This window comes from uncultured Anaerobiospirillum sp. (genome assembly GCF_902485895.1).
Classification (GTDB): domain Bacteria; phylum Pseudomonadota; class Gammaproteobacteria; order Enterobacterales; family Succinivibrionaceae; genus Anaerobiospirillum; species Anaerobiospirillum succiniciproducens.
Genome location: NZ_CABTML010000084.1, coordinates 1 through 57,671 on the forward strand (window position 1 = coordinate 1; position 57,671 = coordinate 57,671).

36 protein-coding genes are annotated in these 57,671 nt (G+C 43.4%); 28 read left to right on the forward strand and 8 right to left on the reverse strand.

Annotated features, from left to right (window positions below):
• The 16 genes from RDO37_RS06840 to RDO37_RS06915 form a co-directional block, all read left to right on the forward strand.
• On the forward strand, nt 1–1,392 hold a 1,392-nt coding region (locus tag RDO37_RS06840), incomplete at its 5' end, for an ABC transporter substrate-binding protein (protein WP_308498551.1).
• A 434-nt stretch (nt 1,393–1,826) separates the two neighbouring features.
• Nucleotides 1,827–3,362 carry an RIP metalloprotease RseP gene (gene rseP / locus RDO37_RS06845; protein WP_308498552.1) on the forward strand — a complete coding sequence of 512 codons (1,536 nt, stop codon included), beginning with the start codon at nt 1,827–1,829 and terminating at the stop codon, nt 3,360–3,362.
• 378 nt (nt 3,363–3,740) lie between these two features.
• On the forward strand, nt 3,741–6,212 hold the full coding sequence (gene bamA / locus RDO37_RS06850; protein WP_308498553.1) for an outer membrane protein assembly factor BamA: 2,472 nt from the start codon (nt 3,741–3,743) through the stop codon (nt 6,210–6,212).
• A gap of 591 nt (nt 6,213–6,803) precedes the next feature.
• On the forward strand, nt 6,804–7,334 hold the full coding sequence (locus tag RDO37_RS06855; protein WP_027940029.1) for an OmpH family outer membrane protein: 531 nt from the start codon (nt 6,804–6,806) through the stop codon (nt 7,332–7,334).
• A 170-nt stretch (nt 7,335–7,504) separates the two neighbouring features.
• Nucleotides 7,505–8,542: a UDP-3-O-(3-hydroxymyristoyl)glucosamine N-acyltransferase gene (lpxD, locus tag RDO37_RS06860; RefSeq protein ID WP_303074073.1), complete on the forward strand. Its 1,038-nt coding sequence runs from the start codon at nt 7,505–7,507 to the stop codon at nt 8,540–8,542.
• 879 nt (nt 8,543–9,421) lie between these two features.
• A complete protein-coding gene (fabZ, locus tag RDO37_RS06865; RefSeq protein WP_027940031.1) occupies nt 9,422–9,895 on the forward strand; it encodes a 3-hydroxyacyl-ACP dehydratase FabZ in 474 nt (157 codons plus the stop codon).
• 705 nt (nt 9,896–10,600) lie between these two features.
• On the forward strand, nt 10,601–11,470 hold the full coding sequence (lpxA, locus tag RDO37_RS06870) for an acyl-ACP--UDP-N-acetylglucosamine O-acyltransferase (RefSeq protein WP_084281736.1): 870 nt from the start codon (nt 10,601–10,603) through the stop codon (nt 11,468–11,470).
• Nucleotides 11,471–11,708: 238 nt separating this feature from the next.
• Nucleotides 11,709–13,556, forward strand: coding sequence for a lipid-A-disaccharide synthase (gene lpxB / locus RDO37_RS06875; protein WP_308498554.1), 1,848 nt, complete (start codon nt 11,709–11,711; stop codon nt 13,554–13,556).
• Nucleotides 13,557–14,180: 624 nt separating this feature from the next.
• On the forward strand, nt 14,181–14,813 hold the full coding sequence (gene rnhB, locus RDO37_RS06880) for a ribonuclease HII (RefSeq protein WP_308498578.1): 633 nt from the start codon (nt 14,181–14,183) through the stop codon (nt 14,811–14,813).
• A gap of 656 nt (nt 14,814–15,469) precedes the next feature.
• Nucleotides 15,470–16,426: an acetyl-CoA carboxylase carboxyl transferase subunit alpha gene (gene accA / locus RDO37_RS06885; RefSeq protein ID WP_273325563.1), complete on the forward strand. Its 957-nt coding sequence runs from the start codon at nt 15,470–15,472 to the stop codon at nt 16,424–16,426.
• Between the two features lie 771 nt (nt 16,427–17,197).
• Nucleotides 17,198–18,109 (forward strand): flagellin, encoded by a 912-nt coding sequence (locus RDO37_RS06890; RefSeq protein ID WP_308498555.1) that lies wholly within the window; start codon nt 17,198–17,200, stop codon nt 18,107–18,109.
• A gap of 13 nt (nt 18,110–18,122) precedes the next feature.
• Nucleotides 18,123–19,034 carry a flagellin gene (locus RDO37_RS06895; RefSeq protein ID WP_308498556.1) on the forward strand — a complete coding sequence of 304 codons (912 nt, stop codon included), beginning with the start codon at nt 18,123–18,125 and terminating at the stop codon, nt 19,032–19,034.
• Nucleotides 19,035–19,047: 13 nt separating this feature from the next.
• Complete coding sequence (locus tag RDO37_RS06900; protein ID WP_308498557.1) at nt 19,048–19,965, forward strand: flagellin; 918 nt, start codon at nt 19,048–19,050, stop codon at nt 19,963–19,965.
• A 13-nt stretch (nt 19,966–19,978) separates the two neighbouring features.
• Nucleotides 19,979–21,010 (forward strand): flagellin, encoded by a 1,032-nt coding sequence (locus tag RDO37_RS06905; RefSeq protein ID WP_308498558.1) that lies wholly within the window; start codon nt 19,979–19,981, stop codon nt 21,008–21,010.
• A 265-nt stretch (nt 21,011–21,275) separates the two neighbouring features.
• Nucleotides 21,276–23,048: a tRNA lysidine(34) synthetase TilS gene (gene tilS / locus RDO37_RS06910; protein WP_308498559.1), complete on the forward strand. Its 1,773-nt coding sequence runs from the start codon at nt 21,276–21,278 to the stop codon at nt 23,046–23,048.
• 628 nt (nt 23,049–23,676) lie between these two features.
• The gene (locus tag RDO37_RS06915; protein WP_308498560.1) at nt 23,677–24,828 is read left to right on the forward strand and encodes a hypothetical protein; all 1,152 of its coding nucleotides are present in this window, start codon (nt 23,677–23,679) and stop codon (nt 24,826–24,828) included.
• A gap of 159 nt (nt 24,829–24,987) precedes the next feature.
• Here the strand turns inward: RDO37_RS06915 and RDO37_RS06920 are convergent, their stop codons facing one another.
• Both RDO37_RS06920 and rpsT read right to left on the reverse strand, forming a co-directional pair.
• Nucleotides 24,988–26,496, reverse strand: a complete 1,509-nt coding sequence (locus tag RDO37_RS06920) for a sulfatase-like hydrolase/transferase (RefSeq protein WP_281709928.1) — start codon at nt 26,494–26,496, stop codon at nt 24,988–24,990.
• Nucleotides 26,497–27,073: 577 nt separating this feature from the next.
• Nucleotides 27,074–27,337: a 30S ribosomal protein S20 gene (gene rpsT / locus RDO37_RS06925; RefSeq protein WP_027940053.1), complete on the reverse strand. Its 264-nt coding sequence runs from the start codon at nt 27,335–27,337 to the stop codon at nt 27,074–27,076.
• Between the two features lie 849 nt (nt 27,338–28,186).
• On the opposite strand from rpsT, the gene RDO37_RS06930 reads away from it, so the two are divergent.
• The 10 genes from RDO37_RS06930 to RDO37_RS06975 all read left to right on the forward strand — a co-directional run bounded on the left by RDO37_RS06930 (nt 28,187) and on the right by RDO37_RS06975 (nt 45,577).
• Nucleotides 28,187–29,752: a hypothetical protein gene (locus tag RDO37_RS06930; protein WP_308498561.1), complete on the forward strand. Its 1,566-nt coding sequence runs from the start codon at nt 28,187–28,189 to the stop codon at nt 29,750–29,752.
• A 1,062-nt stretch (nt 29,753–30,814) separates the two neighbouring features.
• Entirely contained in the window at nt 30,815–31,747 is a 933-nt protein-coding gene (gene ribF, locus RDO37_RS06935) for a bifunctional riboflavin kinase/FAD synthetase (RefSeq protein WP_303074772.1), read from the forward strand.
• Between the two features lie 248 nt (nt 31,748–31,995).
• A complete protein-coding gene (ileS, locus tag RDO37_RS06940; RefSeq protein ID WP_308498562.1) occupies nt 31,996–34,833 on the forward strand; it encodes an isoleucine--tRNA ligase in 2,838 nt (945 codons plus the stop codon).
• 200 nt (nt 34,834–35,033) lie between these two features.
• Nucleotides 35,034–35,570: a signal peptidase II gene (gene lspA, locus RDO37_RS06945; protein WP_308498563.1), complete on the forward strand. Its 537-nt coding sequence runs from the start codon at nt 35,034–35,036 to the stop codon at nt 35,568–35,570.
• Between the two features lie 488 nt (nt 35,571–36,058).
• A complete protein-coding gene (gene ispH / locus RDO37_RS06950) occupies nt 36,059–37,000 on the forward strand; it encodes a 4-hydroxy-3-methylbut-2-enyl diphosphate reductase (RefSeq protein ID WP_027940048.1) in 942 nt (313 codons plus the stop codon).
• Between the two features lie 28 nt (nt 37,001–37,028).
• A complete protein-coding gene (locus RDO37_RS06955) occupies nt 37,029–37,487 on the forward strand; it encodes a VOC family protein (RefSeq protein WP_308498564.1) in 459 nt (152 codons plus the stop codon).
• A gap of 333 nt (nt 37,488–37,820) precedes the next feature.
• The gene (prfC, locus tag RDO37_RS06960; RefSeq protein WP_027940047.1) at nt 37,821–39,413 is read left to right on the forward strand and encodes a peptide chain release factor 3; all 1,593 of its coding nucleotides are present in this window, start codon (nt 37,821–37,823) and stop codon (nt 39,411–39,413) included.
• 1,135 nt (nt 39,414–40,548) lie between these two features.
• Nucleotides 40,549–43,341 carry a response regulator gene (locus tag RDO37_RS06965; protein WP_308498565.1) on the forward strand — a complete coding sequence of 931 codons (2,793 nt, stop codon included), beginning with the start codon at nt 40,549–40,551 and terminating at the stop codon, nt 43,339–43,341.
• A 126-nt stretch (nt 43,342–43,467) separates the two neighbouring features.
• Nucleotides 43,468–44,343, forward strand: a complete 876-nt coding sequence (locus tag RDO37_RS06970; RefSeq protein ID WP_308498566.1) for a TatD family hydrolase — start codon at nt 43,468–43,470, stop codon at nt 44,341–44,343.
• A 238-nt stretch (nt 44,344–44,581) separates the two neighbouring features.
• The gene (locus RDO37_RS06975) at nt 44,582–45,577 is read left to right on the forward strand and encodes a flagellin (RefSeq protein ID WP_308498567.1); all 996 of its coding nucleotides are present in this window, start codon (nt 44,582–44,584) and stop codon (nt 45,575–45,577) included.
• Nucleotides 45,578–45,650: 73 nt separating this feature from the next.
• On the opposite strand, the gene RDO37_RS06980 is transcribed toward RDO37_RS06975, so the two are convergent.
• Entirely contained in the window at nt 45,651–46,292 is a 642-nt protein-coding gene (locus RDO37_RS06980; RefSeq protein ID WP_308498568.1) for a hypothetical protein, read from the reverse strand.
• Nucleotides 46,293–46,862: 570 nt separating this feature from the next.
• On the opposite strand from RDO37_RS06980, the gene serB reads away from it, so the two are divergent.
• Nucleotides 46,863–47,840 (forward strand): phosphoserine phosphatase SerB, encoded by a 978-nt coding sequence (gene serB / locus RDO37_RS06985; protein ID WP_308498569.1) that lies wholly within the window; start codon nt 46,863–46,865, stop codon nt 47,838–47,840.
• 39 nt (nt 47,841–47,879) lie between these two features.
• On the opposite strand, the gene RDO37_RS06990 is transcribed toward serB, so the two are convergent.
• From RDO37_RS06990 to RDO37_RS07000, 3 genes are all read right to left on the reverse strand, one after another.
• Nucleotides 47,880–48,152 carry a hypothetical protein gene (locus tag RDO37_RS06990; protein ID WP_308498570.1) on the reverse strand — a complete coding sequence of 91 codons (273 nt, stop codon included), beginning with the start codon at nt 48,150–48,152 and terminating at the stop codon, nt 47,880–47,882.
• 53 nt (nt 48,153–48,205) lie between these two features.
• On the reverse strand, nt 48,206–49,375 hold the full coding sequence (locus RDO37_RS06995; protein ID WP_308498571.1) for a globin domain-containing protein: 1,170 nt from the start codon (nt 49,373–49,375) through the stop codon (nt 48,206–48,208).
• A 370-nt stretch (nt 49,376–49,745) separates the two neighbouring features.
• A complete protein-coding gene (locus RDO37_RS07000; protein ID WP_027940156.1) occupies nt 49,746–50,915 on the reverse strand; it encodes a globin domain-containing protein in 1,170 nt (389 codons plus the stop codon).
• Nucleotides 50,916–52,048: 1,133 nt separating this feature from the next.
• Here RDO37_RS07000 and radA point away from each other — a divergent pair.
• Nucleotides 52,049–53,425 (forward strand): DNA repair protein RadA, encoded by a 1,377-nt coding sequence (gene radA / locus RDO37_RS07005; RefSeq protein WP_027940155.1) that lies wholly within the window; start codon nt 52,049–52,051, stop codon nt 53,423–53,425.
• A 633-nt stretch (nt 53,426–54,058) separates the two neighbouring features.
• On the opposite strand, the gene RDO37_RS07010 is transcribed toward radA, so the two are convergent.
• Both RDO37_RS07010 and RDO37_RS07015 read right to left on the reverse strand, forming a co-directional pair.
• Entirely contained in the window at nt 54,059–54,448 is a 390-nt protein-coding gene (locus RDO37_RS07010) for a PilZ domain-containing protein (RefSeq protein WP_308498572.1), read from the reverse strand.
• A gap of 749 nt (nt 54,449–55,197) precedes the next feature.
• On the reverse strand, nt 55,198–56,874 hold the full coding sequence (locus RDO37_RS07015; protein ID WP_308498573.1) for a DUF416 family protein: 1,677 nt from the start codon (nt 56,872–56,874) through the stop codon (nt 55,198–55,200).
• Nucleotides 56,875–57,671 lie beyond the last annotated feature (797 nt).

The window sequence follows — 57,671 nt, forward strand, 5'->3', positions numbered from 1 at the left end:
AATTTGAATATCAACATCTACGAGTCATTACTGCGTTTTAAGAAGGGCACTGCAGCGGCAGAGGTTGAGCCTGCTTTAGCTGAAAGCTGGACTATTTCAGATGATGGTCTTGTTTACACTTTTAACTTACGCAAGGGCGTTAAGTTCCACGACGGTACCCCATTTAATGCTGAGGCTGTAAAGTTTAACTTTGATCGTCAGAGCCCAGAGAACCGTGTTGAGAAGATGTCTTATGCCGCTCACGTATTAGACGGCATTGCAAAGACAGAGGTAGTTGACGAGTACACCTTACGAATCACTCTCAAAAAGCCATTAACTCCATTCTTAAATTTCATGGCTATGACCTTTGCTGCTCCTATTGCCTCTCCAACTGCGCTTAAGAAGTACAACAACAACCTGATGCAAAATCCTGTTGGTACTGGCCCATATCGCTTTGTTGCATGGGATCGTGGTCAGCAGATCGTGCTCACACGTAATGATGAGTACTGGGGTGAGAAGGCTCCCGTTCAGAACGTTATTTACCGCATCATGAAAGAGACCTCAGCTCGTGTAGTTGCGTTAAAGAACGGTGAGGTTGACATCATCAACGGTATCGATGGCCATGTTATCGATGAGATTAAGGCCAGTGGTGGTGAGATTTTCACTGTTGAGGGTAACAATACTAACTACATGTTCTATAACTGCCGCAAGGGCTACGTAACCGAGGATGTAGCAGTGCGTAAGGCTATTTCTCAGGCTATCAACGTTCCTGAGCTGGTTCAGACTCTCTACAAGGGCTATGCAGATTACGCTCCTTCATATATTCCATCTTGGATGTCTGGTTTTGATAAGAACTTGGTATCCTCAACCTATGATCCTGTGGCTTCTAAGAAGTTCTTCAAGGAAAAAGGCATTACTAAGCTTACCGCTATGACTTATGCCAGCGCTCGTTTCTACAACACTGTTGGTGGTCAGGTTTTAGCTGAGGCTGTACAGTCTTATTTAGATAAGGTTGGTGTGAAGCTCGATATCGTGGTATACGACTGGGGTACTTACCGCGCTAAGCTCTTAACCGACAATTGGGATATCGCATTTATCGGTTGGGGCGGTGACAATGGTGACGCTGATAACTACATTAGCATCTTTAGCACCGATGATCCTGTATCAAACCAGGGCTTATACAAGAACGAGAAATTCAATGAGTTAATTGCCAAGGCAATTTCAACTCCTAACGGTGAAGCTCGCAACAAGCTCTATCAACAAGCCCAGAAGATCTTAGTTGAAGACTATGGCATCCTGCCAATTTCACATTCTAAGGAAATGGTTGCTCACTCAAAGAACGTATCTGGCAACTTCCTGCTTCTTAACATGACTCGCTTTAGCGATCTTAACAAGACCGTAAGCAAGGAGTAGCTGCAGTCAAAAGCTAGCTGCATCTACACTAAAGTACATTTACGCCTAAGGAGCTAAACTCCTTAGGCCATACAAAAAGCCCCGCACGATCTTAATCATGCGGGGCTTTGTTTATGTCAAAGGCCACATCACGATATTTATTTGCGGGGCTTTGTTTATGTCAAAGGACTCGTCATGATCTTAATCATGCGGGGCTTTGTTTATGTGAATGGCCCCGCCATGATCTTTATTTGCGGGGCTTTTTATATGGGCAATGCCCCGCCATGATCTTAATTTGCTGGTCTCTATCGTTATTTAGCTATGGTAGTGATCTGATCTTTTGGGATGTGAAAGGCATTCTTATGTGGCATGATGAAACTTTCTTATTAAGTTAGAGTCTGTTTTTTGGTAGCATACAATCCACAAAATTCCATCAGTTTTTCTTTGGAGTGGCAATGACCTCTGCAGTTTGGAACCTTATCTTTTTCTGTATTGCGCTTGGCATCCTTGTGACCATTCATGAGGGCGGTCATTACTTTGCTGCTCGCTTATGCAAGGTGAAGGTCTATCGCTTTGCCTTAGGTTTTGGTCCTGTTATCTACCGACGTATATTGCGTAACGGTACTGAGTTTGCCATTTGTCTTTTGCCTTTAGGCGGATATGTGAAGATGAAAGGCGAGTACGACGATAAAGAAGACGAGCAAGACTCTACCTCATCAACTCGCAAGGGCCCATTCTTTACTAGCAAAGATCATAAAGATGCGTCTGTAGATGTAACGGATCAAAGTAAAGATGGCGTGATAGAGACAGACTTTGCGCATATCGTTACTTCCCAAGATGTCAATGTAGAAGAGCTTAAAGACTCTTATGCTAAGCAAGATGATGATCTAAATGATAGCTTTGATCAGAAGACTATAGGTCAGAGGGCTTTTATTATTGCTGCAGGCCCTTTGTCTAACATGTTGCTTGCTGTAGTCTTATTCTGGCTTGCCTTCATGATGGGGGTGTCAGGTCTTAAGTCTGTAGTTGGCGAAGTGATTCCTGGATCTATTGCTGCCGAGTCTGGTTTCAAAGAGTATGACTTCATCAAGAGCATTGATGGTAAAAGCCTTGATAATTGGCGCGATGCCTCAGTAGAACTTATTTCAGGTATTGGTTCTAAAGTAGATGTAACAGTACAAGAAGACTTAGGTAAAGGCCCTGAGCGTAAGTTAGTACTTGATCTTAGTGGTATCGAGCTAAGCCGTAACACAGCATTTTTTGATGAGATTGGTCTTAATTATTGTGTAGGCAAGATTGAGCGCAAGATTTTCTTAGCCGATAAGGAAAACTCAGCTGCAGCTAAGGCCGGTCTTAAAGATGGCGATATCGTCTTGGCTGTTAATGGTGTTCCTTGCGATACGTGGTATGCCGTAAGTCGTGCGCTGCGTAACTCAGGCTTTGACGGTACTGATATTACTGTTTTAAGAAACGGCCAAGAGATTACCTTTAACGTTATTCCAAGCAAGATGGAGCGTAAGGGTCAAAAAGAGCCTAGCCCATTTTTCGGCATTGGCGTAGAGGTTGAGCCAATTCCTGAGCTTTACAGTACCTTTAGCTATGGCCCAGTGGAGGCTATGGTTCATGCATATCGTGAGACTTTAAAGTTCTCTACTTTTATTTTCACGACTTTAAACAAGTTAATTACAGGTCATATCAACGCCGATAATATTTCAGGTCCAATTGCTATTGCTCAAGGAGCGGGCGAATCAGCTGAATCTGGCTTAACTTACTTTTTGCAGTTCTTGGCTATGTTATCGGTAAACTTGGGTATCTTAAACTTACTGCCAATTCCAATATTAGATGGCGGACAGCTCATTTTCCTAGCCTATGAAAAGGTTGCAGGCAAAAAGCTTAACCCTGCCATGCAAAACTCACTGCTCTATTTAGGCTTATGTCTACTGCTTGGATTTACATTCTTAGCAATTTTTAATGACATCGCCTTTCTTTAGGGTACAATAGCGGATTTAGCGATGATCGGTCTTGTGTAGACGAAGCTTCACAGCTGTTAAATGAGGTTTATACCTTAGTTGACACTAAAGCACAGGCCTTTAAGGTCGCGCAGTGCCTGTAGTTTTTACTCAGGTAGCACTGACTGTTATAAATATCCTGAATAGAAGTGACGAGCTTTTGCTGCCTCTACTTATTGGAAAAGTCTGCCAAGAAAGGTAAATGTTTAACTTTTGTTAAATCCGTCCCTTGGCCATGAAGTTCACTGATTGGCTTTAGAATAAGTTTTGGCAAATAGCTCAATTTCCTATGATTAGGATAATGAAGCGGTCGTATAATTAGCTGCGGTTACCTCAACTCTTTTTAACTCTGGATTGAAGATGTCAACAGATAACAAGCACTTTAAAAGCACTCTTTTAAGCGGACTTGCAGTGGGCGTATTGGCTGTTATGGCCTCTAGCTCATCAGCCGCCCCTCAGACTGCCCTTAATACTGGCTCCATGGTTAGTGACAACGTTAAAGCTGTAAACGGTGTCACCGTACAGGATATTCGCGTTCGTGGTCTTAACCGTGTAAGTCTTGGTGCTGTGCTGCTGGCTATGCCTATTCGCCAAGGCGACGTATTAACCTCCGACAATGTTGCTCAGTCTTTAAAGCGTTTATATGCTACTGGTAACTTCTCAGATGTTTCTTTAGGTCTTGATGGCAATACTTTAGTTGTTAATGTTCAAGAGCTGCCAACCATCGGTGCTATTACCTTTGCTGGTAATGAACAGATTCAAGAAGAAGCTCTGAGAAATGTAGTTGAGCAGCAGGGCTTACGCGCTGGCGAACCAATCAATATCCAGACCTTAAGCCAGATTGAGCAAAGCTTAGTTGATTTCTATCACTCAGCAGGTATGTACACTGCTGAGGTTAAGCCTGTTTTAACCTACCTGCCACGTAATCGTGTTGACATTAAGCTCGAGTTTTATGAGGGTAAGGCAGCAGCTATCGATCAGATCAATATCGTTGGTAACAAGGCTTTTACTGAAGATGAGTTATTAGCTCAGATGGAGCTGCGCGATGATGTTCCTTGGTGGAATGTTATGGCCAACTCTCGCTACGAGACTCAGAAGTTCACTGGCGATCTTGAGAAGCTGCGTTCTTACTACATGGATCGTGGTTATGTACGTTTTAACGTAGACTCCACTCAAGTATCTGTAACTCCAGATAAGAAGAGCTTATACCTCTCTGTAGCTGTGACCGAAGGCGATCAGTACACTATCGGTAACTACACCTTACAAGGCGACGTCTTAAAGTATGGTCCACAGCTTAAAGAGCTGATTACTTTAGAGAAGGGCGCTGTTTATTCTGCTCGTGAAGTAACTAATACTGAGAAGGTTTTAACTAACTTCTTAGGTAAGTATGGCTATGCCAACTCCAAGGTAGTTGCTATCCCTGAGTACGATGAGGACAACAAGGTCGTAAACCTCAACTTCATGGTTGATCCAGGTGAGCGCATCTATGTAACTCAGGTAAATATTAAGGGTAACGTCTCTACAGACGATACCGTTATCCGTCGTGAGTTAAATCAGATGGACAACACTTGGCTCTCTAACGAAGCTGTTGAGCAGTCCAAGCGTCGATTAAATAGAACTGGTTTCTTCGAGACTGCAGATATCAACACTAAGCGTAATGGTGTAGCAACTGACACTGTTAGCTTAGAGACTGTAGTTAAAGAGCAGCCAACTGGCTCTATTCAGGGTGGTATTGGTTATGGTACCTCCTCTGGCTTTATGATTCAGGCCGGTATTTCCCAGAACAACGTATTTGGTTGGGGTACCCGTGCTAACATTTCAGCCTACCAAAATGACTTCCGTGAGCACATTGAAGTTGGTTATACCGATCCATACTTCCTCATCGATCAAATCTCTTTAGGTGCCAGAGTTTACTTTGACTCATTCCATGGTGATGATGCAGACGTTGTTTCATATGACAACGAGCAAATCGGTTTAGATGTTTCTACTGGTTATGCTCTGTCAGATAACCTCTACATCACTTATACCGCTGGTGTTCAGCAGATGGACATCACCTCCAATAAGTTCTTCTTGCAGGCTATCGACTTCTGGAGAACCTATGGTGAGGGTAATCTTAATAATGAGTTCTTAAACTTCACCTTTGCTATTAACCTGAACCGTAATAACTTAGACCGTACCGTCTTCCCAACTTCCGGTTCTCGTCAGAATTTAAGCTTATTTACTACTCTGCCAAGCATCTCAGACTTACAGTACTACAAGCTTGATGCTCAGACCTTCCATTACTTCCCACTCAATGACGAGCACAGCTTCGTGTTCTCTATCCGTGGTCGTGTAGCTTATGGTGATGGTTACGGTAATGTAGATGGCTTAAAGCAGAAGTTACCATTCTTCGATAACTTCTACTTAGGTGGTGATCAGTGGTTACGTGGCTTCAAGCGTAATAGTGTTGGTCCACGTGCTCTGTACCACAGCTCGAAGGATACTCTGACCATTGATGATGATGATAATTTAGGTGGTAACGCTCTGTGGGCTGCATCAGCTGAGATTATCTTCCCAACTCCATTTGTGGCTGAGGCTTATCGTTCACAGGTTCGTACCGCCGTCTTCGTTGATGCCGGTGCTCTGTGGGATACTAACTCGACTGAGTACACAGCAGGCTATAAGAATGCCCCTGACTACTCTAGCCCAAATAACTACTCAGCATCAGCTGGTGTATCTTTAACCTGGATGTCACCTGTTGGACCTCTGTCATTCTCACTGTCTAAGCCAATTGTTAAGCAAGATGGTGACGATGATGAGTTCTTCAGCTTCGACATCGGTGGTCGTTTCTAAGATCTCTTAGATAAGACCAACAAGGCGTGGGATGGCATAGTTAAACTTGCATGCAATCCCCGTCTTGTAGTGGGGCTTAAAAGGATATTGCGTCTTATTGTGCAAATAATGATAGCTATATCCAAGCTCAGCCCCAACTTGAGGCGCTACAACGCTTGTAGGCATAACGCAGGCTCTTTAGCAAAGTCTGTGAGTCTACTAGCCATATGTAATACGTATAAGTCCTTCTAGGCACAATCAGCATGCGTATGGCCTTCTAGGCACATGCACAAGTGTATGGCCTACTATAACAACGTAGTGCAATAGCGTTGTCCAAAAGATTTTGCTTTTCATCCGTACATGCTTACAGCTTATTGTCTGTTAAATAGTCACAGCTCTTAAGAAAATAAGCTAGTTTTATAAGACAAGCCTAATTTTAGTGACCTATACTGTAGCTACATGGATGTAAGTGATTAAGCTACTGCAGTTAATGTAGTATCATCAAACCAACATATTTTTCCTTGCTTTTGCTCGGGCAGTACTCTAAGGCTTACTAAAGATGGACTGTCGGTGCATCAATACCGCCAAATAACGGTTTCAGGAGTATTCTAAATGTTCAAGAAAGCTTTATTAGCCTCTGCCTTAAGTGTTGCTTTATTAGGTGCTGTTGGTCCAGCTGTAGCTGCTGAGGCTGCTAAGACCCCTACTGTTGCAGTAATTAACTTACCTCTCATCATGAATGAGATTCCTCAGGCTAAAGAGGTTGAGAAGCGTTTAAACAAGGAATTCTCTTCTCGTGAGCAAGAGCTGCAGAAGATGCAAGAGAAGGGCGCTAAGTTAGGTCAGGACATTAACTCTGGCAAGTACAAGGGCAACGAACTTACCGCTAAGCAGCGTGAGATTGCTCAGCTGCAAGCTGACTTCCAGTTAAAGGCTCGTGCACTGCAAGAAGATCAGCAAAAGCGCGTTCAAGAAGAGAACCGTAAGTTAGCCGTTGCTGTACAGAAGGCTATCGACTCAATCGCTGCTGAGCGTGGTATTGACCTCGTTTTACGTGGTGAGGCTATTGCTTACACCATTAGCGCTTTAGATATCTCTTCAGATGTTATCAAGCGTGTTTCTGCTGCTAAGGGCAAGAAGTAATTTAGACTCATAGCTAAGTTACTTTAGATTATAGGCTCATGAAATTTCCCAATAAAGTGAGCTTATAATGCTTAGAAGATGAATTTATGAGGAGCGCCCACGTACGAGCCTAACATGAGGCTACGACGCTGGGCGTAATTTTTGTCGGAACAGTGAAAAGGTAGAGTGCAATGTTAGTAAAAGACATAGCTGCCAAGCTCAATGCCGAGGTAATCGGAGACGGCGATATTGATATCGTTAGAGTTGCTAACTTAAAGACAGCCAAGGCAGGTGAAATCAGTTTCCTGTCCGACATTAAGTACCGTGATGTATTAGATGACTCTCAAGCATCTTGCATCATGATCAAGCCTGAATTTAAAGATCATGTAAAAGGCTGTGCCATTGTTACAGCAGATCCTTATCTTGCTTTTGCATTAGTCTCACAAATGCTTGATACCACTCCAGCTATTGCTTGTGGAATTCACCCAACTGCCTATGTTGCTGAGGGTGTAAAGCTTGGTAACAACGTAAGCTTAGGTGCTCACGTAGTTATCGAAAGCGGTGCTGTTATTGGCGATAATGTACAGATTGGCGCTAACTGTGTTATCGGACCAAATGCTCAAATTGGAGAGGGAACCAAGCTCTATCCTTTAGTCAGCCTCTATCATGATTGCGTTATTGGTAAGTACTGCTTAATTCAGTCAGGTACTGTCATTGGCTCTGATGGCTTTGGCTATGCTAACGATAAAGGCAAGTGGGTTAAGATTCCTCAGACTGGACGTGTGCTGATCGGTGATTACACTGAGATTGGTGCTAATACTTGTATTGATCGTGGTGCCTTAGATGACACCGTGATTGAGGGTAACTGCATCATCGACAATCTCTGTCAGATTGCCCATAACGTTAAGATTGGCTTTGGTACTGCAGTTGCTGGCGGCACTACTTTCGCGGGCTCAGTTACCATTGGTAAGTACTGCATCATTGGTGGCACTTCAGTATTTAATGGCCATATTACTATTGCCGATCAAGTTACCATCTCTGGTATGTGCATGGTGATGCGCTCTATTAAAGAGCCAAAGTCTGTCTACTCTTCAGGTATTCCTGCTCAGACTAATGCCGAGTGGCGTAAAACTGCTTCACGCGTCTTACATATTAACGATATGTATCGTCGCCTCATGGATCTTGAAAAGCAGGTCAAAGAACTAAAGTCTGATAAGCAAGACGACTAATCAAGGATACAAATTCAGCTGCGTTTTTACATCGCACGTCCTTACACGCTGCAAAGATCCGCGCATAGCATATTCATGGTCAAAGCTCATCCTTTGACCATATATACTTTGCTTCATGTCTAAGGCACGGATGCATTGTTTGATAAACTGTCAAACAGCTCATATTTAATCTCTCATGAGCTTGTAAGACATCTTAAGGATAGCTGAGCTTCTAGTTGCATCTTTCCTAGGCTACGATATAGGCGCAATGGGTGTATGTCTAATTATTAAGAGACATAACCTTTAGCTAGCAGAGCGCTTGCTGATGGCATCTTAAGATCTGCGGTAATTGATATTTTGTGTAAAATATCGAGTGCAATATGCTATGTTTCGCAGTTGAATTATTATCAAAAGCTTAAAAAAATCAGAGTTTCCTTATACAATGCATGGGCTGAAATCAGCACTTACCTTACAAAATTAGTAGCTTTATGCAAAGAATCTCATCATTAGAACGTATAATGTGGGATTGTAATTTTAAGAGCATTCAAAAATGCTTCTGTAAAGGAGCTATTTGATAGCAGCTGCGTGTTTTAGCCGATACGGGTAACTTGTTAACCGTATGAGATTTGGCGAGATTAATTTGGGTCCTACAAGCTCACGTTAGCTACGCCATGAAATTCACGCCATAATCGTAAGATTTGGCGGAAATAATTCACGAGCAATAAATGCCTCACACATAGAGGCTGCCCTTATCTTGGGTGTAATGCTTATTACTCTGCTTAATTAGCAGCTTGTTGGCAGTGGGTATTGCAACATATATCTTAAATAAAGATATGGTGTTTGAAGTGAATGTCCAGTGCCAACAGGCTGTAGCTTTTCCAATTATCAAGGTGGATACAAGTGACTTCTAACGAGAACAACGAAAAGAAGACCCTCAACGTCGAACAGATCATGGAGCTTCTGCCACATCGTTATCCTTTCTTAATGATCGATAAGGTTTTAGATTACTCCATTACTGAAGAGCACAAGACCTTAAAGGCAGTTAAGAACGTAACTTTTAATGAGCCAAACTTCACTGGCCACTTCCCAGGCAAGCCAATTTTCCCTGGCGTTCTTATTTTAGAAGCTATGGCACAGGCCACTGGCGTTCTCGCTTTCACCATGGTTGGTAAGCCAGAGCCAGGTGAGCTCTACTACTTTGCCTCTGTAGACAATGCACGTTTCCGTCGCCCTGTAGTACCAGGTGATCAGCTCATTATTGATGTTGAGTTCTTAAAGGAGCGTCGTGGCATCGCATCATTCAAGGGTGTAGCCACTGTAGACGGTGAAGTCGTCTGCTCTGCTGATTTAATGTGCGCAAAGGTTAAGAGCTAATTTAAGCCTCTTCAACACTTTATATACGGTACCTCGCGCCTAATCATGTAGCTGCAGGTAGCTTAGTACTTACAAAAAACTAAGCTCTCCACGCAACATATGATGGCATGTCCTCGTAGCTAACTTGCGCATACTTAAGCCTAAGCTTACGTTCATCATGTGCAAGCGTGCCTAAGAGCGCGAGTAGGCTTTACAAGCAGAAATTGCTCATAGTGCTTGAGTATCTTGTTGTGTAGACTCATCAAAGCACATAGGCTCATATAGCTATGAGATGTGCATGGTAGCTTAAGTTTGTTGAGTCTTAAGCATCAAAACACTATCAGCGCATGCTTGATAAATGCGTATAGCTAAAAGCCCTTGTAAAACTACCATAGTCATAAGATCACACAACTTGCTATAGCTAAAGAACTTGTAGAACTTTAGTCAAATTTGTTTGCCACTGAGGCAGACAAGTGATGATCTTGTGATCTTTAGGGTGTAATTCATTGCTTTGCTATGTTTAATCTATGCAATGAATGACATACTAAATCATGCTATCCATCAGAAAGTGCAACTGATGATGCTCTTTACATGTTCTGCTGTACCGTATAACGCAGTCCGTTTTTAATTTGCTCATAAAGTGGCAGGTCTATAAGCTCAAGGCTTATTGTGTGTCTGGTTGATCGTGCCTGAGCAAAACAATTTTCTTTTCCTGAGGGTGACAACATGGCAAACGAAAGCGCACCAAAGGCTGAGTTAACAGGTTGCAAAGCATTCCCATTAAGCTTTGATTTTCCTGGTGAGCCTCAGATTGCTTCATCAGCTACTATTGCTTCAAGCGCAATCATTCGCGGCAACGTTAAGATTGGTGAAAACGTTGTCATTCGTGACCACGTCATCATCGAAGGAGAGGTCACTATCGGAGATGGCTGCGTAATTGAGCCATTTTGCGTATTCCACGGCCCAAGCGAGATTGGTGCAAACAATCACTTCTATCAGTTCTGCTCTATTGGTGAGCACTGCCAAGATCTTAAGTATTTAGGCGAGAACACTAAGCTGTTTATTGGTGATGACAATACTTTCCGCGAGCATTGCACTGTGCATCGTGGTACCACTCAAGGTATTAATGAGACTCGTATTGGTTCTCACAATCTCTTCATGGTCAACGCACACGTTGCCCATGACTGTGTGATTGGTGATCACTGTATCTTTGCAAATAACGCAACCTTAGCAGGTCACGTAACCATCGGTGATTACGTAATCTTTGGTGGATTGTCTGCAATTCACCAGTTCGGTCGCGTAGGCTCACATGCTTTTGTGGCCGGTATGGCTGCCTTAAATATGGACGTGCCTCCATATGTTATGGCTGCAGGTCACTATGCTAAGCCATTTGGTATTAACAAAGTAGGTTTAGCTCGTCGAGGCTTTACTGACAGTGCTGTCAGCGCCATTAAGAAAGCTTACATGATCATCTACCATAAGCACTTAACCATTGAAGAGGCTATTCCACAGTTAGAAGAGTTAGCCCAAAAGGAAAGTGCAGTTCAGCCATTACTTGATTTCATCAAGGAAAACGGTCGCGGCATCGTAAGATAAGCAGACTCTAGCAAGCTACAGTAGTACGTAACTAGCCGATTACGTTTAAGTTAGCTGCTTTTTTTTAATCATAGCCATAGCTAAATGGATTGTCGTTTCAGTTAATGCTTAATAGCCATGCCACTAAATCTTGTATGTGGCGGCTGATAAGCTAGTATCTTAAAAAAGCTAGATCCTGGCATTTCACATAAGCACCGAGGCACAAACAACTACATTTGCTTTGAGTAAAGGTTTCTCGATGACTGAAGAAGTTTCTACCACCCCGCACCTTTACGCCATCATCGCTGGAGAGGTTTCTGGAGACACATTAGGTGCTGGCCTGATGAAGGCTATTAAGCGCTATGATCCTGAAGCCAAATTCATTGGTATTGGCGGCGAAAAGATGTCCAAGTGCGGCATGGTATCAGCCTTTGATATGAAAGAACTTTCAGTCATGGGTGTGTTTGAAGTCGCAGCTCATCTTATTCCGATCTTAAGAATCAGAAAGAAGATTACCGATATCCTCCTCAAGGCACGTCCGTGCGTAATGATCGGTATTGATTCGCCAGATTTCAATTTATATGTGGAAGGTAAGCTTAAAAAAGCAGGTATTAAGACTATCCACTATGTAAGTCCATCGGTGTGGGCTTGGAGAGAAAAGCGCATTGAGAAGATTAAGGCCTCATGTGATGAGGTATTAGCTCTCCTGCCTTTTGAAAAAGACTTCTACGATCAGCATGATATGCCTTGTACTTATGTTGGTCATACTCTAGCTAACTCAATTCCTTTAATCATCGATCAAGATGTAGCTCGTGAGCGTTGCGGCTTATATAAGCATTGTGTAGATACTGTCGATGGCAAGGTCTTGGCTATATTGCCAGGCTCCCGTCGTGGTGTTATCTCACGCATGATGCCAATTTATGCACGTACTGCTAAGCTCTTACACGAGAAGATTCCAGATCTCACCTTCATCTCTGTAGCTGCAGATCGTGATACTGCTTTGCTCATTAAAGACTTATGGTTAGAGCAAGCTCCGCAGATTTCTATTACTGTCTTTGTTGGCAATGGTCGTGATGTGATCGCCTCTGCTGATGCATGTTTGCTTACCTGCGGCACTATCGCATTTGAGGCAATGCTGCTTAAGACCCCAATGACTGTGGCGTACCGTGTCTCATGGTTAACTGCAGCCATTGCTCGCCGTCTCTTGAAAGTCTCCATGTATTCTCTGCCAAACTTACTGGCTAAAAAAGAGATTGTCCGTGAGATGATTCAGGAGGATTGCACTCCAATTAAGCTTGCCCATGAGTGCATTAAGCTCTTAACTTCAGATAACTTAATGATGAAGAAAGAGTTTGCCTCTATCCATGGTGCCATTCGTACTAATGCTGATGATTTAGCAGCGCGTACTGTCTTCAAGTTAATTGGCCAAGAACAGCTCACTCGTGGTTTACTTGAGTCTTCAGTAAGAAAGAGCGATAGCAACAGCAATGAAAGTGAGCTTATCACAGCAAGTAGCGACAAAGCTTTAGAGTCTAAGAGTAGCTCTAAAGACGAGCGTAGCAGCAAATCTAATAAGCGTCGTAAGACTAAGGCAAAAGAACAAGCTTACGCAGCTGAACCAAAGGTAAATGAAGCTGCCCCATCGGATACTAAAGTAGCTAGTGAGGCAATGAGTGAGCAACCATCTCAAGCTCCTGCAGAAAAGCCAAAAACAAAGGGCGGTTCAAGCTACAAGGACTTCTTTAAAAAGCGTCGTTTAGCTCAGGAAGCTCAAAATAAGAAAGATGCGCTCAAGAACGAGACAGTAGCAAATAACAATACTGCTACAGATACTGCTCTCTTGTCAAAAGAAGCATCTGCTATCAAGAGTAAGTCTCCTGCAAAGCCTGATGCAGCTGATGTAAAAGACGATCTTACTGTAGAGTCAGTTCACAAGCGTACTGATAGCACTAAGGAAAAGGATGAGGCCGTATCATCTGCTAGTGCCAAGCCAACCTTAAAGGAATCAGCCAAATCTGCAGTGTCTGATCTTGGTATTGCTATTCGCATCAAGAGTCCACGCAAAAACAAGAATGCTAATCGTACCTTACAACACGATCGCATTTAGGCTCTAAACAAATTCTCGCTACAGCAGGCATGTAAGATCTACATGCCTGTTGCGTTTTTAGCGACCCAAAACGCATAGCATCCTAGTCACCTTCCACCAAGCTAACTTATACTATCGCTGCATGACGAAAGCGATAGCTAGTCTAAGTACACACCAATGCAGATAGTTCGTGCCAAAGATCGGCAAGGATCATTTTGAGGCGTAGAATAGGTCTAAGCCAAGTATCTGAGTGTGTGGCGCAAATGCATACAATCTCTGGAGGTGTTTATGGCCAGAACAAAGAAGAAATCTCAAGCTGATAGTCATTACTCACAAGGCAATCTCTTGGATGCATGTGAGCAGAGCCAAGATCAAGCTAACGCAATAGATCTTGGAGATCTCTTTTCACACCAGGGTGAAGGAGATCAGAGCGATCTTGATAATAGTTTTGCTGCAGCTTTAAAGCGTCAGCAAGAGAAAAAAGATAGCCAAAGTATGCAGGTATCAGATAGTGCTAACGCAATTAACGACACGCAAGCACAGACAGCTGCTTCACCAAAGAGATCACGCAAAGGCACAACCACAGCAAAAGAGAGCGTGACTAGCAAAGATGCTAAGAGTACACGTAAGAAAAAGTCTACTATCATGCCGCCTTTTGACTACCCAATTGATCCTGTGACTAACGTTATTTGTGGTGTTGATGAAGCCGGTCGTGGTCCGCTTATGGGAGATGTGGTTGCTGCATGTGTGGTGCTTGATCATAACAATATGATCCCTGGTCTTAATGACTCTAAGAAGCTCACAGAAAAAGCTCGTGATGAGCTGGCTGTCTTAATTAAAGAAAAGGCTATAGCATGGGGTATTGGACGAGCCTCTCCTGAGGAGATTGACGAGTTTAATATCCTTAACGCTACTTACATTGCAATGGGGCGTGCCTATATTGCAATGAAGAAGCGCTGTAACTTAGCTTTAATTGATGGCAATCGTATTCCTAAGACCTTAGCAGAACAGGGCATTGTCTGTGAAACCGTGGTAAAGGGTGACTCGAAGGTGCCAGAGATCGCAGCTGCTTCAATCCTTGCTAAGACCGCTCGTGATGCTGATATGTATGAGCTCGATAAACTCTTCCCTCAGTACCACTTTGCCAAGCACAAGGGTTATCCAACAGCCGAGCATCTTGAGATCTTACAAAAACTGCCACTCTTAGATATCTACAGGATGTCCTTTGGCCCGGTTAAACGTATTCTTGAGCAAAAGGCAACCAACCCTCAAGATTAAAAGATCATCAAGCTCAAAAGATCTTCAATGACAAAAGATCATTAGGCTAAAAAGAGCTTCAATAACAAAAGATCATAAAGATCAAAGGAGCTCCTTTAACAATAGATCACTACGATCAAAAGACCGCCAGGAGCTAAAGATCACCAATAACCAAATGACAAAGCCGCTAAGAGCATGTTCAAAATGCCAGCATCAAGATTTATTTGCTCATGTTGTGCAGCTGATCGGGCGCTTTTGTTAAGAAAGATGCTGCTTAGGTACTGGCTTTAGGAACTTATTTTTTTCTCGCAAAGCCGCATGTATACGACGCTTGCGAGATCTACGTGTTCTTTGTATGGATTTACAAAGCGTTTTCTAGTAAAGTATCCAATATTTTGTTTGTAGAAGTGCAGCTGTAATATCGTTTACAACTGCGTTAAATAGGCAATTGGAGCCCAATGGCCTTAAAAGACGCTGTAATCATTTAGTCATGAACTAATGGCAGCGCCTTAACCGGTTTCGAGCAGAGGATCATTCCTCTGATGTGTTGCTTTGGCAACGCTAAGCAAGAAATCACTTCGTTGTTGCTTAAAGGGAGATAGTGCTGCTACTGCAATAAACCAAGTAAACCATGCTACGAGCGTGGACTTGTTTGTAGATGCGCACTGATTTTGCTGATGAACATTAACTATCTGGAATTTGAACAGCCGATTGCTGACTTATTAGCTCACATTGAGGAGCTTAAGAGATTAAGCACCACTGTCGGCAATGACGTTGATTTATCCAAAGAGTTAGAACAGCTCCAGAAGAAGAATGTTGAGCTCACTAAGAAGCTCTATTCATCTTTAAGCGCATGGCAGATTTCTCAGCTGTCTCGCCATCCAATGCGTCCTTACACCATGGACTATGTAAGCCGCATCTTCACCGACTTCCAAGAGCTTGCTGGTGATCGTGCCTTTGCTGATGATAAGGCAATCATTGGCGGTATGGCTCGTATCGATGGTATTCCTGTAATGCTTATCGGTCATCAGAAAGGTCGTGACACCAAAGAGCGTACTATGCGTAACTTCGGTATGCCACGTCCAGAAGGCTATCGCAAGGCTATGCGTCTGATGAAGTTAGCTGAGCGTTTTAACATGCCTATCATTACTTTCATTGATACTCCAGGTGCATATCCTGGTGTGGGCGCAGAAGAGCGTTCTCAGGCAGGTGCTATCGCTGAAAGCTTACGCTTGATGAGCGATCTTAAGGTTCCAGTTATCTGTACCGTTATCGGTGAGGGTGGCTCTGGTGGCGCTTTAGCTATTGGTGTTGGCGATCGCGTTAACATGCTGCAGTATTCAACTTACTCAGTAATTTCTCCAGAAGGCTGTGCCTCTATTTTATGGAAGAGTGCTGAAAAGGCCTCTTTAGCTGCAGAAGCTATGAACATTACTGCTGATAAGGTTAAGGGCTTAGGTCTTATCGATGAGATCGTTCCAGAGCCTTTAGGCGGCGCTCACCGTGACTATGACACCATGGCAGAAAACCTCAAGGCAGTCTTACTCCGTGAGATCAAAGAAGTTGCTGCCTTAGATGAAGTAGACCGTCTCAATCAACGCTTTGCCCGTCTGATGAGCTTTGGCTACTGCTAATTAACAAATACTCAGCAGCTTATAAGGCACAAATAAAAGTCTATAGCTGCATTGCTTAAGCGCCTGATTGCCTAACCGCTCTCAGGCGCTTTTGTTTTCCACTCAATAAAATCCCATCCAACGCATCACACGCAGCTCACATTGCATCAACTTGAGCTCACAACTCATAATCACCGCATTTGTTGCAATTAGATTACAAGCAATTTAAGCGGTGGAAGATCAAATATATACTAATGAACACAAGTCAAATCTTTTAGCTAAACTCGGTAGAGCTGTAATAACTATCGTGTATTTGGCTAAAGTGGATAGTATTCAGAATTTCTCAAGATTTCACTTGGTGTTGTATCTATTCAAATCTACACTAAAAGCCGATATCTACGCTAATCTTTATACATGTGCTTATGTTTAATAATGTGAAGTTGTTTGATATTTATTGATATGTTAAGAAACTGTTTCAAGTTTACTTTAGGCTAATAAACAGTATTTAAGTCACAGCTGATGCTGTAAGGCATTATGCCCCATCGGCTTGTATATGAGTCTCGTAAAAGTTAAAACACAATACCTCTCAAGATCAAAACAAGAGCATGTTCAGATCATGACATATAGCAACCCTAACGAGGATATAAATTGCGATTATATAAGTAGGTTATGATAAGAAAATTCAAAAATCTTGATGCAATGTGTGCGATGCAACAAGTACTTTGACTTAGTCACAAGAACGTTAGTTTTCTTCTCATAACTGCCTAATCAAACTACAGTGGAGTATCCATCATGGCAGTATATGTAAATACCAATTACAGCGCTCTTCAAGGCCAAAGATACTTAGGCAACGTCCAGAATTCTTTAACTACTACATATCAGCGCTTATCAAGCGGTATGCGTATCAATAGCGCTAAAGACGACGCTGCAGGCCTCCAGATCGCCGATCGTCTGACTTCACAGATCAACGGCCTCAACCAAGGCAACCGCAATGCATCTGACGGTATCGCCCTTGCTCAGACCATCGAGTCAGGTATTGATGAGATCTCAGGCATGCTCCAGAAGATCCGTACATTAGCTGTCCAAGCTTCCAATGGTACAAATACTTCAGAAGATAGAACCGCCTTAGCAAAAGAGGCAACTGCCTTAGTAAATGAGATGTCCAGAATTGCTAAGCAGACTACTTATGGTGGCGCTACAGTTCTTCGCGGTACTACAAAAGGTGCAATCTACAACACTACCGGTCAGAACGTAAAAGCCTCTGAAGGCGGCAAGATGACATTACAGGTAGGATCTAATAAAGGCGACACTATTTCTTTTGATGTTGCATCTTTTGTGTTCTCACATATTGCTAAAGGTGCAAGCAAAGGCTTCAAAGACATTAAAGGCGATGCAACTGATGCAGTTTTATTTTCCACTGCAACAGCTGCGCAGGAGTTAATTGGCTCTGTTGATGCTCTTATTGCCAAGGTTGATGCACAGCGTGCCAACTTAGGTGCAATCCAGAACAGACTTGAGAGCTCTATCCGCAACCAGTCTAATGTTGCTGCTAACGAAGCTGACGCACGCTCACGTATCCGTGATGCTGACTTTGCAGAAGAGTCTGCAAACCTGTCACAACAGTCAATCATTCAGCAGGCTGCCGCTTCTATGCTGATGCAGGCTAATACTCGTCCACAGCTCGGCTTAAGCCTCTTAGGTTAATAGGAGTAAGATCATGGCAGTATATGTAAACACCAATTACAGCGCTCTTCAGGGTCAAAGATACCTTTCTAATGTCAACAATAGCCTGACTACTACATACCAAAGACTGTCAAGTGGTATGCGTATTAATAGCGCCAAAGACGACGCTGCAGGTCTCCAGATCGCCGATCGTTTAACCTCCCAGATCAACGGCCTCAACCAAGGTAACCGCAACGCATCCGACGGTATCGCCCTTGCTCAGACCATCGAGTCAGGCATTGACGAGATCGCAGGCATGCTTCAAAAGATTCGTACCTTATCTGTTCAGGCTTCAAACGGCACTAACACTGCTGAAGATAGAACTGCTTTAGCTAAAGAAGCAACCTCTTTAGTTAATGAAATTTCACGTATTGCAAAGCAAACCACTTATGGTGGCTCAACTGTTCTGCGTGGTACAACTAAAGGCGCAATCTACAATACAACTGCTCAAGGCGCTGCTGCATCCAAGGGTGGTCAGATGACCCTACAGGTCGGTTCCAACAAGGGTGATACTATTACATTTGATGTAGCATCATTTGTATTCTCACACCTCGCCAAAGGCTCAAGCAAGGGCTTCAAAGACATTAAAGGCGATGCAAATAATGCAGTTTTATACTCAACCGCAACCGCAGCTCAGGAATTAATTGCCTCTGTTGATGCTCTTATTGCCAAGGTTGATGCGCAGCGTGCCGACTTAGGTGCCGTACAGAATCGTCTTGAGAGCTCTATCCGTAACCAGTCTAACGTTGCTGCTAACGAAGCTGATGCACGTTCACGTATTCGTGATGCTGACTTTGCTGAAGAGTCTGCAAACCTCACTCAGCAGAATATCATTCAGCAGGCAGCTGCTTCCATGCTGATGCAGGCTAATAGCCGTCCACAGCTTGGCCTGAGCTTATTAGGTTAATAGGAGTGAGATCATGGCAGTATATGTAAATACAAATTACAGCGCTCTTCAGGGTCAAAGATACCTCAATAACGTCAATACCAACCTGACTACTACATATCAGCGCTTATCATCAGGCCTTCGTATCAATAGCGCCAAAGACGACGCTGCAGGTCTCCAGATAGCCGATCGCTTAACCTCCCAGATCAACGGCCTCAACCAAGGTAACCGCAATGCATCTGACGGTATCGCACTTGCCCAAACCATTGAGTCAGGTATGGACGAGATCTCAGGTATGCTGCAGAAGATTCGTACCTTAGCAGTTCAGGCAGCTAATGGTACTAATACTGCTGAAGATCGTGGTGCTTTAGCAAAGGAAGCATCTGCTTTAGTAGCTGAGATGGATCGTATTGCAGAGCAAACTACTTATGGTGGTAGAACTGTGCTTGAGGGTGGTACCTCCAAGTCTATCTATACCAAGGCTCAAAATGCTACCAAAGGCGGCAAAATGACCCTTCAGGTAGGATCCAATAAGGGTGATACAATTTCTTTTGATGTAGCTTCTTTTGTTTTTTCAGCAATTGCTAAGGGTTTCAGTCTCGGCTTTAGAAAAGATGGTAATACCCTTAAAGAGGCATCAAAGGGAAATGCTATTCTTTTCTCCACTGCTTCAATGGCCCAAGATCTTATTAAGTCAGTAGATAGTATCATTGCGAATGTTGATGCTCAGCGTGCCAATTTAGGTGCGATCCAGAACAGACTTGAGAGCTCCATCCGCAACCAGTCTAACGTTGCTGCTAACGAAGCTGACGCACGCTCACGTATTCGTGATGCTGACTTTGCTGAAGAGTCTGCAAACCTGTCACAGCAGTCTATCATTCAGCAGGCTGCCGCTTCTATGCTGATGCAGGCTAATACCCGTCCGCAGCTAGGCTTAAGCCTCTTAGGCTAATAGGAGCTAGCTTATGGCAGTATATGTAAATACAAATTACTCAGCTCTGCAGGGACAAAGATACTTAGGCAACGTCCAGAATTCTTTAACTACTACATACCAGCGTTTATCAAGCGGTATGCGTATTAATAGCGCCAAAGATGACGCTGCTGGACTGCAGATCGCCGATCGCTTAACATCCCAGATTAATGGCCTCAACCAAGGCAACCGTAACGCATCTGATGGTATCGCTCTTGCCCAGACTATTGAGTCAGGCATGGACGAGATCTCAGGCATGCTTCAAAAGATCAGAACCTTAGCTGTTCAATCAGCAAATGGTACTAACACCTCAGAGGATAGAACAGCTCTGGGTAAAGAAATGGCAGCCTTAGCAACCGAAATCAACCGTATTTCAACACAAACAACCTTTGCAGGTAAAACTGTGTTGAATGGTAAGATTGATGGCTCTATCTACGAAACCCCAGCAGCCGGCGGCGGTGGTGGCGGCGGCGGTGGCGGCGGTGGTGGTGGCGGCGGCGGCGGTGGTGGCGGTGGCCAAAACGCTGTTGCTGGTGGCACCGGTGCCCTCACGCTACAAGTTGGTTCCAACAAAGGCGACACCATTACTTTTAATGTCGACTCGGTTTATTTTTCCAAGATCGCATCTGATACAAATCTAGTTGGTGCCGATAAGTTCTTTAAAGTTGATAACAAGGGCCAAGTATCGATTGATCTGACAAAGATTACGTTTAATGGCGCTGGCGGTGGTCAGGGTGCTAATGCTAAGGATATTGGCGACGTCATTAACCTTATGGATCAGGCAATCGCAAAGGTTGATGGCATGCGTGCCGACCTTGGCGCTTTGCAAAATCGTCTTGAGAGCTCAATCCGCAATCAGTCTAACGTTGCTGCTAATGAAGCTGATGCACGCTCACGTATCCGTGATGCTGACTTTGCTGAAGAATCTGCAAATCTATCCCAGCAGTCCATCATTCAGCAGGCAGCTGCTTCTATGCTGATGCAGGCTAACACCCGTCCTCAGCTGGGCTTAAGCTTACTTGGCTAAGTGCTGCTTACTTGAATGTATCCTTTTAGCTTAGTTTTATAAGCTAAATGAGGCCGTCAAAGGTTGGAAATACTAACTTTTGGCGGCCTTTGTGTTTTTGGGGGGCCTGTATGATTGTTCTACATGGCAGGCGATATTCGTTTGGATGCGATATTTATCTGAGTTGTTACTTAAATTTCCAATATGCATGGGATCTGGGTTAGATCGTATTATCATATCTGCCACAAGTTAAGACTGATGCGCTAAGGTAGGTTTGATGATGGCAATGGATGAGTTAAAACGAAATCTAGTTGATGCTGAATGCCGCTATAAAGTGGCTGTTCAGAACTTACGTGGCACAATGCAGCGTAAACAGATAGTAAACAAGCTTAATGACTCATCCGACCCAAGTAAGGTAGCTTCTTATCGAATATTAGGAAATGCCATGTATGCTGCGGAAAGTGGAATTGCCGCAATTAAGCCTATACGTGGTGTTCCTGAGGTTGATAGATGCGCCTTAGAATGCCTCTCAGCTCTTGTTGATCTAACTCATGCGCAGTTGCTGCACCATAATGCTTATGGTAAGAGAGTCGGTGTTGCTGATGAGTCTTCGGATGGGAGCAACTTAGCTTGTAGTTTAGCTTGTAGTGCTGGAGTAGAGCGTAAAGGGCTAATTAAGCGTCTCGTTACTGGCATGTCAGGAGGTGCTGATTCAACTTTAGCATTAGTGCTTTCGTGTGTGCTACGCGATCGCTATGGCTATGCAGTTACTGCAGTGCACTGTATTCATAGATTAGATCCTGATGATGACATTTGGCTCAGTAACAACATCGATGTTTGTCAGAAGTTAGGCGTAGAACTTAAGACGCCTGTGCTTAATATTGTGTATGGCAATGGAGTATCGCCTGAGGAAGTATCGCGCAATGAGCGTTATCGTGAGCTCATCAGTGAGGCATCAAGTGAGCATGATGCTTTAGTCTTTGGCCATCAAGCAGATGATCAAACTGAAAGTTTCCTTCTTGCATTAAAGCGCGGCTCTGGCCCACAAGGTCTTGGGGGTATGGGCTTTATACGCGAGGATGATCGTGGCTTAATTATCAGACCTTTGCTGATGCTGCATAAAGTTGAGGTTGAGCAGATCTTGGTATCTTCATCCATACCTTACGTCTACGATCTTTCTAATAGCTATTTAAAGTTTGAACGAAACTTTATGCGTTTAAAAGTATTGCCTCTTATGCGATCTCGTTTTGCCGGCGTGGATAAGGCAATCTTGAGATCTCAAGCTTTATGCGCAGCAGAGCATGACTTAGCAGAACGCTTTATTGAAAGTCAGATCTCCACTTATCTTAAGCAAGTAGATGATTATCCGCATTATTGCTTTGACTATAGCAAGCTAGATCTTACTGATCGTAACTTAAGTACCATGCTCTTAAGGGCATTTTTCAATAAGTATCTCAAGATCTCTGTTGAGCTAAATATCATTGAGCAGTGCTTAGAGTTGATGTCGCGGCCAAATGACAGTAACGGCCTAGTTAAGCTCAATGCATGTGGCCCTTTTGGTCATGATCTTATGATCTCAACTTTTGCTCAGAAGCTTTATGTTTATGAGTGCGATCCTTTAGAAGATTCATTAAAGAAGCGTCCATCATCGCCAGCGCTTGTAGATGGTTGTTGCTATAGATTGGATATTGGCTCAGCACTTACTCTGGGTTCTTATGAATATGCCTTGCATGAGCAGTTGGATAATGATTTTGATTGTGGTGTAGTTGGGCGTATTGATCTTGATGTTCCAGGGGATGGAGTTTTTCTAGACTTTAGCTATACAGGATCACTCAAGCTAAAGCCGCTTAAAAGATCTCATTCTAGAGAGGTAAAGAAGATCTTCATTGAGCATGGTGTTGCTCCGTGGCAGCGCATGCGTCAGCCGATCGTGGTTGATGGCAAGGGCAATAAGTTAGCGCTAGGAACTGTGTGCTTGTTAGATCATTCATTAAGATCGGAGCAGTATTCAAATATGGCTTTACGTAAGCTTAGGCTCACAATTAAGAGAAAAGCTTAGGTTGCGTCTGCAGACTATTATTAGAGATCTTGGGAGGCTTTGCAGACTATTATTAGAGATCTTGGGAGGCTTTGCAGACTTCTAATATAAGATCTTAGATAGCTAGTACAGATGGGATTTTGAGATCGCCAAATATAAAGATGGCCTGACTAGATCTGCCTAGTCAGGCCGTCTTTTAACTGGGATAGTAGAATTCTGTTTTAGGCGAACACAATATGCGTTGTTCTTAACCTTGCTTGTATATATAGAGTGCTAAAAACTCTAAAAGTTCCAAAATTTATTAAACTTTTTTGTAGAGCTGTTAAATATTATCTAAAACTATAAAAAAAGCGCTACATATGGGCTTAATGAGCGCGTGTTTGTGATTAAAACTAGCGATCTTGATCGTTTTTGTCAGTTGGCCTTTTAAGATCTCATTAGCATATTGTTATGGTTTGACGAAGATAAAAGCTGTGAGGATTGTCTAAAGTAGAGTATGCAAGATCGAGTAGGCTTTTGACCAATCAAAGGCTCGTGGTAATATGGACGAATACGTCCGCTGTTGCTAGCTTAGAGCGCCTTTTCTTTGTGGATAAAAAGGATGCATCATTGCGGATGACATTAAGATTCAGGCAGGGAAGGATTAATGATGGCTAACGGAGCAAAGCTCGTCTCTTTAAGCGCTATTGTCAGCATGGCATTAATGAGTGCATGTACCTCTAATGAAGGTTTAAACTCACAGAGCGCAGTTAATGATCCTGCTAATAAGGTTATTGAAAGCCGCCTGATGAGCGACTACGAGGTCATTAAGACTGTCTCTTCTCAAATTGACCGTAATAATATTTACGACAATAGCATGCAGCCAGTTAACAAGACTGAAAAGTGCTTAATTCCATTCATGGTTGCTGATGCTGCTGACTCGCGTATGTACTGGGATGGAAAGTGCTCTAATGGCCATGCAGTAGGTTTAGGCCGTGCGGTACGTACTATTGCTGATAAGAAAGTAGCTGAGTACCTGATTGAGATTGACGAGAAGAACCCAGATACCTTACATACTTACCTGCGTTATGACGCTGGACGTTTTGATAGTGAAATCGGTTATAGCGTTCTGACCTTAAAAGATAATAAGTTCACTGGCTTTAGCGCCACTATGGGCTATAACGACCAAGACTGGCTTGATGGTACCTACGAGTTTACTTATCGCTATGAAGATACTGCAAACTTCGTCTCATACACTAAGATCATCGATCTGCTATCAGGTGAGTATTCATCCATTATCGCTTATCCAAACTTCAGCCATGACTTACTCAATGCCTCGGATAATGTGTTAAGCAGCATTTCTAAGACATATCGTTTGCTCGAAGGCCGCACCATGATTGGGTTATCCTACATTTGGCTCAAAGATGGCCGTTTGTTAATGAAGGATAATGCTACTGGTAGCGATAGTATCTTAACTGAGCATCCTGCTGAGCTTGAGACTATGGTCAATGAGATTCAAGATAAGGTAGCAGCTCAAACTGATATTGTGTCTAAGGAAGTTGAGAAAGGCTTTGCCAAGGTCGAAGAGTATTCTTCAAAGCAATGCAAGCGTCCAAATGCTTTCTTCAAAGGTGATGAGGTGAATGTTGTTTGTGACTATCTTTTCAACCTTAATGCAGCCTATGATCAGTTAGTTGAGGCCAAAGAAGTTCGCTCTCATGAAATTGATTCTTTCCGTGACAGCCAGAACCAGCGCCTGCAAAAGCTCAATGACTACCTTAAGAACTTCAAGAAGTTAGGTTCTCCAGAGGATAAGAACTAATTTAGCGATCTCTCTTGTATGTGAGTAGCTCATAAGCTAGTTAAGTCTTATCTGCTTTAGATCCTACTCAAACAAAAACGCCCCATTGACCTAAGTCTCTGGGGAGTTTTGTATTTGGGGGTAAGCCATAATTAAATGCCAGGCTTACCCTTAATATCTTTAAACGAGCTTAACGGTAGGAACTGTACCGCTAGTGTCGCCGTAGTGGTTGGAGATAAAGTCATCAATAGTAACCTTAACTCCTTCCTCTTTTTCGATCATGTCGACTAAGCGCTTGCGCAGATCCATTTTGATGTCGGTATAGCAGATGTCTCTGATGAGGTTGTTAATCTCATACTCATCATTGTAGTTGTCGTGCATGAAGTCATCACGGTATCTATCAGCCTGGCAAGTCTCAATACCAGAGAGATCATCGGATGAAACCTCGTAGACAAATTGCTTAGTACGGATGCCACGAGCTACACGGCTTTGAGTGATGTAGTAGTACAGAGCCTCGCTCTCATCAATTTCTTTATCATCTAAAGAAAGGAGGTTCTGACCATAAAGATCTTCAGCATCAATACCAGCAACGGTTAGCATGGTCTTGCTTAGAGATAAGGTAGAGACTAAGTGGTCTACTACTTTGCTATCTTTAATAGCACCACCTGCAATAACTAATGGTACCTGTGAGCTATCAGCATGGATTGAGGAGGCGTAATCATCCTCACCCTTGCAACGCTTGTCTAAATTACGGCCGCCAAAGTGATTACCAGTAGCTGCAGTAAAGACGATAACTGTGTTATCCCACTCACCTGAGTCTTTGAGCTTTTCTACTAAACGACCTAGGTTATTATCAATGCTATTGCACTGAGCTAAGTGGTTCATGTAATCAGAACGGAAAGAACCAGCGTAAACCTGAATGGTGATAGGTACAGAGCAACGTACAAAGTTAACGCGCTTATCCTCATCAGGAGCAACGACAGTCTTAACGAGCTCATCTTCATTAGGAGCAGTGCCGTTTTGCTTAGCTAACTTTCTTTCAGCTTCTTTAGCTGCCTTTTGCTCATCGGTAAGCTTATCTTCTTCACGTGCCTCAAGCACAGAGCGCTTGATCATGGAGATGCATGGCTCGCCGTATGATAAAGTCATGAAGAAAGGCTTGGAGCTATCACGCTTATCTAAGAACTCTAAAGCAAAGTCTGTAAGCTTATCAGAGCGCCAACCGTTAAACTCAACCTTATTGTTGTTCTCATCAAAAACGTGGCCTGCAAAAAGCTCTGAGGTAGCGTTAAGGTCATCAGATGCACGCCAGAAGCCATTGAAGCCACCACGCTTATCAGCTGGAACTGCTTCGCCCTTGGTGCCGCCTAAGCCCCAGTGACCGATAAAAGAGGTCTCATAACCTGCATCGGCAAAGCTATTAGCAATGGTCTTGCAGTCGCTTGCAAGAGCTTGTCCCTTGCAAAACACCTGGTTTTCTACAGGAGTACGGCCAGTCATAACTGCTGCTTTGAATGCTGCAAGAGCAGGGGCAGTGTTAAAAGCGTGATTAAACTTAATACCTTGTGCAGCTAGCTCATCTAAAACCGGAGTAACTGGAAGCTTTTGGCCATAGCAGCCGCAAGTATCAAGGCGTTGCTGGCCGCTGAGACAGAAGATGATGTTTGGTCGGTTAGTCTGAGTTGACATGCTGTATTCCTTTCAGATCTTAGTGCATAACTCTATAAGCAATAAAAGTCAGAGCTTATCGCTAATGCGCACCCCCAAGACGTCTGTATATGGGCTGATGTCTTGGGGGTGAGTATGAGCAAAAAGCCGACGCGCCGCAATTACTGCAATTTACTTGCCTAGTATGGCTTTGCACTCAATATCATACAGACAAAGTTACACTTTTGCACATAGATACGGACAAATGCCGTACACGACTAGACTTTTATCTTGAGCGGGCGCTATTTACATGTTTGTTTAAGTGGCATGCTTGAGGTCAATTGCACTTGCTGACTATGACTAACTGGCTCAATTTCTTTGAATGTGGTGGGTTATAGCGATTAGCTAATGTGGGTTTGGAGGCTGAAAAATGGAAAGTAGGTATTGAGGCAATAAGAGCTGTATGGTTTTGGGTGGATGGATATTTTTAGCTTGATAAGATGGGAATGGGGTTTTGCAAGATGGCCAGATATAAAAAACATGGCCATCGAGACTTTTTAAAGCATAAAAAAACCCTGCTAAATAGCAGGGCTTTTTTAAAGAGTCGAAAGCTATTAGATTAACCTAAAGCCTTGATCTTCTGAGCAAGATCGCTCTTATGACGAGCAGCCTTGTTCTTGTGGATTAAACCCTTGCAAGCTGCACGATCTAATACTGGCTCAACTTCCTTGAAAGCTGCAACTGCTGCTTCTTTGTTGTTAGCGGCAACAGCGTTTAAAACCTTCTTTACTAAGGTACGCATCTTGGAACGAGCAGCAACATTACGCTGACGTGACTTCTCGGTTAACTCAACGCGCTTCTTTGCGGACTTAATGTTAGGCACAAATAGCTCCTGGAATTTATAAAGTACTTTAAAATGTAGAGCCACGGCTGCCATATGAACAAATGCCGGTGGCACTAAACGCGCTATTATACCAAAGCGAAGAGGAAATTGCATATTTTTGTGTGCGAGATCCCGATTTTTTGAAAAGTAAGCAAAATCTTTGCGTTTTTAGGAGCTGCAATTTGTGCTCTAAAGCCTTATTTTATCGGGAGTTTTGAGTAGATTTGGATTCATGGGAAATTTCGCTATAGCTGAAGTATTGATCTTGTCATAGGACTTTCGAGTGTGACATTTAATAGCTTTTTGACCATAACTTAAAGCTCTCGATTGCCTTTCTAGATATCGCTACAGGGATTTTTCTTGAGCATCAAAGCATCATCATATTTTTGGAGGAGATGAAGCGGCAAAGTGGCATGCGTGTGTTTTGTGTGGGCGGGGCTTAGCTCAATGCTATGTGGGGAGTAACTTAGTTGAGGCCTTGCCTTTTATGAGTAAATCTCATAGCAAAGTCTTATATGATTAGATTGTTATATGCCTTTGCTTATCATGGAATGTAGAAGCTTTACTCTGAGTTTGATCGCTTTAAATCGTAGTTCGATAACATTTTGACTATTTTCATGGCACACATCTATTGCTATGAGTGCTAGGATTAGCAACCTAAGTATCTTCTATGGAAGCTAATGAACAAGTCTGCTCGGCTTATGACTCTCTAATGGACTAGCTTGAGTGTTGTCTAAAAGCATTAGTGTCTATAGTAGTTATAGGGCCCGTGTACACTGGGTTTACAGATGCGGCGCAAAATTTGCTGTAGATGCGTTCATGCATTTCGATAGTATCAGGAGAGTCCAATTGGCTAATCAGTTTAGTAAGCGTTTAATGCAGTTACTGCTAGGCTCATGTGTACTGAGTGCGTCGGTGTTTACAGTTGCATGTAACAGCGTCTCACCAGTCACTGGCAAAACAATGACTGATCAAGAGCAGGCTGCCTATGAGGCTGAGATCGAGCGCGTAAATACTCTCAAGGTTAATTGTCGTAAAGAAGACGGTAAGAGCTGTAATGTTATGGCTACCGATGTTCTTGCTGACTACGAAAAGAGCCATAATTTCGACGATCTTAAGAGTGCTATCTTACTTGCAACCAAAGCTTGTTATACAGATAAGCGTTATTGCTTAACTAAAGGCGATCTCTTCTACCGTGCTTACAAAGATGGCCATAGCATTGATAGCTTCTTACCAGGCCGTTACATTCGTGAAGAGATGTCTGAGGCTTACAAGATGGCTACTGACAGTGGCGATCTTGCGATTGCAGCAGATGCTTATTACAAGCTTGGCTTAGTGAATACTGACTTTGGTCGTGTCAAAGAGGCAAAGCAAAACTTTGACATGAGCTGTAAGCTTGGCAATTCTTCATACTGCTTAAAGGGTGCAACTAAGTTAGCATCCTCCACCTCAAAGGATTCAGATGATGGCAAGGCTTTAATTGAAAGTACCAATGATACTTTCAAGAAAGCTTGCGATCTTAACAATGTAGATGCATGTATTTCTTTAGCATCTCGTTTAGATGAGCAAAAGAAGCCTGCTGAGGCTGAAGCTGCACTGCAGAAGGCTTGCTCTTTAAAGGATAAGAGTGCTTGTGAGAAATTAGCCGTACGCTACACCAAGCAAGGCAAAAAGGCTGAAGCTCGAGATGCATATAAGCAGTCATGTGATTTAGGCAACGTTAACAGCTGCTATGTGCTCTCTCGTGCCGAGATTCGTTTAGGCGAGATTGATAAGGCTGCTCCATTAGTACAAAAGACCTGTGATTCAGGGGATGCAAATGCTTGTTACATTAGCGGAAGCCTCTATCAGGTTAAATCCAATTCACAGCAGACTTTAGCCTCATTAACTAAGGCATGTGCTGCAAATAATGCCGATGCATGCTATGCACTTGCTATTTCAGAGTCATCTGATCGCTCTGGCATGATGTCTAAGGCATGTAGCTTAGGCAATAAGAATGCTTGCGATGCTTTAGCATCTACTTTCGTGCAGTCAAATGCTGATGCAGTAGGAGCTTATAGCAGATCTTGTGATGCAGGCAATAAGGATGCTTGCGTTCAGTCTGGTTTATCTTTAGCTGCAACTGGCGATATTAACGGCGCTAACAGCATGCTTTCAAAGGCTTGTGATCTTAAGTCAGCCGTAGCTTGCGAAATGCTAGCCGTTTCTAGCATGCGCTCTGGTCACTATGATGCTGCAGTAAAGTCTGATACTCGTGCTTGCTCATTAAACTCTGCTAATGCCTGCAACCGTTTAGGTCTTTTCTATACCGATGGCATTGGTGTTAAGAAGAACCTGAACACTGCATTAACTTACTTCAACAAGGCATGTAAGCTTGGCAACAAGGGCGCTTGCTACATTGTTAATGGTAAGTAGAACTAAGCAATTACAGTATTAGTTTCAAAGCCATATCACTTGGCTTTGCTAATTACGAATGAAAAAAGCCAGACCGGTTCAGCCAGTCTGGTTTTTTTTCGCCCAAACAAAATGATTACTGAGCCAACGACGATGGGTGGATTACCTCTGCCCATGCCATTTGCTATCCTCATAAAATGTGCAAATAGAGGGGTATTAATGGCGTTCATGGTCGTGCTGAACACGTTTGAGGCGCTATGCCGTGTGGCCTGAACGGCTCGGGGTAGATATTAGCCGCTATGCCTGTGTAGCCTGAACGGCACGGGGTATGGGTAGAGATGAGGCGCTATGCAGTGTTGCCTGAAAGGAACAGGGCATGGATGGGCGGCTATTGCGTACAGGGGTTGGTTTTTGTGAATAATTTAGGTAGGTAGCTGTAAGCTTGTGGTGCAAATGACCATGATTTTTAAGCGAAAGTATGCGATTTTGCACTAACTTAGTGCTCATCGGGTGTATGATAAGCGACTGTCACCTAATCGCTTATATAATCAGTCATCAAGACTTTGTACTAGTTCAATCAACGCTCTTCATTTAGGCCATTGCTTCGCACAATTAAAGGGCTATATAGCTTGATTGAGGCTTGCAAACTCAATAATATTAAGCATTCGGTGTTTTGATGGCAGTAGGTTCACTTTAGTGCATCAACCTAAACGTGAAATTTGTTGCTGTTGTTATGGTGTGTTTAACATAGAGCATGCTCATGTTTAAGCACTTTAAGCCGTAGCTCGTGACCAAGCTCAAGCTTTGGAGTCTAGATACATTAAATGTCTTTAGATCGCGAGCATTGCTTGCTATTGTGCTTTCTTTGCAATATGGAGTGGCCCGTAGCAATGCAAAAACAACTGCCCTTAGACAGATCTAAAGTATGTAGCAACCTGTAAAAGGTACTTATGATTTAGATTCTGCAGCGCTATTTAAGTAACGTTAATCTTAGTTGGTCTAATGAGTTACTTAAGTGCGTCAGGTAGTTTGCTTAACTAGATGTTGTTTGTAAGCTTGGATAAGGCTTAATAGGAAAGGATCATGCGTCTTTATCGTTGGTTGTCTGATTATCATGGCTCCGAAAGAGGAATTGCGCTAGCTATTGGCAATTTCGACGGCTTTCATATGGGCCATCAGGCCGTTATTGAACGCATGAAGCAAAAGGCCAAAGAACATAATCTTGAGACTGCAGTGATGATCTTCGAACCGCAGCCAATGGAGTTCTTTGGCAAAGAAGTGCCAGCTCGACTGTTCTCTGTACGCGATAAATTGCGTATGTTCCGTGCTGTCGGCATTGAAAACGTGTTCTGCATGAACTTCACTTACAAATTTGCAGATATGGATGATAAGCAGTTCACCTCAATGCTCTTTGATAAAATTGGCGTTAAGAGTGTTACTGTAGGATCTGACTTTAACTTTGGTCGTAGAGGTGCATATAACTTAGACGACCTGAAGCGTTGTGCTCAAGAGGCTGGCGTTGAATGCTCAGCTATCGAGAAAGTGGAGAATGATGGCAAACGCATCTCTTCAACCTTGCTGCGCTCTTTAGTTAAAGATGGCGACTTCTCAACTGTAACTAAGTATATGGGGCATGAGTACTCCATTGCAGGTCGTGTAGTTCACGGTAATGCAATTGGTCGTACCATAGGCTTTCCTACTGCTAACATCAATCTCAACCGCCGTGTATGCCCGCTTAAGGGTGTATATGCCGTCAAGATTACTCTTGAGGGTGCCGTTTACGATGGTGTGGCGAATGTAGGTTACCGCCCAACTATTTCAACACCGACACTTAATACTCTGCTTGAGGTTCATATCATCAACTTTACTGGCGATATCTACGGTAAAGAGATCGAAGTTACTTTTAGATACAAGATCCGCGATGAGATGAAGTTTGAGAGCTTAGATGCTTTAGTACAACAGATTAGTGCCGACAAAGAGCGTGCACTGACACTTTTAAGCCGCAAAGATACTTAACAGTATGGTTAAAGGTGATGTAGGCAAGCAAGAAAGCATTTCTTGCACTTTGGTCTACGCACTTTTAAATTAAAGCTTTATTGAGCGTAAGCTAGGTAGAGTACAGAGATTTTTAAGATTGCTTTGATCTCGAGTTATGGTTGTGAGTCAGCCTTTGTCCACTTAGTAAAAGTGAACAAAGGCTGGGGTCATACCCATAAGATTCAAAGTTTTTATGTTAATCGTTATTACAATTTAGGATGCTTCCAATGGCAGATTACAAGTCCACTTTAAATCTTCCTGAGACCGCATTCCCTATGCGCGGCGACTTAGCCAAGCGTGAGCCTCAGATGCTCAAGAACTGGGAAGAGCAGGATCTGTATAACAAGATTCGTAAGTCACGTGAGAACTGCGACACTTTCATTCTCCACGACGGCCCTCCATATGCCAACGGTAATATCCACATTGGCCACGCGATTAACAAGACTTTAAAAGACATTATTATTAAGGCCAAGACTCTTTCTGGCTTTGACTCACCTTATGTGCCTGGATGGGACTGCCATGGCCTGCCTATTGAGTTAAAGGTAGAAGGCGAGGTTGGCAAGCCAGGCGAAAAGATCGACGCAGCTCAGTTCCGTGAGGAGTGCCGTAAGTACGCTCATCGCCAAATCGACGCTCAGAAGAAAGACTTCAAGCGTTTAGGTATCTTTGGTGATTGGGACAATCCATACCTCACCATGAACTTCGATACCGAAGCTAACATTATCCGTGCTCTGGGTAAGGTTATTGAGAATGGTCACTTCATCTTAGGTTACAAGCCAGTTTACTGGTGTATGGACTGTCAGTCTGCTTTAGCTGAGGCTGAGGTTGAATACTACGACGTAACCTCTGATGCCATCTTCGTGCGCTTCTTAGCTGAGGATAAGGATGCCGTCTTAAAGGCATTTGGTACCGACGCTGGTGAAGGCGACGTAAGCTGCGTAATTTGGACCACCACTCCATGGACCTTACCTGCAAACCGTGCTATCTGCTTAAACGAAGGTCTTGAGTACTCCTTAGTTCAGGTTAAGGGCGAAAAGGCTGGTCGTTACATCATCGCTAGCGAGTTAGTTGAAGGTGTAATGAAGACCATTGGTATTGGCGAGGATGACTACTCTGTATTAGCCGTTTGCGCTGGTGCAGCATTAGAGAACCTGCGTTTCCACCACCCATTCTATGAGCTCACTGTTCCAGTAGTTTTAGGTAACCACGTTACCTTAGAGGCTGGTACTGGCTGCGTTCACACCGCTGGTGGCCACGGTCTTGACGACTACTATGTTTGCATGAAGTACAACCTTGAGATCTTCAACCCAGTAGGTCCAGATGGTTGCTTCCTGCCAAATACTCCTCTGTTTGCCGGCCTGAACGTATTCAAGGCTAACCCAGAGGTTATCAAGGTATTAGTTGAAAAGGGTGCTTTATTAAAGGCTGAGAAGATCACCCACAGCTACCCACACTGCTGGCGTCACAAGACCCCAGTTATCTTCCGTGCTACTCAGCAGTGGTTCATTACCATGGACGGTAATGGTCTGCGTAAGCGTGCACTTGAGGAGATCAAGGGTGTTCGTTGGATTCCTGCATGGGGCCAAAACCGTATTGAGGCAATGGTTACACAGCGTACTGACTGGTGTATTTCACGTCAGCGTACCTGGGGTATGCCATGTGCCGTCTTAGTTAACAAGGAAACTGGCAAGATCCACCCAAGAACTTCTGAGATCATCGAGAAGGTCGCTAAGGAAGTTGAAAAGAAGGGTATTCAGGCTTGGTGGGATCTTAAGGTTGAAGACTTAATTCCTGCTGAAGAGGCTTCTTTATACTACAAGGATCCAAACACCTTAGACGTATGGTTTGACTCTGGCTCAACCCACTTCTCAGTTACCGATCAGCGTCCTGAGTTCCGTGGTAAGACTGCAGATCTCTACCTTGAAGGTTCAGATCAGCACCGTGGCTGGTTCATGTCATCCTTAATGCTTTCTGTAGCCATGAAGGATAAGGCTCCATACCGTCAGGTTCTTACCCACGGCTTTACCGTGGATGAGAAGGGCCGCAAGATGTCCAAGTCCTTAGGCAACGTTATTGCTCCTCAGGAAATCTGGGACAAGATGGGTGCCGACGTGCTTCGTCTGTGGGTTGCTACTAACGACTACACTGGTGATATCGCTGTTTCTCAGGAAATCTTCAAGCGCTCATCCGATGCTTACCGTCGTATCCGTAACACCATCCGCTTCTTACTGGCAAACTTAAATGGTTTCGATCCAGAGCAGCACATGGTTAAGTTTGAGGACATGGTTGAGCTCGATAAGTGGGCCGTTTCCTTAGCTAAGAAGACCCAGGATAGCATCATTGCTGACTACGACAATTACGATTTCCACCTCGTAATCAAGTCATTAATGAAGTTCTGCTCTATTGAGCTTGGTTCTTTCTACCTCGACATCATTAAGGATCGTCAGTACACCGCTAAGACTGACTCTTTAGCACGTCGTTCATGCCAGAGCGCTCTGTACCTCATCGCTCAGTGCTTAGTACGTTGGATTTCTCCAATCCTTTCCTTCACCGCTCAAGAGGCTTGGGAAGCACTGCCTGGCAAGCATGACGAGTACGTCTTTACTGCCACTTGGTTTGAAGATGAGAACTTAAAGACCTTAGATGAGTCTTCTAAGTTCAACTCAGCATACTGGGAGCGTATCTTAGCTCTGCGTGACGAAGTTAACCGCGCCATCGAGAAGGTTCGTAACGAAGGTGTCGTTGGTGGTTCTTTAGAGGCTGAAGTTAAGATCTACGCTAAGGGCCAGGCTGCTGAAGACCTTAAGGCCTTAGGTGAAGAGTTACGCTTTGTGCTCATTACCTCCAAGGTAACCGTAGTTGAAGAGGATGCTCCAGAGGGTGCATTCACCGCTGATGTTAACTCACAGAAGGTTGCATTCGTGGTTACTAAGTCAGGTGCTGCTAAGTGTGAGCGTTGCTGGCACTATGAGGAAGGTGTTGGTTCTAATGCCGAGCACCCAACCCTCTGCCCACGCTGCATTGAGAACATCCTGCGCTTTGGTGAGAAGCGTCTGTTCGCTTAATTACAATATAGCTAAACAAGCAGCTTAACCTCATGTTTTTGCTGCCGCGTTTAGATGAGGCTTAACCTCAAAAGGGAGGCCACACTTAAGAATGATTCTTTGGTGTGGCCTCTTTTTTTGCTGTTTGCTATCATGGCAGCCATTCATTAGTCATTAAGCTAGTGAGACCTTATTAACTTTCTGTATAGCGAAGCATAGTTGTGTCAAAACATTCTCAGGCGATCTTCTCTAATCGAAGAGCGCGTAATGGTTCTGTATTCTTATTACTCAGTGTTGTAGTGATCATCCTCGATCAGATCACTAAGTATCTAACTGTAGAGAACATCGCATATAACACCCGTGGTATTGAGATCCTACCGTTTTTTAATCTCGTGCATGTCTATAACTACGGTGCAGCCTTTAGCATGTTTGCCTCTTGGGGTGGCGCACAGCGCTACTTCCTCTCAGGCATTGCCATTGTGATGACCTTAGTGTTCTTAGTCGTGCTGTTGCGCACTAAAGCAACTGCTAAGTGGCATTGCGTATCCTATGCTCTGTTTATTGGTGGCGCGGTAGGCAATCTTATCGACCGTCTCATGCATGGCTACGTTATCGATTTTTTACTTTTCTATCTGCAAGATAGCGATGGCAATATCACTTGGGCATATCCAGCTTTCAACGTAGCTGACATTGCCGTAGTCTGTGGTGCTGTATTGATGGTAATTCTGGCGATCTTTACTAAAGAGCCAAAAAAATAGTCACCAACGCTAAAGCAGCAAAGCGATATTCAGCAACGCTTAAGCAGCAAAACGATATATCGCAATACTAAAGCTGAACAGCGATATATCGCAATGCCAAAGCAGCAAAGCGATATTTAACAACGCGAAGCACTCTCGTCACGCTAACTTATCGCTAGCGACATACGAGCAAGAAATAAAGAGGCTAGGTTAACACCTGGCCTTTTTTTATTGTTGCCACCAAGCCTTTTGAAGACGCATAAATTTAGTCAATTAAGACTTGCTGCTAGCAAAATTGAAAACACCTTAGTTGAGGTGCACGTATTTATTTTTATGACACTATCTTTCATATAGAGCGCTTAACTCTTTACTTAAGAGGCTCATTGTTTTAGCCTTTTATGGCTACTTTTAGATAGCAGCTAGAAGTTTATCTGGTAGCCATTGTCATCACAGGTCTGCGCTGCTGATTTTGGCATTAGCAGACTTGCTTGTAACGTTAGGGGTTTTTTGTGAGCTTTAAGATTTTACTGGCTAGAACACGCGGTTTCTGTGCAGGTGTTGAGCGTGCTATCAATGTGGTTAACAAGGCACTTGAAAAGTACGGTACTCAAAAGGTTTATGTGCTGCATGAAGTAGTTCATAACAAGCACGTCGTAGCAGATTTAGCATCGCGTGGTGCTCACTTTGTTGATCACCTCTCTGAGATCCCAAATCCTGAAGATAAGGTTGTGATCTTCTCTGCTCACGGTGTGGGTATTAAGACTGTCAATGCCGCTGAGGCATTAAAGCTCGTAGTGATTGATGCTACTTGCCCATTAGTAAATCGTGTACATTTCAAGGTTGCCAAGGCCGCTGAGCAGGATAAGGAAGTTATTATCATTGGTCATGACGGTCACCAAGAAGTGCTTGGAACCGTTGGTCAGTACCAGGGCGATGACAGTAAGGTGCATGTGATCTTGACGCCTGATGATGTCTCTAAGCTCAAGTTATCATCTGACAAGGCTGTATTTGCCACTCAGACTACCTTATCTATCGATGAGACTGCTTTAACTGTAACTGCGCTTAAAGAGAAGTTCCCATTTATTGAAGGACCAAAGCGCGACGACACCTGCTTTGCTACTCAGCATCGCCAGGCCGCAGTTAAGACCTTAGCTGAGAAGTGCGATTTAGTAATCGTAGCTGGCTCTGAAAACAGCTCTAACTCCAAGCGTCTGAGCGAAGTTGCTCTTAGCATGGGCGTACGATCTTTCTTAATTGATGATTGCTCCAACATTACCGACGAAATGATCGCTGGTGCAACTCGTATTGGTATTACTGCAGGTGCTTCTGTACCTGAGCATATTGTTACTGAGATCATCGCCTTCTTAAAGAGCAAGGGCGGCGAGGATGAAGTTGAGCTCGTGGGTGATGAGCAAATCCACCGCGTGTTCCCGCTTCCTGACGGCATCTAATTAAATTTAACGCTTTGCAAGAGCGCCTATGAATATGTTAGGAAAAATTTATCATGTTGGATTAACTGTTTCCAATATGGATCGATCAATTAAATTTTATCAAAATGTTTTGGGTCTTAAATTGACAGGTGAGCTTCTTATGGAGGGCCCAGAAACAGATAGATTGTTTAAATGTGAAGGTTGCTCAGCTCGTGTAGCGTATTTAATTAGTGATGAGCAAATTGACGGTCCGCCTATAGAACTGATTGAGTTTAAAGGTGAGTTAGAAGGCGTAAATTGTAGTGAACTGTACAAGCCGTCAATTTCAGAAGTATGTTTTCTAGTAAAAGATATTTCAGAATTCTACAATCATCTTATTTCACATAATGTTGAATGCTTTTCTGAGCCTCAATTTTTTGATTTTTCATCTTTTGGGTTTGGTAAAAGTAAAGCCTTCTACTTTAGAGACCCAGACGGCATCATTTTAGAAGTGATGCAGGTACTGTAGTTAATTGTCTGAACATTGCGTTGCATTATGATATGGTGCCAAGTAGGTATAGCGTATAACTACTAGTCTTAGGAATGATTTTTAGCTGATATATAAGACTAGTCTGAATAGCTTAGTTACCTATTGGAGTATTGCTAGATCTTTAGTTTATATTGCAGCTATAGGCATTTGTGGCATATCTTTGGTCTTTAGAGTAAAATAAGTGGCTTTTACGGTGCCTTTGGGCACCACGGATTCTAATCATTCACTTAGCTATTGGATGAAGCAAGGCGCTAGGCGATAGTGGCCGTGTGCTTGATCCTTTGAGATTTGAGTGAAGAGACGGTTTGGGCTATGGCTGACAAAAACTTTTTGCAAGAGGTCTCTAAGAGACGTACTTTTGCCATTATTTCCCACCCGGATGCGGGTAAAACAACCATTACTGAGAAGGTGCTCTTATTCGGTAGCGTAATTCAGCGTGCCGGTGAAGTTAAGGGTCGTGGCTCAACAGGTTCGTTTGCCAAGTCAGACTGGATGGCCATGGAAAAAGAGCGTGGCATCTCCGTCTCCACTTCCGTAATGCAGTTCCCGTACAACGGCTGTATCGTTAACCTCTTAGATACTCCAGGCCACGAAGACTTCTCTGAAGATACTTATCGTGTGCTTACTGCAGTTGACTCCTGCTTAATGGTGATCGACGCAGCTAAGGGTGTTGAGGATCGTACTCGTAAGCTTATGGAAGTTACCCGTCTGCGCGATACTCCGATCTTAACCTTCATGAACAAGCTCGATCGTGAGACTCGTAATCCATTAGAGCTTTTAGATGAAGTTGAGTCTGAGCTTAAGATCCTGTGCGCACCAGTTACTTGGCCTATTGGTTCTGGTAAGTCATTTAAGGGTATTTACCACATCCTGCGTGATGAGGTTATTCTCTATCAATCAGGTCAGGGCTTCCACATTCAAGAGCGTCGTACTATCAAGGGCATTGATAATCCTGAGGTCGATGCGGCAGTGGGTGAGGATTTCGCTAAAGAACTGCGTGAGAGCATGGAGCTTATCTCCATGGCCTCAAATAGCTTTGATTTAGAGGCTTTCTTAGCAGGTGAACTCACTCCTGTATTCTTCGGTACTGCTTTAGGTAACTTCGGTGTTGATTGCATGCTCGACGGTTTAACCGAGTGGGCACCAACTCCACTGTCACGCAAGGCAGATAGCCGTGAGGTTAAGGCTCAAGAAGAGAAACTGTCAGGCTTTATCTTTAAGATTCAGGCCAATATGGATCCTAAGCACCGTGACCGTATTGCGTTCATGCGCTTAGTATCTGGTGAGTATCGCAAGGGCATGAAGATGCGTCATGTACGTATCGGTCGTGATGTGCAGATCTCTGATGCTGTTACCTTCCTTGCTGGTGAGCGTGATATTGCCTCTGAGGCTGTTGCTGGTGACATTATCGGTATTCATAACCACGGTACTATTCAGATTGGTGATACCTTTACTGAGGGTGAAGAGCTTCACTTTAGCGGTATTCCAAACTTTGCTCCTGAACTGTTTAGACGTATTCGTCTGCGCGATCCGCTCAAGCAAAAGCAGCTTTTAAAGGGCTTAGTACAGTTATCTGAGGAAGGTGCCGTACAGGTATTCCGTCCACTCATTAACAACGACCTCATCGTAGGCGCTGTCGGTGTACTGCAGTTTGACGTGGTGGTATCTCGTCTTAAGAATGAGTACAACGTTGATGCAGGCTATGAGAACGTAGCTGTTACTACCGCTCGCTGGATTAGCTCTGATGACAATAAGGCCTTAGAAGAGTTCAAAGATAAGGTTCCAACCTACTTAGCATTAGACGGTGGTGATAACCTTACTTACCTTGCTACATCAGGTGTTAACCTCAATCTTGCGATGGAGCGTTATCCAAAGATTCGCTTTGCCGCAACTCGCGAGCACTAATACAAAGGACTTAACCTAGGGGCGTCACTCGAAAAAGGACTTAACCTACGGGCGTCACTCGAAAAAGGACTTAATCTACGAGCGCCACTCAGATATGGACTCAAATTATGAGGCCTCATTAAGATAATGAACGTAGTGGCGCTTAGTAGAAGACTTTTTGACGCTCTGATATATCAGGCTTTAGTGAAATAAGTTCCAACAGACAGAACTATTTTGGTGCATACCTCTAGACTATGTTTGTAATCTAGATTTTTTGTAAATTAAGTTGGCAGAATTTATTTTTTGGTATATCTAGCTGTCAAAGCTCATGCAATATCAAAATGGCTATTTGCGTATGTAAGTTTTGATGTCTTCGATAACTCTAGATGCCATATTTACCCCGTTTGCCTGTATCTAGGCAACGGGGTTTTTGTTTTTTAAGTCTTAGCAAAACGCCATAATCAAGATAAGTATCTTATTGCTGATGTGCCATTATACGAAAGCTGTCAACATTTACGTTTGAGTAAAGTGCTACAATCGATCTTAGTTTTATACAAACTACATTCAGTTTGTCATCGATTACATCAGTTGTTACAAGTAACCATGACACCATCATTTTTTGTAGCAGTTGGTGGGCTTAATATGCACGTCGCTTTGAGTCTAATTTCAAGCTGACATATTAGTGATGAGCTAGAGCAAGGTTAGCTCAGGCACTGCCCCTGGCACTTAACACCGGGTGATTTTGAGCACAACAGCTTAAATGTGCATGCTTTGCTGCATAGAGATTGCATTTAGTTTTCATAGTGCAAAGTTACTGTACTCAGCAAGTCTAAACGTCATTGTGTGGGCTTGTATAAACCACGCGCTTAGATATATGAGTACTGTAACCATTGCTCAGTGCCACAGTATGCACGCTGCAGCTTCTGCTTGTTAGAACGATTTTGTAGTCGCATTGATTTATAAGTTAAAGGTAGTAGATTGCTTTTGAGCAGCTACTCATAGTTTTCTCTTCTCAAGATACTGAGATCGGTTAAGGAATGCTGTTAGTAGCATTTGCAACGTTGGTTTCATTTCTTAACAGTTTGGATCTTGTCGGCAAGACTTGTTGTTGGCCTACATCAAGTCAGAGAGCGTCAGCACAGATTAAGGTTTTACTATGAAAAGCCGAGTCGTAAAGATATTCATGGTGCGATTTTTCATCGTACTAGTGACTTTATTTTATCTGTATGCAGGATATCTCTATCAGACTATTGAGTCTCGAAAGAACATTGCCCGTACAACTGCTTCTGAGGCCTTGCAGCAGTTTGAGATGATTCTTGACGGTCTTATTGAAAAGACCAATATGATCGAAAGCTACATTCACTATCTTGGTGATGATCAGATGCGCATCATGTTCAAGGATCATGAGCCGTATACCTTCTACAAAGAGTTCAACATGCTCTCTGCCATGTTGTACGACTCTGCAGCGATCAAAGCTTTTCAAATTGCGCCAAACGGCGTCGTTACTTTTTGCTACCCAATAGACGGTAATGAGGAAGTAATCGGCTATGACATTTTGCATGATGAGGCCTTAGGCGATGGACCACAGCTATCCGTTAGTGCTGGCCTTTTAGATATTGATGGCCCAGTTGCGTTAAGACAAGGTGGCACCGGTCTTATCGTGCGTAATCCTGTCTTCTATAAAAACGGTGAGTTCTGGGGCTTTGCCACCATTGTGCTGTCTTTACCTGATGTTATTGAACCTTTTGGCTTTAATGATCTTGCACGTAAAGGCTATCAGTTTATTTTGGAGGTGGAGTCTGATAAGCGCCATGAGGTAATTGCTGACAATATCGATAAAGATAAGCTAGATGATGCCGTCGAAGTAACTAAAATGATTGCTGGACGTAAGGCAACTTTACGTCTTGCTCCAGATAGCAGCTGGTTTGTCCTATCTAAAGCTTGGTACCAAATTGCTTTCTTCTTGGTGCTCTCTTTATTTATTTCTTATCTGTTAACCCGTAACAAGGTTTCCTCATTGCGCATTGTTGAGGCTTTAGAGAACGAGAAGAATCTAAGAAAGATCACCGCACAAGCTTACCATGAGGCAGAGCAAGCTAATACAGCTAAATCAGACTTCTTAAGTGCCATGAGTCATGATTTGCGTACTCCAATGAACGCGATCGTGGGTCTGTGTATTTTGCTTGAGCGCGAGGCTAATAATCCGCAAAAAGTACTTGATTATGTACGTAAGCTTAAAGGCTCATCGCATCATTTACTTGGCCTTATCAATGACATCTTAGATATGTCAAAAATTGAAAGCGGTAAGGTCGCTTTAAATGTACGTGAGTTCTCGATCGCTACTTTAATTGACAACATTAATAATATTGTTAGACCTCAAGCTAATGATCGCGAGCAAGTCTTTGAGATCTTTGTCGAGGGCATTGAGCATGAGTTCCTCATTGCCGATGATCTACGCTTAAATCAGATTATTTTAAATCTCTTATCTAACGCCATTAAGTACACTCATAATGGTGGCCGTATCTCGCTTAAGGTAACTGAGCATAAGATGCGTTCTCCATCCATTGCCATGTTCGAGTTTGAAATTACCGATAATGGTATGGGTATGTCTCAAGAGTTCTTAAAGCATGTCTTTGAGCCTTTCGTGCGCTCTAAGGATGTTCAGGGAACTGCAATTCAAGGTACAGGATTGGGTATGGCAATTACCCACAATCTCATCAAGTTGATGGGCGGTACCGTTGAGATTCACTCAGCTGTTGGTGAGGGTACTAGAGTTAATGTCAGACTGCCAATGAAGGTTAGAATCGAAGCATTACATGACTCGATCTTCTTTAAGCAGCTGGGTATTCAAAATATCCTTTTAATCGATGATGATGCCGATGCTGGCTCCTCAGTCACTACCATTATGGCTGAGGCTGGTGTAAAGGTCGTTCATGCTTTTAATGAACAAGAAGCCTTTGAAAAACTCAAAGCAGCCAAAGCAAAAGGCGAGGATATTAACCTCATTCTGCTCGATTTAAAGCTAGGAGAGCAAAATGGCATTGATGTAGCTAAGGCTCTTAAAGACAGTGAGTTTAGCGACATCTTAGTCATTTTACTTACTGCATTTGATTACGATGATGTAGAGCTTGATGCTATTGAAAATGGCGTGGCGGGATTCATCCGTAAGCCATTGTTCTTAAGCAACTTAAAGCCAACACTTGAGAGTATCTACGGTCATAAGAGTTCCGATAGCTCGAGCGAGTGCGAGTGTTGTTTTAAGGGCTTACATATACTTGCAGCTGAGGATAATGAGCTCAACTCAGAGATCTTGATAGATATTCTAAGCATGCAGGGTGCAACTTGCGACGTATGCGTCAATGGTAAGGAGATCGCCGAAAAGTTTGAGACTACTAATCCTGGTGATTACGATCTCATCTTAATGGATGTGCAAATGCCTGTGCTCAATGGCCTTGAAGCAACGAAGTTAATCCGTGCCTCAAGCCGGCCACATGCTAAGACCATCCCAATCATTGCCATGACTGCCAATGCATTCTCTGATGATATCAAAGCATCCATTGATGCAGGTATGAACTACCACATCTCTAAGCCAATCGATATTAAGGTGCTTGAACAGACCATTCGCAAGCTTAATCTGCGCCCTCGCGCTGCCGCGTCAGCACCAGATGCTAACGCAGCAGCCGTTGCCACAGCAGACACCAATGCATCAACCGTCGCTGTTGCAGCAGATGCCAATGCCGCTGCCGCTGCGTCCGATGGTGCTGCCGTCAATGCGTCTGCCGCTGCCGCAGCGTCTGATGATGCTGCAGCCAATGCATCTGCCGCTGCCAGCGCACAAGCAGTATCACTAGATGCAGAGTCTGTTGCTGCTGCAGAAAATGTTGTAACTCCGAGCAATGCTACTGAAGGCGAAGCTACTTCAGGCGCAGACAACCATGGCGCTAAGTAGATAGGCCATTCTATCTTTATGCTTATGTAGGGCTAGGGTACGTGCCTAGCTCTATGTAAGTCCATCCTGTTAAGCCACAGTGCAGCCATCGCAGTTGCACAGTGGAATCAATCTAGTCGTACTTTAATGTCACAGCGCTGTTTCAATAAGCAAGATACGCATTGCCATCTGCTCTTAGGTCTTAAAGAACTTGATCTTAGTGCTCATTCACGTCTAAATTGCGCACAAGAAGCTATTGATGCAGCAGCTCAAGATCAAAACTTGCCTCAAGTGCTCAGCACAGATGCACTTGCTAGCGATGCTATTTCAAGGCGAATTAACTCCTTTCTTAAGAGCGATATAGATTGCTTTTATTGCTTTAGTACTTGTTATAAAGATGCCAAAGCCTGTTATGAGGTGCTTGAATACTATAGTAAGAAAATAGAAACAGCCAATAAAACCATCTATTTAGGCCTAGGGCTGCATCCTTTTAATGTGAATGCTGAGTACATAATTGAGCTTAATGCATTAGAGATCTTAATTGAGCGTATCCAAAATCATAGGCCAGATATAATGCCAGTGCTCGGCGAGATAGGCCTTGATAAACGTATTGAAGTGCCATTGCAGCTGCAGCTTAAGTGCCTTAAGGACTTTATTGCCAAGACTCAAGCCTACAAAAAGCCGTACTCTTTTCATTGTGTGCGGGCGCAAAATGAGTTAGATGCTTTGATCTCAAGCTTTGGTAAAGACTATCTTGAGGTCATTATTCATGGCTTTAATGGCTCTTATGGCTCTGCCCTGTCATGCCTTAACAAAGGCTATAAACTTGGCTTAGGCAGTAGTCTGTTAGGTGAGCAAAATGCATCTAAATTTGCCAAGATCATTAAGGATGCTTACATAAAAGGCCTACAAAGCACGCATCTGCTATTAGAGTCAGACTTTGATGGCAGCAAGACTCAAGATTACGATGCCACCCTCCTACCTAAGCTTGAGCACCAACTACAAAGCCTAACTAATATCTAAGATCGAGCTCTTAGTACAAAGTCTCATGGCCAATTAAGTTGCCACTCTTAGCTTCACTCACAGTATGAACCATAAAGTTCATGCTTCAATCTAAGCAACATCAAGGCTCAGACTCTATGTTCTGCTTATGCAGCGTCGGCATAAGGATTGCAGCGTTAAACTTCGCTGTTAATTGCCTTAAATAAGGCATTAGTACCTTAGATAGTCTCTAGATAAGTGCTTGAGATAGGAGAGAGAAATGGCCTTATATGTGAATACCAATGTGAGCTCGCTTAATGCACAGCGCAAGCTCGCTAATGCTACTCTGGCGCTTAATACCTCGTTCCAGAGACTCTCCTCAGGTCTTCGTATCAACAGTGCCAAGGACGATGCTGCAGGTCTGCAGATCGCCAATCGTCTCACATCCCAAATCAATGGACTTATACAAGGCAACCGTAACGCTAATGACGGTATTGCGCTATGTCAGACTATTGAAGGAGCATTAGACGAAACCACCAACATGATGCAGCGTATCCGTACTCTTGCGGTACAGGCTGCTAACGGTACTAACACAGCAAAAGATCGTCAGGCGCTCCAAGAAGAAGTTAAGTCTCTGTCTCACGAGATCACCCGTATTGCTCAAAAGACCACCTTTGCAGGCGCATCCGTGCTCGATGGCGGTACTGCTCCTAATAACCTCATGCGTCAAGTTGCCGGTACTCAAGGCAATAATGCAAAATATGAGTACTTCTTTCAGGTAGGCGCGAACGCCAACGACGAGCTCACCTTAGAGTGCGGTGCTTTTACCATGCCTGGTATCATGGCGATGGTTAACGCAGGTAGAGCGCAGAATGCCCAAATGAAAATTGGCGATACTGAGGCTGATGCAGGTAAAAACGATCATTTTGGTTTAGCAAAAAGTGCTGCTAATGCTGATGTATCAACTGCATATTGGGTGGTATCTACTCCATCAGCTGCGCAGAATACCTTAAAGTTTATTGATGAGTTTATTGCTGCAGTTGATTCTAAGCGTGCTGCGCTTGGTGCTTTGCAAAATCGTATGGAATCAACTATCCGTAATCAAAGCTCCATTGCTGAAAATCAATCTGATGCACGTAGCCGTATTCGTGATACTGACTTTGCTGCTGAAACTGCAGCGCTGACTCAAAATCAGATCATACAGCAAGCCTCGCAGACTATCTTAATGCAGGCCAATCAGCGTCCTACCGTAGCTTTAGGCTTACTTGGCCGCTAACGCGATATACCCATAATAATCTATGAAAAAAGGCAGCTTTAAGCTGCCTTTTTTAATCTAAGCTTGGTGCGGTTTAGACCTTTTGAGGGATATCTCTAAGCCAGCACTGAAACTTAGTTTGAGTGTAGGTTGAGCTGCTTAGATTAAAGAAACCTTCAAGCAGTTCACGAATCGGATAGTGATCCTCAGGCACATAGTTAAGATAGGTATAGCCAAGCTTCTTACCATGTAGCTCGGTATAGCTCTCATAGACGATTTGCTTATCATCCACCATGTATTCTTCAGTTACGCATCCGTCTTTGAAGTGTGTAACGTAGGTGTAGGTGCTATACGGGATACCATCGGGCGTAAATGGGAAGAGGTAGCGATGGTTGTTAACATGATGAGCCTGATAGATGCACTCAAGATAGCCATTCTTGTAGCTTTCAATCTGCAGAATGTCATCATCTTCATTGCGGATAAGACGTAAATAGTTCTTAGCGCCAGCGCGGAGTTTTTTGGCCTCTTTAAGGCCTTTCTCTTTGCGGCTTAGAAGATCTTTATAGCCCTCTTTAATACCTAAATAGGTTGTGCCGCGAGTGCTGATGTATGAGATTTTGCAGTTAGAGATATCAAGCTGAAGAAATCTAAACATCTGCCTTTGGGCAAGGGCAAGTGACATGATTGAGTCAAGGTAGGCAACATCTACATCATAGGTGGCAATTTCAGCGCTCATGAATCTCACTTCCATCAGTATTACTAACTAGACAGCCAATAGCAAAGCTGGAGTTTCAGACTTGTGGGCGTGTTGCTTTGATCCTTGCAAAAGGAGCGCATCGTCAGAGAGTTGCTCATGTTTCAAGAATCAAGAATCGCAATCTAACACATAGACAAAATTTTGAGTGACATTTTCAACGCTAGACGCGTTAAAAGGCTTATATATCTATAATCGTTATCTTTTTGCTTAAGTTTAGTGATAAATATAAAGAGCTATGACTCAAATATGCTCTTAGAAAAAGTGCTATGTTAAGTTTTGAGCGGTGATTGCAAACTAGATCGCGATACTTATAACTTAGCTCTAGCTAAGTACAGCACTTTCACACCAGGCTCTCATTTACTGCTCCTGTGAGCAATAAGTTTTAGAATGCGTTAAAATTGTGATTTTTAACTCATTGTTTTTGCTTGGGCTGTTAAGAAATGTTGCTATGTTCATATTTATGTCGACATAGTTAATTACACTAGCTAAGCTTTAACATCAATCACAACCATCAAAACCATTCATGCTTAGAGACATTAGGAGGAGTCTATGTTCAGAGAGTTGTTTTTCATTTTCAAGTCTGAAAAAGATGTAAGTCAGTCTCAGCTGCAGCGCATTGATTCTTTAGGCGCTGAGCATACTCAGGTGGTGAGCAAAGTACTGTTTATGGCAGGTACTTCTTTAGCTGATTGCTCCTCTATCTTTACTTTAGATAAGGCTCATGGCTTTGAATACGCTCTGATTAGACTTGCAAATGATGTCTCTGAAGAGATCGAAAAGCAGATTAAGCATGAGGTTGTTTATGGCTCTTTAAAGGGTGTCTGTGATGTCTTCTTCTCTGAGGCATTCCCTTGTTTTAATGAAACCCACAAGCAAAGCGGTGCTTTAGTCATGGATATGGATATGACTTCAGTACAGATCGAAGGTATTGATGAGATCGCTCGTTGCTTAGGCGTTTATGACAAGGTAGCAGAGATTACCTTCGAGGCTATGAATGGCAAGCTAGATTTCAATCAGTCTTTAACTCGTCGTGTAGCTCTGCTAGAAGGAGGGGATGCCGATAATACTTTAGCTAAAGTAAAAGAGATCATGGTTGAAACTGACGGTCTTAGCTCTTTACTCACATACTGCAATACCTTAAAACCAGACTATGGTTTTAAGACCTGTATCGCCTCTGGTGGTTTCCTTGAGTTAATTTGCGTACTCGAAGAGAAGTACGGTCTTGATCGTGTCAAAGCCAATCGTTTTGAGATTAAAGATGGCAAGTTCACAGGCCATACTGTTGGCGAGATCGTTAATGGTGAGGGTAAGGCTGCTTTAATCGTGGAGCTTAAGGAGTCAGGCATTAATAAGAACAACATCATCTCTTTAGGCGATGGTGCTAATGACCTGTTAATGATGTCTGAGGCCGGACTCGGTATTGCATACCATGCTAAGCCAAAGGTTCAAGAGCAGGCCCGCAATGCTATGAACGTTGGCGATCTGTCATCTGTCAGCGCTCTTATGCAAATGACTAATAAGATCTAATTGAAATTAATTTAAACTCCTAACAAGCTTAGTAGCATTTCATTTACTAAGTATTGCTTTGAAAAAGTCCTCATCAGCCTTGCGCTTATGGGGATTTTTTGCGCCTGGTTTGGCTTTGAATTTTTGGGGCTTTTCGTGCCTTGTTTGGCTTTGTTTTTTGGGGCTTTTCGTGCCTTGTTTGGCTTTGTTTTTTGGGGCTTTTTGTTCCTTAATAGCTGCTTGGTTGATGGGGATTTTTGTGCCTTGATAGCTGCTTGGGTGATGGGGTTTTTGTGTTTTAGGCTGTCGATAGAGACAAAAAAAAGGCTGCACGATGGCAGCCTCTTTTGGTACGCATAAGTACGTACTTGAAATTAAGCTAGAGCTTAGTCTTTTTGCAGAACGCCAGTACCAAAGCTCTCGTTGAAAATCAGTGCCTCATCAACACCAGCTTCAATAAGAGCGTTGATAGCTGACTTCATTAAGCCCTGAGGACCACAGATGTAGTACTGAGTATTAGGACGTGCTAAGGCAGCAAAGTCAGCTGCGGTAGGACGACCCTCATCAGCGGTGAAGCGAGTGGTCAAGGTGAAGTTAGGGTGGCTTTCCATAAGCTCGTTAACTTCCTGCTGCAGAGCAAAGTCCTTTTGATCGTGGCCGACGAAGTATAAGTGCATGTTGCGCTTTTCAGCATTAGCGCTACCGAGCATGGCAACAGCAGTAGTAATACCAATGCCACCAATGATAAATACTGCAGGAGTATCGCTAGAATCGAGGTGGTACACACCCATTGGAGGAGCTAAGTCGATAAAGTCGCCTACGTTGTAGTCGTTGTGCAGAGCATTTGAAACCATACCAGCTGGGGCATCACCCTTAGGATCGATGCGCTTTACGCAGATACGGATGGAGTCACCATCTGATGATACTACAGTGTACTGACGTGGCTGAACGAGTCCTTCGCTCTTTAAGTATACACGTACGGAAATGAACTGACCTGGAAGAATGGTGCAGATTTTACCGCCGTCAACAGGGCGTAACACGAAGCTAACTGCGTCGGAAGTTTCTTGCTTCTTCTCAACGATCTTAAATGAACGCCAGCCAGACCAGCCACCGTCAGTGGTAGCCATAGTCTGATAGAGCTTGCTCTCAGCATCGATAAGAATGTCTGCTAACTGCCCGTAAGCTTTAGCCCAAGCCTCAACGAGCTCGTCCCCATCTTTAAGGCCTAAAACTTCTTTAATAGCCTCAATGAGGTGGTGGCCAACGACGCTGTAGTGCTCAGCACGAATACCTAAAGAAACATGCTTAGAGGCAATGTGGGCAACTGCATTGGACAGTACGGTTGGGTTTTCAATGTTCTGTGCATAGGCAAGAACTGAAGCTGCTAAAGAAGCCTGCTGTCTACCAGTACGCTGGTGACCCAGGTTGAATACCTGACGAAGCTCTGGATTGTCGCGGAGCATACGGTTGTACATGCAGCTGGTCAAAGCAACACCATGCTGTTGCAGAACTGGTACTGTAGATTTGATTAGTTCGAGTTGATGAGGAGTCAGCATTCTATTCTTCCTAATGTTGAGTAAACTTCCGACTTAAGAGGCATTGAAGTCGCATTTTGAATCAAAGCACTACATAATTGTTTGATTCGTCGGAATATCCTTATCAGCCTGCAAAATCTTTCGTAATAAGATAGCAATCTAGATATAAAATACATTGAGCAAAGGAGATAGTAACATGATGAAAGGCTGACAAGCAACGAGGATTTTTCGCGCCTTGATAGCAGCTTTGGTGTTGGGGCTTTTTGTGCTTTGATAGCAGCTTGGGTGATGGGGGCTTTTGTGTCTTAGGCTGTCGATAGAGACAAAAAAGGCTGCACGATGGCAGCCTCTTTTGGTACGCATAAGAACGTACTTAAAATTATGCTAGAGCTTAGTCCTTTTGCAGAACGCCAGTACCATAGCTCTCGTTGAAGATCAGTTCCTCATCAACACCTGCTTCGATAAGAGCGTTGATAGCTGACTTCATTAAGCCCTTAGGACCACAGATGTAGTACTGAGTATCAGGACGTGCTAAGGCAGCAAAGTCAGCTGCGGTAGGACGACCCTCATCAGCGGTGAAGCGAGTGGTCATGGTGAAGTTAGGGTGGCTTTCCATAAGCTCGTTAACTTCCTGCTGCAGAGCAAAGTCCTTTTGATCGTGGCAGGTGAAGTATAAGTGCATATTGCGCTCTTCAGCATTAACGCTACCGAGCATGGCAACAGCGGTAGTAATACCAATACCACCGATAATTAATACTGCAGGAGTATCGCTAGGATCGAGGTAGTACTCACCCATTGGAGGAGCTAAGTCGATAAGGTCGCCTACGTTGTAGTCGTAGTGCAGAGCGGTTGAAACCATGCCACCTGGCTCATCACCCTTAGGATCGATACGCTTTACGCAGATACGGATGGAGTAACCATCTGAGGATACTACAGTGTACTGACGAGGCTGAATGAGTTCTTCGCTCTTTACGTATACACGTACGGAAATGAACTGACCTGGAAGAATGGTGCAGATTTCACCGCCGTCAACAGGGCGTAATACGAAGCTAACTGCGTTGGAAGTTTCTTGCTTCTTCTCAACGATCTTAAATGAACGCCAGCCAGACCAGCCACCGTCAATATTAGCCATAGTCTGATAGAGCTTGGTCTCAGCATCGATAAGAATGCCTGCTAACTGCTCGTAAGCAATAGTCCAAGCCTCAACAAGCTCGTCCTCATCGGTAAGGCCTAAAACTTCTTTAATAGCCTCAATGAGGTGGTAGCCAACGATGCTGTAGTGTTCAGCACGAATACCTAAAGAAACGTGCTTAGAGGCAATGTGGGTAACTGCCTTGAACATTACGATTGGGTTTTCAATGTTCTGTGCATAGGCAAGAACTGCAGCGGCTAAAGAAGCCTGCTGTCTACCAGTACGCTGGTGACCTTGGTTGAATACCTGACGAAGCTCTGGATTGTCACGGAGCATACGGCTGTACATGCAGCTGGTCAAAGCAACACCATGCTGTTGCAGAATTGGTACTGTAGCTTTAATCAGTTCGAGTTGATGATGAGTCAGCATTCTATTCTTCCTAATGACCAGTAAACTTCCGACTTAAGATGCATTGAAGCTGCATTTTGAATCAAAGCGCTACAAAATTGTTTGATTCGTCGGAATAGCCTTATCAGCCAGCAAAATCTTTCGTAATAAGATAGCAATGTTAAGGATATTAAACCGTGATCTGTCTTATATCCTCATATACAAAATGCTCAGCTGCATAGCCTCTACAAATGTGTCGGTTTGCAACTCACTATTCTAACATGATGAAAGGTAAGCTTTAATGCATAACCAAAAGAGACATATGTGGTTTTGTTAAACCATTTGGCAGATACTACATGCGCGATCTTAATCTAAAGCACCCGTTTTGCAAAAGACTCAAACCACAAAATCCGTTAAATTGGGCACTTTTGTGCGCATATTGTGACAAAGTCCCGTATATTGTTTTGTGTATATTCCACAAAAAGGTGCATATCTAGTTGAACAATAAAATCGTTTCTTACGAAACCTACGCTATCTTAACTTCTCTAAATGGTGCAAGATTGCGTCAAAAAATCTAACGGTTCGCAATGATTATGTCAACTAGTTAAATTTGAAGCGCACTTGCCTATCGCAATAATACTTTGAGGCATTAGCAAATTGCATTGCTAAGCGATATAAAAGCACACTGCTTTGGCAAGTTACTTGATAATACATAGCCTAAACGAGTCTTATTATAATAGCTAGGGTCTAGATGCAACATTGTGCAAATTTATGCAACTTTGCATTTACTGCACTATCTTAATCTAGCTAAACGTTCAAACTCAGATACACGTCAATATTGCTGTGTAATAGTGGCGACAAAAGCAATGTGGGCATAATTTACTGCCATATTCTTAGCTAAGGCAGAGCATTATATTTTGTGCCAATAAATCGGAATATGCACAAGCGACGACAAAGGCGTCACGTGTTAAAGTCAAAAGGCTGCACAATTTAAATTCAGATGCGGCACAAGATAAAGTCAGATGCAGCAAACATTGCAATAACTTTTTCCCACTTTATGTTCCACAGCACTATTTATGATGTAAGCTCATTGCCTCAAGAATCTAAGGGATCTGCAACTAACCTTAATAGTTAGTTTGATGTAGTTATGGTTTTCTTCTTCAGACAGTAGACAAATGGCTAAAGCAAAAACAGTATTTGTATGCCGCGAATGTGGCGCTGAGTATTCACGTTGGCAGGGTCAATGTAAGGCCTGTGGTGAGTGGAATACTATTGAAGAGCTCAAGATTTCAGGCCCTAAAGCTGAAAGAGCAGTCTCTCGCAATATGGGCGGTTTTGCTGGTGTTGCAGACGGCAAAATTGAAGACCTGTCAAACGTCAAGATTACTGAAACCCCACGTATGCCGTCGGGCTATAGTGAGTTTGATCGCGTGCTTGGTGGTGGTATTGTGCCAGGATCAGTAGTGCTCATTGGTGGTAACCCTGGTGCTGGTAAATCGACTTTGCTATTGCAAACTGTATGTAAGTTATCTGCTACTACCAAGGTACTCTATGTAACAGGCGAAGAGTCCTTGCAACAGGTAGCACTGCGTGCCAACCGCTTAGATTTACCAACGCAAAATGTACGAATTGGTGCTGAAACCTCCATTGATAACATTATTAGCCTAGCCATGGCTGAGCAGCCTGCTGTATTAGTTGTCGACTCTATTCAGGTTATGCATGTTAATGATGTGGATAGTGCCCCAGGATCAGTTAGCCAAGTGCGTGAGGCAGCTGCAGCTTTAACTCAGTTTGCAAAACGAACAGGCATTGCGGTGTTTTTAGTTGGACACGTTACTAAAGAAGGCTCTCTTGCTGGTCCAAAAGTTTTAGAGCACTGCGTTGATTGCTCTGTCATGCTTGAAGCGGGCAATGATATGCGCTTTAGAACACTGCGCTGTCAGAAAAACCGTTTTGGAGCAGTTAATGAGATCGGTGTCTTTGCCATGACTGATAAGGGCATGCGTGAGATCAAAAATCCATCTGCGATCTTCTTAAACCGTCAAGAAACAGTTGCTCCAGGATCTCTTGCTACCTGTGTATGGGAAGGTACACGACCACTGTTAGTTGAGCTGCAGTGCTTAGTTGATGAGTCTCAGTTTGGTAACCCACGTCGCTTATCTTTAGGTACTGATGCTAATCGTATGTCGATGCTGCTCTCTGTTCTGCACCGTCATGCAGGTATTCAGCTTGCCGATCAAGATGTGTTTGTAAACGTGGTCGGTGGTGTAAAGATCGACGGTACTAGTTCTGATGTGCCTCTGATCTTAGCTTTATTATCTAGTTTTACCTCTAGACCAATTGAGCGCACCTGTATTGCCTTTGGTGAAATCGGTTTGACTGGTGAAATACGTCCAGTGCAATCAGGTTTAGAGCGCCTCAATGAAGCCGAAAAACAGGGCTTTACTAAGGCCATCATTCCAGCCGATAACGCTCCTCATAATAAGAAAAAGATCGGCAATATGGAGATCGTGGCTGTCTCAAATATTCAACAGCTTGTTGAACTTGTTTAGCATAGAGATGCCTTGATCTTATGACTACAGATATCTCAGAGATCAGACTATTGGCCATGCGATCAAAGATAACTGCTTTGGCGCAACAGATCTTAAGATCTTAGAATAGGTACAATCAGTCAAGATCTTATAGATAAGGTAGGTTGTCGCGATCTTAGTTTTTGATTGCCATATAAGATCTCAAAGGTAGGTATGGATCGCGAACTTGATAGCGTATCTGTTTATACAATCCAAAGGATCTTGAAGATAAAGTAGGTAGTGGCGATCTTATGTAATAGATGGCAATGAAAGTGACATGAGTGTTGTTAGCATCCTATGTAATAGATGGCACTTAAGCTGACGTGAGTGTTGTTAGCTATCTAAGATCTAAGAGGCTGTACTAATCGGTGTGATCTTATAACGCTGTTTTTCGTTGCTACAGAGATCTTGGCAGGGGCGATGCGCTTAATGCGGTAGGATGATTTGGTTAGGTTGAAAACAAAAAACAGCACTGCCATTTTTGGTCAGTGCTGTTTTTGCGATCAGATGATCTAAGTTAACGGATTGGATGTGAGATGATATGTCAACTTAGGATCATCAGATGTTCTTGGTGCTTGAGCAGTGCAAATCAACTACTCAATTTGGCAAACTATATTAGTCCACAGCACCTGGATTATTAATGTGCATGAGTACGCTCAGTTCACGACCTAAGATGTCTGAACGACCTACGTTCATTTCAATCAGTCGACGTAAGTTACCGATTGATTCTGTATCGATACGATCGCATTCTAAACCTAACTTCTTGCCAATAACGTGACGGCAGGTCATGTGCATAACGATCTTAGTAGTTGCCTGCAGTTCAACGGTCAGGTCGTACTTCTGGCCGGAGAACATGTGAGGATCTTGCTCGAAGTTACGCAGCTCAACAAAAGCACCCTTTAAGGAAAGATCGTGCACTTTTACCATATAGGCCTTGGCTTGGACGGGTGACTTAAGAGTGCCATCAAGGTCGAGAGCTACACGTGAGTATTTGCGGCGTTCCATTTGATCTTCCTTCAACTTATCAAGTTAAATACTCTGGCTATTCTGCCAGACAAAGCATGTGAATCTAATTGTGAGTGTGTTCCTGTAATCATACAGCCACAACTAATATAAGTTGAGCTGCTATGCTGAACATGTAACAGACCTAGCTGTGAGTCAACATACTATGTTGCTTAAACTTAGATCAGAGATCTATGCATACCTTAGTTAATTTGAACTCAGATCAGTTGCTGTTATTAAAATCATATCCTTAAAGTAGCATTAAACAAGAGCACTTTTAGCAACTTTGATTGATAGATCGCATTTTAGGCTAATAAGAAAAAGTGCCTTACTAGATGCAACATGATTTCTTAGCGGATGTTACGGATTAATTGAGAAAAACACTCAAAAAACCGTCGGCTATTCTATCAGATCAGTTAATAGAAAGGTCAAGATTAAAAAGTTAAAAAAGATAAAACTGCGGTTCTTTGAGCTTGTCTGTAACTATGTCGTACAACTTTTGTTGTATCTTGCATTTGCAATGATTCTGTGATTATTGCTCATGGTTATGTAATGCTTTGCAAAGAATCCGATATCAATGAGAAAACTATGATAAATCACATCTAAAAATCGCAGCGAAATAAATTGTTATGGTTAACTTGCTATGCACATTTTGTAAAAAGGCTGCAAAAAATAAAAAGACCGTATCCGCAAAAACTGCCAATACGGTCTTTTTGTTTTATGGATATGTAAGGCTAAAGAGGTGAACTCAGTTAGTTACTCTTTGGTCCAAAGACACGTGGCTTTTGTGGTGCCTCACCGTGACGACTGCGATCACCGAATTTACCACCACGGCCTTTGCGATCGCCAAATGGTCTATCACCAAACTTGCGATCACCGCGAGGGCGATCACCAAACTTACGGTCACGATCGCCAAGTGGACGATCACCGCGAGGGCGATCACCAAACTTGCGATCGCCAAATGGACGATCGCCATGAGGACGGTCACCAAACTTACGGTCGCGATCGCCGTGTGGACGATCGCCATGAGGACGGTCGCCAAACTTGCGATCGCCAAATGGACGATCACCGCGAGGGCGGTCTCCAAACTTGCGATCGCCGTGTGGACGATCACCGCGAGGGCGGTCTCCAAACTTGCGATCGCCGTGTGGACGATCACCGCGAGGGCAGTCTCCAAACTTGCGATCGCTGTGTGGACGATCGCCATGAGGGCGATCGCCAAACTTGCGATCTCTACGGCGGCCTTCGCCATCTTCACGATCGCGGCGTGGGTGTCTGTCAAAACGACGATCTTCACGGCGTGGAGAGTCTCGGTGATCTTTGCGACGCTCTTGGCGATGAGATTGACGCTTGTTTGACTTATTGTCATCTTCCTCGTCGGCATCACCTTCGAATGGTGCAGTCATATCAGTAAGGACACCGTCTTCATCTTCAACAAGAACAATGTCGCCAAAAGCCTCGTCAGATTCGCCTTCTTCCTCTAATAGCTCAAGATCTTCATCAAACTCGCTTGGATCAATGTTGGAGTAATCCTCATCAGCGGTGATCTCAGTGGTGCTTTCGTCATCTGCGATCTTTTGCTTTGCTATCTTTTCGTCTGAGAGCAGCTCGTTTGCAACTTGCTCGTCTGATGTATTGAGCTCTTCTTTGCTATTAGCTACCTCGTTGTCGCCATCGAGATCTGATCCTTCATCAATGGCAAGCTCGTCTTCACCACCACCACCACCATCATCCTCATCATTAGCTTGCTTGTTAGCACCCCAAGGATCAACAGCGCCTTTACGTTTAGCTAATTCTTCTTCACTAAGCTCAGTTTGCACAAGAGACTCAGCAAAGTCATCCATGGTTAAGTCGCTTTCAATGCCGATGTTAGAGCACTTAGATTCTAAGGAGAGCTCTAAGAGCTTTTTAACAACGTCTGCAGAGCGTGGCTCCATTACCATTTCCATGACAGCCACTTGGAAATCGATCTCAGCTTGAATTGGATCGAGCTCTAAGAGTTTTTCCTCATCGTCTGATTCTTCTGGATTAGTGTTTTCACACAGTCTAATAACTGACGCCATGGATGCCATGGATGCATTCTTAGCGTTCTTGCTATTGAAAGGAACACTCTCTAAAGCCACATCTAGAATTACTGAGGCATCAAAAGCAAAGGAGTCACCCTCAGAGTACTCCTCAAGCTCCATTGGCATGAGAGGCTCTATGATGTCGTATGCTGCTTCAAGATCTACGTGATTGTATTTGTCATAGTGGAAGCGCCAACATTGCTTTAAAGCATGCAGGTACTCTCTTTTGCCTTGCTGTTCCTTAATCTCACACCAGAGCGCAAAGTTAGGATAAGCACGGGTAGCTAAAGCAAGAGCAAATAGACTATGACGCCATGGTGGCATCTTCTGCAGTGTTGGATAGAATCTTTCGCCAAAAATCACTATGGGAAACCTCAAAAAGAGCGCTCACACTTTACTTGCCAACAACAACCATGATTTAAGCAAACGCGCAAATTAACTCTGCAGTTAGCTTAAATAGCAAGTAGTTTTGATGGGATGGGTAAGATGAATGAAGGCAGTATTAACGATGAATGTAGGCAAGACTAGCTAAACGATAGCTATAAGTCCTACTATCTGAAGACGTTTGTTTTCAGGATAGTCGATTAGTATAGCTCAAAAGCGTCACAATCCCGTGTTTTTGCAAAGCTTTTAGTATGTCTAAGTTCTGTGTCTATAGCTGTTGCATGGCGGTCATTTAGGTGGATGTTTTTGGTGCAATATAGGGGTGGCTCAAATTAAGCTGGTAATTTCATTAAATTTGACAAAAAAACTATGTTGCATCTAGGTTTTGCCTATTGTTGACGCTCGCTAAAACGATCGCTTTGGTGCACTGGGCAAAAAGTTAGTCAATTACAGGAGTTTTTGCGCTTTTAGGCTAGATTTTGAAGTGGTTTTGAAGCAAAATAGTGCACTGTATTTCTGATAAGAATGAGATCTTCTAATCAGTGGCATTTAGCTATGTTCAGTAGGCCTTAGCTAGGTGTGATTGAGCAAAAGATAGTGGCTTTGTAAATTGTAGATGCTAAAGCTAGCAGCTACATATACGCATGCTTGTAGCAAGTTAAGCTCCATGCTTATACATGGCTTGCTATCTTTGTTCTAAGTAGCGTTAGTCAAAGTACTTAAGCTTATTGGCAGGTTATCCGTATGACAAAAGCTTTTAATTGGTACGCTTGCAG

What these genes read in the sequence shown, in the direction of transcription:
- RDO37_RS06975 (WP_308498567.1), top strand. Translation starts at nt 44,582, where the DNA reads ATGGCCTTATATGTGAATACCAATGTGAGCTCGCTTAATGCACAGCGC.
- ribF (WP_303074772.1), top strand. Translation starts at nt 30,815, where the DNA reads ATGCGTCTTTATCGTTGGTTGTCTGATTATCATGGCTCCGAAAGAGGA.
- rnhB (WP_308498578.1), top strand. Translation starts at nt 14,181, where the DNA reads ATGCCGCCTTTTGACTACCCAATTGATCCTGTGACTAACGTTATTTGT.
- RDO37_RS06980 (WP_308498568.1), bottom strand. Translation starts at nt 46,292, where the DNA reads ATGAGCGCTGAAATTGCCACCTATGATGTAGATGTTGCCTACCTTGAC.
- RDO37_RS06970 (WP_308498566.1), top strand. Translation starts at nt 43,468, where the DNA reads ATGTCACAGCGCTGTTTCAATAAGCAAGATACGCATTGCCATCTGCTC.
- RDO37_RS06855 (WP_027940029.1), top strand. Translation starts at nt 6,804, where the DNA reads ATGTTCAAGAAAGCTTTATTAGCCTCTGCCTTAAGTGTTGCTTTATTA.
- RDO37_RS07010 (WP_308498572.1), bottom strand. Translation starts at nt 54,448, where the DNA reads ATGGAACGCCGCAAATACTCACGTGTAGCTCTCGACCTTGATGGCACT.
- RDO37_RS06905 (WP_308498558.1), top strand. Translation starts at nt 19,979, where the DNA reads ATGGCAGTATATGTAAATACAAATTACTCAGCTCTGCAGGGACAAAGA.
- prfC (WP_027940047.1), top strand. Translation starts at nt 37,821, where the DNA reads ATGGCTGACAAAAACTTTTTGCAAGAGGTCTCTAAGAGACGTACTTTT.
- RDO37_RS07000 (WP_027940156.1), bottom strand. Translation starts at nt 50,915, where the DNA reads ATGCTGACTCATCATCAACTCGAACTGATTAAAGCTACAGTACCAATT.
- rseP (WP_308498552.1), top strand. Translation starts at nt 1,827, where the DNA reads ATGACCTCTGCAGTTTGGAACCTTATCTTTTTCTGTATTGCGCTTGGC.
- serB (WP_308498569.1), top strand. Translation starts at nt 46,863, where the DNA reads ATGTTCAGAGAGTTGTTTTTCATTTTCAAGTCTGAAAAAGATGTAAGT.
- tilS (WP_308498559.1), top strand. Translation starts at nt 21,276, where the DNA reads ATGGATGAGTTAAAACGAAATCTAGTTGATGCTGAATGCCGCTATAAA.
- accA (WP_273325563.1), top strand. Translation starts at nt 15,470, where the DNA reads ATGAACATTAACTATCTGGAATTTGAACAGCCGATTGCTGACTTATTA.
- bamA (WP_308498553.1), top strand. Translation starts at nt 3,741, where the DNA reads ATGTCAACAGATAACAAGCACTTTAAAAGCACTCTTTTAAGCGGACTT.
- RDO37_RS06915 (WP_308498560.1), top strand. Translation starts at nt 23,677, where the DNA reads ATGGCTAACGGAGCAAAGCTCGTCTCTTTAAGCGCTATTGTCAGCATG.
- lpxA (WP_084281736.1), top strand. Translation starts at nt 10,601, where the DNA reads ATGGCAAACGAAAGCGCACCAAAGGCTGAGTTAACAGGTTGCAAAGCA.
- ileS (WP_308498562.1), top strand. Translation starts at nt 31,996, where the DNA reads ATGGCAGATTACAAGTCCACTTTAAATCTTCCTGAGACCGCATTCCCT.
- lpxB (WP_308498554.1), top strand. Translation starts at nt 11,709, where the DNA reads ATGACTGAAGAAGTTTCTACCACCCCGCACCTTTACGCCATCATCGCT.
- radA (WP_027940155.1), top strand. Translation starts at nt 52,049, where the DNA reads ATGGCTAAAGCAAAAACAGTATTTGTATGCCGCGAATGTGGCGCTGAG.
- RDO37_RS06895 (WP_308498556.1), top strand. Translation starts at nt 18,123, where the DNA reads ATGGCAGTATATGTAAACACCAATTACAGCGCTCTTCAGGGTCAAAGA.
- RDO37_RS06965 (WP_308498565.1), top strand. Translation starts at nt 40,549, where the DNA reads ATGAAAAGCCGAGTCGTAAAGATATTCATGGTGCGATTTTTCATCGTA.
- lpxD (WP_303074073.1), top strand. Translation starts at nt 7,505, where the DNA reads ATGTTAGTAAAAGACATAGCTGCCAAGCTCAATGCCGAGGTAATCGGA.
- RDO37_RS06955 (WP_308498564.1), top strand. Translation starts at nt 37,029, where the DNA reads ATGAATATGTTAGGAAAAATTTATCATGTTGGATTAACTGTTTCCAAT.
- RDO37_RS06920 (WP_281709928.1), bottom strand. Translation starts at nt 26,496, where the DNA reads ATGTCAACTCAGACTAACCGACCAAACATCATCTTCTGTCTCAGCGGC.
- RDO37_RS06995 (WP_308498571.1), bottom strand. Translation starts at nt 49,375, where the DNA reads ATGCTGACTCCTCATCAACTCGAACTAATCAAATCTACAGTACCAGTT.
- RDO37_RS06900 (WP_308498557.1), top strand. Translation starts at nt 19,048, where the DNA reads ATGGCAGTATATGTAAATACAAATTACAGCGCTCTTCAGGGTCAAAGA.
- RDO37_RS06890 (WP_308498555.1), top strand. Translation starts at nt 17,198, where the DNA reads ATGGCAGTATATGTAAATACCAATTACAGCGCTCTTCAAGGCCAAAGA.